The following is a 57,671-nucleotide window of genomic DNA, read 5'->3' as shown; positions in this document are numbered from 1 at the left end:
CCCAACAAAAGGGTTTAAGTTAGATGCAGATGTTTACATTGATACTGGTGATTATTTAAATAGTAACGAAAATAATATCTTCTTCAGCTTAGACTGGCGTAATGCGGTCTCTTTCGATCGCTCTACCTTTGAGCTTAAAGCATCGGTTGCCAGTTATGATGGACCGCCTATTTCACCGACGTTTGAAGTTGGTATTGGTGGTTTCCAGAATTTGTCGGGTTATGGTATTAACGAACTTACAGGTAATCATAAAGGATTGGTGGCATTAATTTATCGCCATCGTTTATTGGATAACAATTTTGGCGCTTTCTCATTACCCCTTTATTTAGGCGCTTCAATCGAGCAAGGTAATGTGTGGAACGACACTGATGACATCAGTTTTGATTCGACCATTTCTGCGGGCAGTGTGTTTGTCGCGCTAGATACTGGTATTGGTCCGGTGATGTTGTCGTATGGTTATGCCGAAGGTGGCCATGCCTCTGGTTATCTGTTTATAGGTAATAATTTCTAGATATGAGTCATAACTATTCACGTAGATTAGTTATGACTTTCCCATCATAAGTTTGATGAATGTTGAGTATTTATGTAAAAGTCCTGATGCACATGCTGCTTTAATTTTAATTTTAGGTTAAAAATGTTATATTTGTGAACACTCTGCAAGAGGCTTTAACTTTATTATTGCTGAGTTCACATAAATAACCGTTGAACTCACATAAAAAATTACTAAGTTAGGGTTAAATATAACAAGGATGTCCACCATGGGTGGCATAAAATAAGAGGAATGTGTTGTGCTAAAAGCTTATCGTAAACATGTCGAAGAACGTGCCGCTGATGGGGTTGTACCTAAACCTCTTGATGCTGAACAAGTTGCAGGTCTAGTTGAATTGGTTAAAGCACCAATCGCTGGCGAAGAAGAATTCATTTTAGATCTTTTAACGAATCGCGTACCACCAGGTGTGGATGAAGCTGCTTATGTAAAAGCTGGCTTTTTAACGGCGATTGTTAAAGGTGAAGCAACATCACCTATCTTATCTGCAGAACGTGCAACTGAACTACTTGGCACTATGCAAGGTGGTTATAACATCGAAACATTAGTTGAATTACTTGATGTTGATACGCTTGCTCCTATTGCTGCAACAGGCTTATCACACACACTATTAATGTTTGATGCTTTCTATACTGTTGAAGAAAAAGCAAAAGCAGGTAATAAATTCGCACAACAAGTAATGCAATCTTGGGCTGATGCGGAATGGTTCCTAAGTAAACCTGAAGTTGCTGAAAAAATTACAGTGACGGTATTTAAAGTACCTGGCGAAACAAATACCGATGATCTATCACCTGCACCAGATGCATGGTCTCGTCCAGATATCCCGCTACATGCACTTGCTATGCTTAAAAATGAGCGTGAAGGTGTTTCTGCTACACCACTACAAGCAATTGAAGAATTAAAAGAAAAAGGTCACCCAGTGGCTTACGTTGGTGATGTTGTTGGTACCGGTTCTTCACGTAAATCAGCAACTAACTCAGTGTTATGGTGCATGGGTGATGATATCCCATTCGTGCCTAATAAACGTGGCGGTGGTGTTTGTATCGGTTCTAAAATCGCGCCAATCTTCTTCAACACGATGGAAGATTCAGGTGCATTACCGTTAGAGTTTGATGTAAGTGATTTAAGCACTGGCGACGTGATTGATATTTATCCTTATCAAGGCGTGGTTAAAGCTAACGATACTGGCGCTGCAATTACAGAATTCAAAATCAAAACTGATGTAATTCTTGATGAAGTTCGTGCTGGTGGTCGTATTCCACTGATCATTGGTCGTGGTTTAACAACACGTGCGCGTGCTGCATTAGGTCTGGAAGATTCGACGGTATTCCGTCTACCGAAAGATGTTGCAGCATCGACTAAAGGTTATTCTTTAGCGCAGAAAATGGTTGGTAAAGCATGTGGTGTGACGGGCGTTCGTCCTGACCAGTACTGTGAACCGAAAATGACCACAGTTGGCTCTCAAGATACTACGGGTCCAATGACACGTGATGAACTGAAAGATTTAGCTTGTCTTGGTTTCTCTGCAGACCTAGTAATGCAGTCTTTCTGCCATACTGCTGCTTATCCAAAACCAGTTGATGTACAAACTCACCATACGTTACCAGACTTTATTCGTAACCGTGCGGGTGTTTCTTTACGTCCGGGTGATGGTGTTATTCACTCATGGTTAAACCGTATGTTATTACCAGATACTGTCGGTACTGGTGGTGATTCACATACGCGTTTCCCATTAGGTATTTCATTCCCTGCGGGCTCAGGTCTGGTTGCATTCGCCGCGGCTACAGGTGTTATGCCACTTGATATGCCTGAATCTATCTTGGTACGTTTTAAAGGTGAACTACAACCGGGTATCACATTACGTGATCTTGTTAATGCTATCCCTTATTACGCTATCCAGAAAGGTCTACTGACTGTTGCTAAAGAAGGTAAAATCAATGCATTCTCTGGTCGTGTACTAGAAATTGAAGGTTTACCAGAGCTGAAAGTTGAGCAAGCATTCGAATTATCAGATGCATCTGCAGAGCGTTCTGCTGCAGGTTGTTCAATCAAACTTAGCGAAGCACCGATCATTGAATATCTAGAGTCTAACATCGTGATGTTAAACTGGATGATTGCTGAAGGTTATGGCGATCCGAAAACGATTGCTCGTCGTGTTGCTGAAATGAAAGCATGGATTGCAGATCCACAATTGCTTGAAGCTGATGCTGACGCTGAATATGCCGAGATCATCGAGATTGACTTAGCTGACGTGAAAGAACCTATCTTAGCTTGTCCAAATGACCCTGATGATGTGAAATTATTATCTGATGTTGCAGGCGTTGAAATCGACGAAGTATTCGTTGGTTCATGTATGACTAACATCGGTCACTTCCGCGCTGCAGGTAAACTATTGGAGAAATTCAACGGTTCACTACCAACACGCATGTGGGTAACACCACCAACGCGTATGGATGCCGCACAATTAAGTGACGAAGGTTACTACTCAATCTTCGGTAAAGCGGGCGCTCGTACTGAAATGCCTGGTTGTTCACTGTGTATGGGTAACCAAGCTCGCGTAGGTGATAACACCACGGTTGTTTCGACTTCAACACGTAACTTCCCGAACCGTTTAGGTACTGGTGCTAATGTTTATTTGAGTTCAGCTGAAGTTGCTGCTGTAGCAGCAATTAAAGGTCGTATCCCAACTGTGGCTGAGTACATGGAACTAGCGTCTGAACTTGATGCAACGGCTGCAGATACTTACCGTTACTTAAACTTCGATAAAATTGCTTCTTATATCGAGAAAGCGAACGAAGTAATTGTTCAAGAAGCGGTTTAATTAATAGATGATACAGTGACGACTGTATCGTTAATTAGCTAACTCGAATAGAACAAAATAAGTGTATGAAACGGCTCCCTTGATAGGGAGCCGTTTTTGTTTCTGCTATTTTTTGCTACAATCCCTCCCTTGCAAACCTATCAAGCTATTACCCTATTATTAAGCTATGAACCCCTTAACGAATAAGCAGGCATAACCGTGGATTTTGAATTTCGAAAAGATACCCTAACAGATACTTACCGCGTAATAATTTCAATGGAACAGACGGCACTGGGTAGTTGGATCCAGGGCACTTTAGGCACGGATAAAGCCACTATTGCGTTGATTCAAGCTGAAATAGATTTATTAAAAGCACGTAAAAAACAAGAGTATCGTTTAGTCGGAGATGAGATGACGTTAACGATGACGCAAGAAGATGTTTGTGCTTGTATGAATTCGGAGTTAATTGACTCGGGCGAAGAGCTAGATGACGATATGAATTTTTATGATGCGGAAACGGTGGCAGTTTGTGGCTTGGAAGATTTTGAGATCATACTCCAAGCCTGGTTAGCGTTTTTTAGTCAGCGCTAGTACATTTAGTACAATTAAGAGCCATTTAGTCCCATTCTTCTGATGTGTAACTAAAGGTTGGTAATGACCATTTCCAATAAATAGCACATAAACGCAAAGTAACACCAACACTGAAAGCCACGATAAGGGTGATATTGTGGTCAACACCAAAGTGCTCTAAACCGAGATAAAGTAGAGCTACTAACAATGATATACCCGCGTATATTTCTTTGCTGAACACCACCGGAGTGCGGTTGCAGAGTAAGTCACGTAAGACCCCGCCACAAATACCCGTTATCATGCCCGCCATAATTATCACGGTTGGGTGATAACCGAGTTTCATCGCCACATTACAGCCAATAATAGTAAATGCAATCAGACCAAGCGCATCGAGTACTAAGAATAAGCGGCGTAAATGGTTCATGTGTTTGGCAATCAGAATGGTAAACAAACCCGCACATATAGTGATATACACATAGTGAGGATGTTGGGTCCAAGAAATTGGGAAGTTACCTAATAATACATCACGTACCGTACCGCCACCAAGCGCAGTGACAAAGGCAATCACGGCCACACCAAAGATGTCCATATTACGACGACCCGCCATTAATGCGCCGGACATAGCTTCGGCAGTGATGGCAATTAAATAGATATAAGTGAGCATTTTTGCAGACCTTTAGCTTGAAAATAGGTAAGTGATGAATCCATGAGAAATAGGCCGCGTTCCTTGCAAGGAGGCGATCCTATATATAAACATGATTATGGTCAACTGAATAACAAGCGATAGGCAGCAGAAACTGAGCGAGCGGTCAGCATTTTGTGCGTTTCAAAGTGTAAAGCAAGGTAATGGACTATTTTAATCAGCGACAAGACTTACAAAGGTTAGATAATTAAGGTAGACTTCTGGATGGCTAATGTATTACTTAAGGATGGGAATAATGCCAATTAGAATTAAAGACGGACTACCAGCGGCAGAAATATTAGGTAACGAGAATATTTTTGTGATGCTAGAGTCGCGTGCAACCAAGCAAGAAATTAGACCGCTGCAGGTTGTTGTTCTTAACCTTATGCCGAAGAAGATTGAGACTGAAAACCAAATTTTACGGTTGTTATCGAATACGCCACTGCAAGTAAATGTAGAGCTATTACGTATTGATTACCGTGCCTCTAAGAATACCCCACAAGAACACATTGATGAGTTTTATCACGACTTCGAACGTATTCGCCATAACAATTACGATGGTTTAATTATTACTGGTGCTCCGTTAGGCTTAGTCGGCCATGAAGATGTGGCGTATTGGCCACAAATAGAAGAGATCATTCATTGGTCTAAAACGCACGTAGTATCAACACTGTTTTTATGTTGGGCAGCACAAGCAGCATTAAAAGTACTGCATGGTATTGATAAAAAAGTACACGAACAGAAATTTTCGGGTGTGTATCCACAACAAACCTTCCACCGTCATAATCCATTAGTCCGCGGCTTTGATGATGAATTCCCTGTTCCGATGTCGCGTTATGCTAATTTTTCAAAAGATATGTTTGCTGGTACCGATCTTAATATTTTAGCTGCCAATGCTGAAACTGGCGTGTATTTAGCTGCTTCAGCTGATTTCCGTCAGGTATTTGTCACCGGTCACCCAGAGTACAGTGCTGATACCTTACATCAGGAATATATGCGTGATGTTGCTGATGGCGTTGAAGCCGAAGTACCAGCGAATTATTATAAAGAGGATAATGCTGAAAATGCCCCTCTTGTTACTTGGCGCAGTCATGGTAATCTGCTTTATAGCAATTGGTTAAACTATTATGTTTATCAACAAACGCCATATGACTTAAACGATCTATAAATGCCGTTCGAGCAGCTAGTCGAATAGAAAGTCGAACAAATAGATTAGTATCAAATAATATGACTCAGGACTGAGTCTGCAGTAAATTAAACGAGGGATCTTGTGGCTACTATAAAAAATCAACAGCAACTAGAACAGCAATTAAAAAAACGTATCATGCTTATCGATGGTGGCATGGGGACGATGATCCAAGACTATAAATTAGAAGAAGCTGATTACCGTGGTGAACGCTTTGCTGATTGGCATTGCGACGTCAAAGGTAACAATGATTTACTGGTATTAAGTAAACCACAGCTGATTGCCGATATTCACCAAGAATACCTTGATGCTGGTGCGGACATCCTCGAAACCAACACTTTCAATGCCACCACGATTGCGATGGCTGATTATGATATGGAATCATTGTCAGCAGAGATCAATCGTGAAGCGGCGCGTATTGCTCGTCGAGTTGCTGATGAAAAAACCGCAGAAAATCCAGATCGTCCCCGTTTTGTTGCAGGTGTATTAGGCCCAACAAACCGTACTTGTTCTATTTCTCCTGATGTAAATGATCCTGCATTCCGTAATACCTCTTTCGATCTCATGGTTGAAGCGTATATCGAATCAACCAAAGCGTTAATCGAAGGCGGTTCAGACATTATTCTGATTGAGACGGTGTTTGATACTTTGAATGCGAAAGCCGCTGTATTTGCGGTTAAAACCGTATACGAAGAATTAGGTATAGAGTTACCTATCATGATCTCGGGTACGATCACTGATGCATCCGGTCGTACATTAACAGGTCAAACAACAGAAGCATTCTATAACTCACTACGTCACGCTGAACCTATTACCTTTGGTCTTAACTGTGCGTTAGGACCTGATGAATTACGTCAATATGTTGCCGAGCTTTCGCGTATCTCAGAGAGTTATGTGACAGCGCATCCCAATGCTGGTTTACCTAATGCTTTTGGTGAATACGATTTAAGCGCAGAAGACATGGCTGTCCATATTAAGGAGTGGGCTGAATCTGGTTTCTTAAATATGGTCGGCGGTTGTTGCGGTACCACGCCTGAACACATTAAAGCGATGGCTGATGCCGTTGAAGGCGTAGCTCCTCGCGCATTACCAGAGATTGAAATTGCGTGTCGCTTAAGTGGTTTAGAGCCGTTAACGATTAATAAAGATAGTCTGTTTATTAACGTCGGTGAACGAACTAACGTGACCGGTTCAGCACGTTTCAAGCGTCTTATTAAAGAAGAAAATTACGACGAAGCCCTGCATGTTGCGCAGCAGCAAGTAGAATCAGGCGCGCAGATTATTGATATCAACATGGATGAAGGTATGCTGGATTCACTGCATTGTATGCAGCGTTTCTTAAACCTTGTTGCCGCCGAGCCTGAAATATCGAAAGTGCCGATCATGGTCGACTCATCGAAATGGGAAATTCTTGAAGCTGGCCTTAAGTGCGTTCAGGGTAAAGCCATTGTTAACTCTATTTCATTAAAAGAAGGCGAAGAAAACTTCCGCCGCCAAGCGACTTTAATTCGTCGTTATGGTGCTGCAATGATCGTAATGGCGTTTGATGAAGATGGTCAAGCGGATACCCAAGAGCGTAAGTTTCAGATCTGTAAGCGTTCTTACGATATCCTAGTACATGAATTAAATTACCCACCAGAAGACATTATCTTCGATCCAAATATCTTTGCCGTTGCAACTGGTATCGATGAGCATAATAACTATGCGGTGGATTTCATCGAAGCAGTAAAAGACATTAAACGTGAATTACCCCATGCGATGATCTCGGGTGGTGTGTCTAACGTTTCTTTCTCGTTCCGTGGTAACAATCCATTACGTGAGGCAATCCACGCGGTGTTTTTGTATTACTGTATCCGAGAAGGCATGGATATGGGGATTGTGAATGCCGGGCAGCTTGCGATTTACGATGACCTACCAAAAGAATTATTAGACCGCGTTGAAGACGTCATTCTTAACCGCACACCTGAAGGTACGGAAGCACTATTAGATATTGCAGATAAATACCGTGATTCAGGTGTTGAAGTTGAAGCTGAAACCCAAGAATGGCGTAGTTTTGAAGTTAACAAACGTTTAGAACACGCGTTAGTTAAGGGCATTACTGAATTTATTGAAGAAGATACAGAAGAAGCTCGTCAAAAAGCAACATTGCCATTAGAGGTGATTGAAGGGCCACTGATGGACGGCATGAATACCGTTGGTGATTTGTTCGGTGCCGGTAAAATGTTCTTACCGCAGGTGGTTAAATCAGCCCGAGTCATGAAACGTGCTGTGGCTTATTTAAACCCGTATATTGAAGAGTCAAAACAAAAAGGTTCTTCAAACGGTAAGATCTTATTAGCGACAGTGAAAGGCGATGTGCATGATATTGGTAAAAATATCGTCGGCGTGGTACTGCAGTGTAATAACTATGAAATCGTTGATATGGGGGTGATGGTATCTTGCGATGACATTTTGAAAAAAGCCGTAGAAGAAAATTGCGACATTATTGGTTTGTCAGGCCTTATCACGCCATCATTAGATGAAATGGTACACGTTGCGAAAGAATGCAAACGTAAAGGATTTAAACTGCCCATTTTGATTGGCGGCGCGACAACATCAAAAGCACATACCGCGGTTAAGATTGAACAAAACTACGATGAACCAGTGATTTATGTCTCTAATGCATCACGTGCCGTTGGTGTGGTTTCAGCATTATTATCGGAAACGAAAAAACCTGAATTGGTTGCGCGTATGGCCAAAGAATATGAAGTGGCGCGTGAACAGCATGCACGTAAACGTCCGCGTAGTGCGCCTGTTACATTAGATGTTGCGCGTGCGAACAAAGCGCCGATTGATTGGGTTAACTATACGCCGCCTGTGCCTAAAACTCTGGGTGTGCAAAAATACATTAACTATTCAATTGCAGAACTGCGTAAGTATATCGATTGGACACCATTCTTCATGACATGGACATTGGCGGGTAAATACCCTCGCATCCTCACCGATGAAGTAGTGGGAGAGCAAGCGACAAGTTTGTTTAACGATGCCAATGCGATGCTGGACCGTTTACAAGAGTCAAATGAAGTGGGCGTTAATGGCGTTATTGGTCTGTTCCCTGCAAATACAGTGAATAGCGATACTGTTGAAGTATATACCGATGAAACACGTACCAAGGTATTAAAACGCCTTGAGCATTTACGTCAGCAAACTAAGAAGAAACCTGGGCAGTATAATAATTGTTTAGCGGATTTTGTCGCGCCGAAAGAGTCGGGTAAATTCGATTACATTGGTGCATTTGCGGTAACCGGTGGCATCGGTGAAGATGACATGGCAAATTACTTCAAAGGTATTGAAGATGATTATAATGCTATTCTCGTGCAATCTGTGTGTGACCGTTTAGCGGAAGCAATGGCAGAGTGCATGCATGAATTAGTGCGTAAAGAAGAGTGGGGCTTCACGCCAACAGAAGAGTGGAATAATGATGATCTGATCCGTGAAAAATACCAAGGTATTCGCCCGGCACCAGGTTATGCAGCTTGTCCTGAACATACCGAGAAAGGCGCTATTTGGGATCTATTAGACCCAGAAAGTATTGGCATGAAACTGACATCATCTTACGCTATGTGGCCGGGTGCGGCGGTTTCAGGTTGGATATTCTCTCACCCTGAATCACGTTACTTTGCAGTTGCATCGATTCAAGAAGACCAAGTGAAAGACTATGCCGAACGTAAAAACATGACGCTTGAAGAAGCCGAACGTTGGTTAGGACCTAACTTGGGTTATGCACCGGATTAAACTTGTTACCTTGGCATGCCACAAATACTGTTTGTGGCTGTTTTTAAGTAACTATATTCTTTAAAATAGTTTAAAAGATAGTCAAAAATATAATGAAAGTCTCAGAAGGTAAGTTGATTCGCCTTTAAGATGTTACTTGTAATTCATTGGGCTGTTAGCATTGAATGAAAATTAGCCTCTCTGTCAGTAATTCGAGTAGCTATAACATCTGTTATAACTAGGGGATCAGCGAATGCCTTTATCACTACAAAGCCTTGGTTTCAAACAACGGCTTGTCTTAACCATGACTATCTTAGTATCAGTCGCCTTATTAATCTTTAATTGGTTGTCTTATGATAAATTTAAGACCCAACAAATGGCTTCTATTGAAAGCATGTCGCGGATCATCGTAGATAATGCTTCAAATAAAGTGGAACTAAAGATAAATTCTTGGGTTGATGCGTTAGAATCCAGCCGTATTTACTTTGAAGGCGAACACTCGGATGCTGATTATGTGAATGTGGCTAAAATGGTTACTAAATCAGCTAGATATGCCAGTTTTACTGTCGGTTATAGCGATGGACGTGCTTTTGGTGATTCCGGAGGAAACAATGGCGTATTTGACGTGAGTGATTATGATCCAAGAACGCGAGATTGGTATAAAAATGCGCTTACTAAACAGTCTACCATCCTGACGGATATTTATACTGATGATACTACTGGCGGGTTAATGATAAGTTTAGCAAGCCCAATCGGTAATCGAGGCGTCGTTGCTGGTGACATATCTCTTGATATTCTCAACGATATTATCTCGCAAGTTGATTTCCCTGGTGCTGTATTACTTGTGCTTGATGATAAGTTTACTCAACTTGCTTCTACAGACCCTGGCGATGACATTGGCATCTATTTTGACCTCCCAGCGCTAGAACAAAAGATGACAGAACAAGGTAATGGTGTCGCAGACTATCAATGGGAAGGCGTAAAAAAACATGCCTATTTCTCTGATGTGAAATTGCCCGGTAATAGTCGTTGGTTTATCTATGTTGGTATTGCTGATTCGGTGATGTACTCCGATTTAGAAGCTGAGTTAGTTCAGACGATTATCACCTCATTCATTGTGATACTTATCGCCATCGCTATCGTACTAATAATATTAAATCGATTGTACAAACCTATCCTAGCGCTTAAAGACACTGTTCTTGACCTGTCGATGGGTACGGGTGACCTTACTCGTCGCCTTGAAGTAAAAAGCAAAGATGATCTGGGACAAATATCATTGGGTATCAATACTTTTATTGGTAATCTGCAAAGTATGATGCAAGAAGTTGCGCAAACAACACTAGATACCTCAGCCCGAGTAAGTGAGCTATCTAGCCAGTCAGAAAAAAACAGTGAAGTATTACAATTGCACTTTGACGAGGCTAATCAAGTTGTTACAGCTGTTCACGAAATGAGCGTGACGGCAGAGACTGTCGCTCGTCATGCTTCTCAGGCTTCGAGTCATACGCAAAATGCGAAAGAACAAGCCGAAGCCTCTAAGATGGTTGTTTCCAAAGCAGTTCAGACTGTATCTTCATTAGTAGACGAAGTGGAGTCTATGTCTGGGGATATAACTAATATGAACGGTAATATCTTCAACATAGCTAATTTACTAAAAGTAATTGGGGATATTGCGGACCAGACCAACTTGTTAGCATTAAATGCAGCAATTGAAGCTGCCCGAGCTGGCGAACAAGGACGGGGGTTTGCTGTCGTTGCTGATGAAGTTCGTGCGCTAGCAGCTCGAACTCAAGAGAGTACTTCTGAAATTGCCAATATGCTTACTATTTTGACCTCAGGTGCTAATCGATTAGTGACCAATATGGATACGATTAAGGTGAGTTGCAGTCATACTGCTGAAAGCACTGAGCGAATAAATGTGGATCTTGACAGTATGGCTAAATCAATCGCATACATTAATGATATTGCGATAGAGATTGCCACTGCCGCTGAGGAACAAAGTGCAGTTTCTGAAGATATTAGTAAGAATATGACCGCTATTACCAACATGGCTGAAGTGCTCACAGAGAACGGTGAAAAAGAACTGAGCAACTGTCAGGCACTCGCCGACACCAATACGCAGCTTGAAGCTATCGTAGGGAAATTTAAAATATAACGGGTAAATTTAGACTAGTTAAATAAAGAAAATTAAAATACCCGTATGGATAAATCATACGGGTATTTTTATATTTAGCGTTAACTTAATTGATGTAAAATAAGTGTGCTTAATTTAGTGGTATAGGCTGCGTTTTGATTCGTTTAAATAATGCTTTTTTACGTTGGGTTAATACATTACCGAGTATCACTAATACCAGCCCCAGTGTGGAATATATAGTCCAATGATAATCTTCAAATACCGCAGAAACACTTAAGGCCACAATCGGGGTGATAACCAAAACGTAAGCCGCATTACTGGCGCCGAGTCGATCAACTAAGATCAAATAACAGGTAAAACCAAGTACCGAGGCAGGGATTGCTAAATACAATAAGCTGCCGACGTACTGAGCGGTCAGGGTAAATTCAAACGATATGCCACGGACTAAGATAATCACTAATAACGCAATACAACCATAAACCATGGCGTAGCTGGTGGCAGTAAAAGGCTGCACATTATTTCTGGTATTACGAATACTCAGCATATTACCCATCGAGAAACACCAGGTTCCGATTAAGGCAAACATTAAACCGTATAACGTATCTTGCGACCAATTCGTTTGTAATAAATCACCAGCAAATAACAAGCTAATGCCAACAAGCCCGAGTATCGCCCCTAACCAAAAATTAGCATTGGTTTGGGTTTTGTAAAACAGCTTACTGTGAAAGGCATTAAATACCGGTGCCGTGGCCATGAATACCGCGACTAAGCCACTCGGTATATACAAAGTCGCACTGTAAAAGGCGAGGAAGTTACAGCAAAACAAACACACACCTTGCAGCGCTAAGTAGGCGTGGTCTTGGCGTCTTACCGTTTGTAGTTTGCCCCATAGTTTACCAATCACAAACATGACGGTTGCGGCAATGGCAAAGCGGTAAAATATCGAGACTTCCATAGGTACATCACCGTGTTGCCACTTGATCGATATCCACGAAAACCCCCAAATAAATATCATTGAAACGTAGAGCATGGCTGACATAGCGGATCCTTTATTACTATATAGAAGGTGTCATGAAAGACGACTACCATTAATTAATCTGCATTATGGTTCTGTTACGCACGTGGGAATATCACGATATTGGCAAAACTAACACAATATTGCGGTTTAATGCCTACCTTGATCACTGCAGTAGTTGAGCAATCAGCCATTAATGGTAATATTTTGTTATGCCTTTAATAAAACCACTCATGGATGTCGGGCTTGATATCAGCTCGTCACTACTTGAGCCGAATGAAATCAGCTTTGACCAATCAACCAGTAAGGTCTGTTTACGACAAACGTCATTAACGGAGGCATTGTCGTGGGCGCATTACCAGAATGAACATGACCGCTTGTTTTATGTGAATGAAAAACAGCATACCTTGAGTTTGTACATGTCCGGTGGTTATGAAACTCACCGTACTGATGTGGATTCTGGTTTTGGCGCGCCGGGTAAATTTTGTCTGATGCCGAAAGACTCTGAGAGCCATTGGCAGCTAGGACAAACTCAGCAATTTATGCATTTATATTTCAGTGATGATTACCTTAAACAACTGGCACTGAAGGTATTTGATATTGATCCGCGTATGTTACAACTACCGGAACTGACCTTTACCAACGACGCGGCTACTGAAGCCTTGTTTCGGCATTGTATGGCAACCAGTGATTGGCACAGTGGTCATGATCACCTTGCTATGGAACAAGTAACCAATACCATCTTAGTATCGATGTTACAGAACATGGGCATCACGAAGCTGACCGCGACAGTTAAGGGGGGCTTGTCCCCAAAAGTCGCAGCGTTAGTTTGTGAATACATGCAGGCTAATTTTTACCGTCAGGTTTACCTGGCTGAGTTGGCCGAACTCGCACAGCTGAGTGAATATCATTTTTGTCGGATGTTCAAACAGAGCATGGCCCAAACACCACAAGCGTATTTGTTGGCAATTAGAATTGAACAAGTGAAGTTACGTGTTGTTAATAGTCAGGTAAGTATGGCAGATATTGCCTTACAGTGTGGCTTTGCTAACCAAAGCCACATGGGACGTTATTTTAAAAAACTGGTGGGAATCTCACCACGCCAGTACCGCAGCTTAAGTGATAGTTAAGCAATCGCAAAGCCATCGTTAAAGACCGTTAAGCACTATTTAATTAATGCGGCCGATGCACCTGCCGCCACAAAGATACTGCCAACGGTTTTATCAAAACGTATCTTGTTACGGGCACTGGTTAATACTGGTTTAATCGCATGCGAAGTACTGCCGTAAAGTAATTTACAAATCAAATCGACCACAATCCAAGTACTGACGATCACCACTAGTTGTTGAAACAAATCCGCTTCTGGATTCAAAAATTGTGGTAAAAATGCGATAAAAAACAAAATGTCTTTTGGGTTTGATGCGCCAAGTAAAAACGCTTTGCTAAACATGGCTTTGCTATTGGGCTTCTGCACTTCTTCCGTGATCGTAATACTACCGCCACGACTGGCATTACGCCATGTGCTGATCCCTAAATACACCAGATAAAGTGCACCGAGGGTTTTGATCACCGAGAATAAGCTTTCTGAGGCAATAATCAATGCACCTAACCCCGTCGCTGAGGCAATTAAATATAATGATGACGCTAATACACCACCGGCAAAGGCGGGTGCTGTTTGCTTGATACCATAAGAAATCGAGTTGGTGATCATATAAATTGATAGTGGCCCAGGAATCAAGATCACCACAAAAATAGTCGAAACAAAAAGTAACCAAGTATCTAACGTCATTGTTATTATTCTCCAAAGTAGGGTAACAGTCGCACTTATTATAGGCTAAAAGTTATAGGCTAAACAATCACACCATTGGCGGTGATATTGTTGGGTATTCATTCGCGAACTGGGAAGGTATTCGAGGTGTTATCAGGTATAAAAATACGGCTAATAAGGCTACATCATATAGGCATAACCACGAATGCTCAACTGGTTTAAGCATTCGTTCTGTAACGGCGTTTATTCAGCAGTCGTGTTTATGACGGCTTGACGTTGATAGAGCTCAAAACAAACTTGGCCAGCTTGCTTTTCTTTTAAGATCGTCCAATTAGCGGGTAACTTAACTTGATTGAGTTCTTTTTCACGCTCAATATAAATTACCGCATCAGCACTTAACCAATTGTACTCTTCCAACTTGGCACAGCACTCTTCCAGTAAATCTTGACGGAAAGGCGGATCGATAAAGACCATGTCATAAGCTTGTGTTGGTTCTTTGGTTAATAATTTTAACGTATCACCACGTACTAACTGGGCATTATTTGCTTTTAACAATTCAATGTTTTGTTGTAATTGGGCTGCTGCACCGGCGTCTTTTTCAAACAGTAGGCCTGACTCAGCATAACGTGATAAGGCTTCAAAGATTAGCCCACCACTACCAGCAAACAGATCCAAACAATGACTGTCGCGTACATAAGGTGATAACCAATTGAATACGGTTTCTTTTATTCGGTCGGTTGTAGGGCGTAGACCAATAACATCTTTAACCGGTAGTTTCCGACCGCGCCATTGACCACTGATGATCCGAATATGCCCAGAAGGACGTTGATTTTGTTGTTTTGTGCTAGATTTTGCCATAGTAATTCTTTGTCTGGACAGAAAGGTGATAATATAATCACCATATTGATATTGGGTCATTGTAGCAGTTCAAGACTGGCGAAAGTAAGGTTTTCTAAAAATGGCAAAAAAAAGCATGAAGAATTGGTTTGGTTTAGGTAAAAAAGAAGCAAACAACACGGATGAAGCTAAAGTTGATCCGGCATTATTAGTATCGAGTGATGATGAAACGGCTGAAGAAAAGGCCATTCGTCGCGCAGCAGATTTACAACTTATCGCTGATTTCGAAAACAACAGTGCAGCTCGCGAAACTGAAAGCATCACGGCAGAGCCTGTTGTTATAAAACCTGTAGCTCTAGCGCCTGAGGTTGTTGCAACTGCAGCTGCTGAAGAAGTAAGCGCTAAGACTGACGCTACAGACAGTGTGGGCGAAGACGAGACATCGCTGGTTGCAGGTACTGAATTGGTTAGCGATGAATCAGCAGCTGACGAACCCGCTGACAAAGATAAATTCTTTACTCGTTTGAAACGTGGCTTATCACGTACCAAAGGTAATATCGGTAGTGGCTTTAAAAACTTTTTCCGTGGCAAGCATATCGATGATGAGTTATTTGAAGAACTCGAAGAACAGTTATTAATTGCCGATCTGGGTGTCGCGACTACCACGCGTATTATTGACAATTTAACCCAACAGGCATCGCGTAAAGAATTAAAAGATGCTGAAGCCTTGTATGACATTTTGAAAAAAGACATGGCAGAGTTACTACACAAGGTTGATGAACCGCTAGTTATTGATAGTAATAACAAGCCACACGTGATCTTAATGGTTGGCGTGAACGGTGTGGGTAAAACGACCACAATCGGTAAGATGGCGAAGAAATTCCAAGGTGAAGGTAAATCGGTCATGTTAGCGGCAGGTGATACGTTCCGTGCTGCAGCGGTAGAGCAATTACAAGTATGGGGTGAGCGTAACGATATTCCTGTTGTTGCACAGCATACTGGCGCTGACAGTGCATCGGTATTGTTTGATGCGATGCAATCAGCAACAGCCAAAGATGTTGATGTGCTTATTGCTGATACTGCCGGCCGTTTACAAAATAAAGCCCATTTGATGGAAGAGCTGAAGAAAGTTGTTAGGGTAATGCGTAAACATGATGCGACAGCGCCGCATGAGATCATGTTAACGATTGATGCGGGTACAGGTCAAAATGCCTTAAGCCAAGCGGAACTATTTAAAGAAGCCGTAGGTCTTACTGGCATTACAATTACTAAATTAGATGGTACTGCAAAAGGTGGTGTTATCTTTGCTGTTGCCGATAAATTCGAGATCCCAATCCGTTTTATCGGTATTGGTGAGGGTATCGATGATTTACGTACCTTCAATTCAGAAGAGTTTATTGAAGCGCTGTTTAGTAACGAAGACAAAAAATAACAGCATTCGCAGTATGTATTACGCAATAACTGATCGTTAACTCGGTGAGTTATTGCGTTCACTATTCACGATTTTTATACCAGCACATAGCAAGGACGCGGTCATCATGATTCGGTTTGATAATGTATCTAAAGTTTACCCTGGCAGTCTTAGCGCATTACAGAAAGTTAATTTTCACCTTGAAAAAGGTGAGATGGCTTTTTTAACAGGACCCTCTGGGGCAGGTAAAAGTACCTTATTAAAATTAATTAGTATGCTTGAGCGACCAACTGCGGGTGATGTTTTTCTTAACGATCGTAACGTCAGTAAAGTCAGTAAATCCGATATTCCATTTTTACGTCGTGATATCGGTATTATCTTTCAAGATCATCGTTTGTTAGTCGACCGCACTATTTTTGATAATGTGGCGCTGCCGTTGATTATTAAAGGTTATACCGCGAAGCAAGTTAAAAATCGGGTTCTGGCAGCGCTGGATAAAGTGGGTTTATACAATAAAGCTAAATGTTATCCACCGATGCTTTCTGGCGGTGAACAACAACGGGTAGGTATCGCAAGAGCGATCATTTCCCGTCCCAAATTGTTATTAGCGGATGAGCCAACAGGTAATTTAGATCCACAGTTATCCATGGAGATTATTAAATTATTTGAAGAGTTCAATCGTAGCGGTACAACAGTATTGATTGCGACCCATGATTTGGGGTTGATCGCTAAACTGCGCTATCGTACTTTGCGTATTAAGCAAGGCGAGATGTGCAATGACGAGTTACAAGGGATTTAATATGAACAAGCAAACCAATAGCGCTGATGTTCCCATCATTAAACGTATTCAAATCCGCTGCCAACAACATATCCATCATGCGATATCTAGCTTAACGGATGTATGGCGCACGCCGATTGCCTCTTTGATGACGATGCTAGTGTTGGGCGTGAGCTTAGCCCTGCCAAGCACCTTGTATGTGGTATTAAAAAATAGCCAGACTGTAAGCCAGGAATGGACCAGCCCGACCGATATTAATCTCTTCTTGAAGAAAGATTTACCAGAATCACGTTACCAAAATTTATTACACCGTTTAAAGAGCTATAAAGAAGTTGATAGCTTTGAATATATTTCTAAAGAACAGGGCATGGAAGAGTTTAAACGTTCTTCAGGATTAGTCTCGGCGTTAACCTTACTCGATCATAATCCATTACCAGCGGTGGTTGTGGTGACGCCTAAGCCTTATTACCGTACTTCAATTGCGGCACAAGAATTATTAGCTAAGTTAGAGCGTGAGCCTGAGGTCCAGCAAGGTAAGTTGGATATTATGTGGCTAGCTCGATTAGAAGGTATTCTCTCTATTTTCAGTGATGCTGTACTCGTTGTCTCAGTTCTACTATTAAGTTCGGTATTATTAATTACCGGTAATACCATACGCTTGAATATTTTATCCAATCGCGCTGAAATTGAAGTGTTGAAATTAATTGGTGCGACGAATTCATTCGTGCAACGGCCTTTTTTATATACTGGATTTTGGTATGGTGCGATCGGCGGGATTTTAGCTTGGTTAGTGACGCTATTTATGGTGTATTGGATGGAAGACACGGTAGTTAGTCTTGCGCAATTATATAATACCGAGTTCAATATCGAAGGGTTAGGATTTAGCGAGATCATGCTGTTGTTTATCACTGCTATTGGTATGGGGCTAATTTCAGCGGCTATCTCTGTTAATTACTATATCGCTAAAATAGAGCCTAGTTAATGGCTGTTATTCATCACTGCACTCAATATCGTAGTAAGTGAATCAATTGCTAAAATAGAGATAAGTGATTATAAAATTGGATCTGGTTAATATGAATTACAGCGCTAATGTCGCGTATCTGCAGTAAGTGACGTCAATGTATTTAAGGTTATTACTGACATTTTTCATTATGTTTGCGGGACTTTTGATCCCGCCATTTTTTGCTGCGCTTTCAACCGCGCAGCAGGATATGTTAGTTGAATTACCAAATGTACTCTTTTTATTGGTGATTATATTAAGTCACTTCTTTAAGCAGGGCCGCAGTGGTTTTGCAGCATTACTGATGCTGGTGGCTTACAATATTATTCAATTTCGCTTACAAACGCCCTTGGCGATAGGCAGTACATTATTTGAGTATTACTTTCTGGTACTGTTATTACCTGCCAACTTAGTGTTGCTATTATTCTTACCTGAACGCACCTTGCTTTCCTTTCAAGCACTTTCTTATCACGCTATTTTTATCTTACAAGCAGCGGCTTACTACTGGTTTATTCAGCCCGAACAATTACCACTGATCTCCCATATTTTGTTTGTTGTAGAACCTTGGGTTTTGGCGTTAGGCTATGTGTCGGTATTACCTAGCATACTGTTAGGTCTATTGATTTGTGCGGTGCTGACGGCGGCGATATTGATGCTATTTAGAGACGTTGCTTCAGATCAAGCATACCTCAGTGCACTACTGGCATCTACTTTGACTGTCGTTGAGTTTGAACAGCAGTGGATATCGGTGAGCATGTTTATGATGAGTGCGGTGATGCTACTGCTGTGCATATTGAAGCGCAGCCATGAGCAAGCGTTTATTGATGAACTAACCTGTATTCCTGGGCGTAGGGCATTAAATATCGATCTGGCACAACTCAGTGGTAAGTACAGTATTGCGATGCTTGATATCGACCGGTTTAAAAAATTCAATGATACCTATGGTCATGATATTGGCGATACGGTATTGAAAATGGTTGCGACTAAATTAACCTTAGTGAAAGGGCGAGGCAAAGTGTATCGCTATGGTGGTGAAGAGTTTACTATCGTATTTAAAGGTAAATCGGCGTCAGACTGTATCGGTTATTTAGATGAGATTCGGCTATTAATTGCTGATTACCCGTTTCAAATTCGTCAATCTGCTGAACGACGAGAACTTCAGCCCCAGACTGGTAAAAGGCAGAATGATAAGCGACAGAGCGATAAGCTAAAGACTGATGAGAGTAACGGCAAAGGCGTTAATGAAGGTAAAACTAATCATTCGGTCACCGATATTGATAAAACGGTGCAGGTGACTATCAGTATTGGTGTCGCTGAAGGACGTAGTTCAATGACCACCCCAGAGGAGGTCATCAAAGCGGCGGATCAATTATTGTATGCAGCTAAAGAAGCTGGCCGAAACCAGGTATGTGCTTGAATCAGTTAACACCGTCCTTGGCATTATGTTGTTAGAATATAGGTCGTGAGTATAAGTCGTTATGCGTGTATTTATGTTCAAACTAGCGATAGATATAGCTGCCATCTTCACGTAATGAAAATAAAGTTGGTGCGCTATCAGCATCTGTAATTCGAAGTTGTATTAATTTACCTGCCGTCGAAATATAAAATGACATCACTTGTCCGGGTCGTACCTGGGTGATATATCGCGCTGGCGTTGGTACTGCGATTAAAGCATGCAGCACGGCAGAAGGTATATCATACTGGCGGAAAATACGATAAACAGAATCACCTTTACGAATAACGTGTGCTCGCCACTCACCATCAATATTTTCTGGATCCAGCACTTTAATCTGTATCGGTTGTGGCGTATTACTTGTCGGTCCCTGTTCTAGACCTGCTTTATTTGCTACATTTTGAGTCGGCGCGATGGTCAGTGTGATTGACTTGCGCTCATTCACAGTCGTGTTACCCGAATCTGTTATGTCAGAGCTAGGTATAAGCACCAGTACTATGACAATAAGTGATAGTATAGGTAATAATTTACGGTGCAGGCGTGGCAGTGATTTGAATGCGTTACGCAATACGCTGACGCGTTTTGCTAATGATGGAAATAATAATTTAGTTTTTTCTATAAGAGAATATAATACATTGCTCCCCATGATTAATTTCCTGTCATTTTTGTTTTTAATCGGATTTCGAGCCAAGTAAAGTGACCTTAGATAATTACAATCGTGACGGGTTATAGTTGAAATAACTATCTATAACAGGTCTAAATGCGGCCTAATTGTTATTATCTAAGATAATTTTATTACGCGTTTCATCATAATATAAATGCTTATAAATAGCATATGTTGTTTTCGCCTTTAATTATTAAATTTTTATTTATTCTAAATAACAGGACTCTTGATGACTGACGTTATTGATATGAGCTTAGACGGTGTCGAAGAACAACCGCTAAGGGAATTTACCGAGCAAGCATATTTGAACTACTCCATGTATGTGATCATGGATCGTGCCTTGCCTCATATTGGTGATGGCTTAAAGCCTGTACAGCGCCGTATTACCTATGCAATGTCTGAGCTTGGCTTACATGCGGGTGCCAAATATAAGAAATCAGCGCGTACGGTTGGTGATGTGCTAGGTAAGTACCATCCCCATGGCGATAGTGCTTGTTATGAAGCGATGGTGTTGATGGCACAACCATTTTCTTATCGTTATCCGCTGGTTGATGGTCAAGGTAACTGGGGTGCACCGGATGATCCGAAATCATTTGCGGCAATGCGCTATACCGAAGCTAAATTGTCAAAGTTTTCCGAAGTATTGCTAGGTGAAGTGGGCCTCGGCACCGTTGATTGGGCGCCTAACTTTGACGGCACCATGAAAGAACCACAATTATTACCTGCGCGTTTACCGCACATTTTATTAAATGGTGTGACGGGGATTGCGGTGGGTATGGCAACTGATATTCCACCACATAACGTGCGTGAAATTACTAACGCTTGTTTGCACCTAATTGATAAACCTAAAGCTGAATTGTCAGAATTGATGGCTTATGTCAAAGGCCCTGATTATCCGACTGAAGCAGAGATTATTACACCAGAAAAAGATATCGCTAAGATCTATGAAAGCGGTAAAGGCAGCATTAAAATGCGCGCGGTATTCACACTAGAAAGTGGTGACATTGTCATTAGCGCACTACCGCACCAAGTATCTGGTGGTAAGATTTTAGAACAAATTGCAGCGCAAATGCAGGCTAAAAAATTACCGATGGTCGCGGATTTACGTGATGAATCTGATCATGAAAACCCAACACGCTTGGTTATTGTGCCACGCTCGAATCGTATTGATATCGATCAGTTAATGGCGCATTTATTTGCCAGTACCGATCTAGAAAAAAATTACCGCGTTAACTTGAATATGATTGGTTTGAATGAAAAACCACAAGTTAAAGGGCTAAAGAAAATATTATCAGAATGGCTAGAGTTCCGTAATGCGACTGTCCGCCGTCGTTTACAGTTCCGTTTAGATAAAGTACTGGCGCGTTTACATACCCTCGATGGTTTATTGATCGCCTTTTTAAATATCGATGAAGTGATTGAGATCATTCGTCAGTATGACGATCCAAAAGCAGAGCTAATCAGTCGTTTTGATTTATCGGTCAAACAAGCAGAGGCAGTGCTTGAGCTTAAATTACGTCATTTAGCTAAGTTAGAAGAAATGCGTATTCGTGGTGAGCAAGGTGAATTAAACACTGAGCGCCATAAATTAGAGCAGCTATTAAGTTCAGATCGCCGCTTAGCAACATTAGTGAAAAAAGAACTTATTATGGACGCTGAGAAATTTGGTGATGAACGTCGTTCACCGATTATCGAGCGAACAGAAGCAAAAGCGTTAACAGAAAAAGAATTAATGCCCAATGAAGCGGTGACCGTGGTGTTATCACAACAAGGCTGGGCACGTTGTGCGAAAGGCCATGACGTGGACGCGAAAGGACTCAGTTATAAAGCCAGTGATGAATATAAAGATTCCGCAGAAGGACGCAGTAATTGCCCGGCAGTCTTTATTGATTCGAGTGGTCGTTCATTTGCACTGGATGCACATACGTTGCCATCGGCACGTAGTCAGGGTGAACCCTTGACGACTCGCTTCACGCTCGCAGCCGGACAAACCTTTACTCATGCGCTGATGGCGGATGATAACCAACAATTCTTACTTAGCTCTGATGCGGGTTATGGCTTCATTGGCAAGTTCAGTGACATGGTGAGTCGTAATAAAAATGGTAAAGCATTATTAACCTTACCCGCTGGTGGTCTAGTGATTGAACCACAAGCGGTAAGCGATATTAGTACTGACCAGGGCTTAATCATTTCTAACGAAGGTCGGATGCTCATATTCCCACTGTCGTCATTGCCATTACTGTCTAAAGGTAAGGGGAATAAATTAATGAATATTCCATCTGCACGGGTTAAAAGCCGAGAGGAGTATGTGCAAATGCTGACAATTGTGCCGGAAGGGCAGTCTGTCACACTGTATGCTGGTAAGCGTAAGTTAACATTGAAACCTGCTGATTTAGAACATTATAAGGGTGAGCGAGGACGTCGTGGTTTCAAATTACCACGTGGATTACAGCGTGTTGATAGCCTAGATGTAGCGCAAGAATAATTCAGCTAACGCTTGTACACCGAGTTTTAGCTCGGTATACTGCGGTGATGTTAAAAGAGGGTTACAAATGTTATTTATTGGTCGTTTAGTCTTAGTCATGTTGTTCATGATCTACTTATTAGTCATGAGTATTTTACGTTTTAGTTTACAGCCTAGAAATCCAAAACACGTGGCATGTGTGGCGAGAAACTTCTCCCGTTTGGCGCGTATTCTGGGGGTTAAATTAATCGTTCGTAAACCAGCTGGTTTGAACGATGCAGGCCCGTATGTTTTTGTTGGTAATCATCAAAACAATTTTGATTTGGTTACGATGACGGCAGCGGTACAGCCGGGTACTGTATCTGTTGGTAAGAAAAGCTTAATTTGGGTGCCTATTTTTGGTTTTGTATATTGGCTGTCAGGTAATATCCTGATCGATCGTAATAACAAAAGCAAAGCTGTTGGTACTATTTCAGCAGTGGCTGATCGTATTAAAAAGGGTCACTTGAGTATTTGGATGTTTGCTGAAGGAACGCGTAGCCGTGGTCGTGGCTTATTGCCGTTTAAGACTGGTGCCTTCCATACCGCTATACAAGCTGAAGTGCCGATTGTGCCGGTATGCTGTTCTAATACGCATAATAAAATAAAATTAAATCGCTGGGATAACGGCGAAGTGATTATTGAAATCATGGATCCAATTGCAACGACGGGCTTAGAGCGCAAAGCGGTACGTCAATTATCATCAGATGTGCATGCAATCATGAAAAAACGTATTGATGAGTTATCTGTAGAAGCGCGAGATGCCTAACTCATCGGTAAGTATTTAGCTTACTCAGCCAACCCCTGAATTAAAGATAAATAGAAAAACGCCCATAACAATCACTTGTTATGGGCGTTTTTGTTTATGCGATTTATTTTCTTAACTATTTATTCGCGTAATAAACGGCGAACTTAGATGATTTAATTTGCAGTAAGCAATGGCCGAAAGCGGCTTCAATAATCTCAGGATATTTTAAGAAACTATTCGCAACTAATACTAAATGGCCGCGTGTATTGATGTAGCCATTCGCTTCTTTTAAGAAGGTTTCAGTGCTTGCATAATGCGTTTTTAAACCAGCATGGAAAGGTGGGTTCGAAATAATATAATCGAATGTACCTTCCACATCTGAATAAACATCAGAAAGGTAAGCTTGACCGGCTAATTCATTTGCCGCTAATGTCAGTTGGCTTGATTTAACTGCCAGTGCACTTACATCGGTCATTTCAACTTTACTTTCTGGGAAACGTTTCGCGATATAACTACCGATAATACCTGCACCACAACCAAGATCAAGTACACGACCCGATGGTTTTTTGTGTAAGTTATTAAGCAGGATATTACTGCCTGTATCTAATTTACCGTGGCTAAATACACCCGGTAATGTGCATACTGTTAGGTCAACACCATTCACTGATATTGGGAATGTTGTGACCCAATCGTCTTGAACAAATTTAGCGACAGGTTTATTTAATTCAGTTACAAATAATGAGCTGCGACGTGCTGCATCTAGTTTGTTACAAATATCACCATACGGGGCAAAGAATTTATTCGCGCTACGGATACCAGCGTTGTTTTCACCCACCATGAAGATCATTGCACCGTCTTCAAGATGTTCGGTAATGTTCGCTAATAAATATTCTACTTCAGCCTTTGATTTTGACATATAAATCAAAGCAACTTGGTGTTTCTTCACCGCTTGGTATTCAGTTGAGCAATGGTTATCAATATTGCTGACATTATCAAAATGTAGCTTAGCTGAATAATCGTAGCTGAATAACGTTACTTTTTTAGCTATTTTAGCTAATTCAGTCGGATACGTATCTTCGATGTAACCCGCAATCAACAGGTCTTTATCTTCAAAATGTGCAGTGTTACGCGCGAGTAATTGACTTGCTAGGGTGTAGCTATTGCTGATCATGGGTTTGGACTCTTTTACTTAATTTGCTCGAAGATTTGGTCGGTGAGTATATACCCAAACAACTTCAATATCTTCTCCTTTCGGTTGGCTGATTAGGTATCGCGCTAGTTGCTTGAGACTCGATTATCATGTGAGATTAGTTGTTTGAATTTACTTATGCATTATCCTGCTTGACATTTTGCGGTGAATGACGAATTATTAAATGTAAAAAGTACGATAAAGATTAAAAGTAAACGATAAATAATAATCGCTTAAATGTTTTTTTCATCAAAATGAGAACGTCACATGCTTACTTTAAAACGAAAACAATATAAACAAGGCAAATTAAAGCCAGCGTAGCATGTGATTCGAGAACATATAAATCCCTATAGGAACCTCGACCGCAATTTATGTATTCGAGGTTTTTTTATAACCGAAATGGAGCTTCTATGAGTGTTAACTCAACGGTCACCGATAAATCAGCAATGAAAGCATTACTTAAAGGCTCAATTGTTGCTTTGGTTACCCCGTTTAAAAATAATAAAATTGATGAACCAGCATTACGCAACTTGGTGGACTGGCATGTTGCTCAGGGAACGCATGGTATCGTTGCTGTAGGCACGACTGGCGAATGCCCAACACTGTCATTAGAAGAGCATTGTCAGATCCTTGATATCGTGGTTAACCAAGCCGCAGGACGCTTACCGGTTATTGCTGGTGCGGGTTCGAACAATCCGACGGATGCGATCTTATTATCTAATCATGCGCAAGCTGCCGGTGCGATTGCGACGTTACATGTCGCTGGTTATTATAACCGCCCATGTCAGGAAGGTTTATTCCAACACTTTAAAGCGGTTAACGATAACAATGACCTGCCAATCATTGTTTACAATATCCCAGGTCGTGCGATTGTAGATATCCAACCTGAAACATTAGCGCGTATGGCTGAGCTTGAAAATGTGGTCGGCATTAAAGATGCAACAGGTGATCTGTCACGTCCTTGGTTAGAGCGCCAATTAATTAAAGGTGATTTCTCTTTCCTCTCTGGTGATGACTGCACGACGGTTGCTTATAACGTATCTGGCGGTAATGGCCTTATTTCGGTATCAGCTAACGTTGCGCCAAAACTGTATGCACAAGTGCAGGAATTAACGTTTGCGGGTAAATATGTTGAAGCGAGAGAGTTGCAAGATCGTTTGATCACGCTACATAACTTAATGTTTAAAGAAACAAGCCCTGCTGGTGTGAAATATGCGGTATCGCTACTAGGCCTATGTGAGCCTGAGTGCCGTTTACCTGTTATTGAACTTACCCAAGGTACAAAAGACGAAATTCGCGCTGCTATGGTTGAATTAGAGTTGATTTAATTACAGCCATGATAGCGACTACATTGTTAGTCGCATTGATGTGAATAACAAAACGGCGAGCTTAGGCTCGCCGTTTTTGATCTGCAATGTTGATGCTTGATGTTAAGTTACATAGGCAAGTGATTAACGATAGCCGCCTTTTACAGCGCGTACCGCATAAGTTGTTAACGAACTATCATGTTGTCCGAGTGGCATTTCAGTGCCTTTAGAAAAGTCGATAACTCGCGATACCAGATGGCTGTATTCTGCACCTGTTGCACTCCCTTTAAATGGTGTACTTGAATAATAAACACTCGATACTGTATTTGGAAATAGCGTTCTATTAATCGAGGGTTCCGCGCAGCTTCGATCGACGAGTGACAGCCAAAAAATAGCTAAAAAGCTTAACTTTTTAAGTGCATATAAAATCCTTATTATTGCGACGTCAGTAATCCGTTACTGAATAACCATTATTTATTGCTATATAAAGAACCTATCGATAACGATGTTATCGATATGTTAAATTTGGCGTGGCGAGATAGTACCTATAATTTAAACGCCTGAGAAGTGAAAATTGTCATAAATGGCTATAATTATTTTGTTTATGTGTCATTAATTCGTAATTTTAATGATTAATAGTGTGGTTAGTGTGAGTTTATTGATAGAATGTACAAATCAGTAATAGGTATTTAATTGTTTTTACCATTCAAGTTGGGTTGATATGAACTTAAGAGATTTAGAATATCTTGTCGCGTTACAAGAACTGAAGCATTTTAGAAAAGCGGCGGAAAAATGTTTTGTCAGCCAACCGACACTCAGTGGCCAGATCCGTAAGTTAGAAGATGAACTGGATGTGATCTTGATTGAGCGCACATCGAGAAAAGTATTATTCACACCAGCAGGCGATCAAATTGCTGATCAAGCGCGTACCGTATTATTAGAATCTAAAGCCATTAAAGAAATTGCCAAGAGTTATGCTAGTCCAACGGCTGGGGCGATTCATATTGGCTTGATCCCGACCGTTGCACCTTATCTGTTGCCATTGATTGTGCCATCAATGAAACAACAATTCCCTGATTTAGATATGTTCTTGCATGAAAACCAAACCAATGAGTTATTAAAGCAATTGGATGAAGGTGAGTTGGATTGTTTATTATTAGCTTACTTACCAGGCATGGAAAAATACGGTCACATTGAGTTATATAAAGAACCATTAGAGCTAATTATTCCGAGTGGACACCGCTTTAAAGGTCGAGACCGCGTTGATTTATCGGAATTACGCGGCGAAAAAGTACTGATGTTAGAAGATGGTCACTGTCTGCGTGATCAAGCGATGGATTACTGTTTTACAGCGGGTGCTGAAGAAGACCAAAGCTTTAAAGCAACAAGCTTAGAAACACTGCGTCATATGATCGCTGCGGACGCGGGTGTGACATTACTACCACATCTGGCTATTCCACGGACTCGATTCACCGAAGGTGTGGAGTACATTAAATTTGTTGAACCTGAACCAATTCGAAAAATTGTTTTATTATACCGTAAAGGGTCAGTAAGACGTCCTTGCTTTAACGATATCGCGCAAGTCATCAGCAAGCAAGTGATGGCCACGATAGTTTAAAATAGGCCGCATTGTACAAAGGTTGGATATAAAAATGGCGCTGCTTTACAATAAAGTAGCGCCATTTTTTACGTTATGCTAAAACTTAAAACAAGTCATCGAGTGATTCATCTACTGCGCCACTGTTTTCATTGCTGTTATCGATGTCATCAAATGACGAGTCAGCATCTTGATTATTCACGTATTCGGTTGGTTCCGTACCTTTAATAAAGTACTCGAAACGTGCCGTATAGTCGGACTTATGAGTGAGTAACCCAGATTCTCGATCGATACGTACTTGCACTATATTATCCGGTAATACACTTGGACGTTCTGGGACTCCTTTCAGTGCTTTTTGCATGAATTCGATCCAAGCAGGTTGCGCTGTTTTAGCCCCTGCTTCACCACCACTAATTTGGTGTTTATCTAGATTAATGTTGCGAGAAACACGGCCTAACTCACGGCTATGATCATCAAAACCAATCCAGCTTGTCGCTGATAGATCTGGGTTGAAGCCCGAGAACCAGGCGTCTTTAGCCTCGTTTGTTGTACCGGTTTTACCACCAATATCATGTCGTTTCAGTGCCGCCGCCGCACGCCAACCGGTACCATTCCAACCGGTTTTATGACGCCAACTACCACCACCCCAAATCACACTTGCCATCACTTCACGCATCAAGAAAGCATTTTGTTCAGTGATAATTCGTGGCGCTAATTGTGGTGAGCCATAAGCGGCGATATCACATTTTGCGAGTGCATCACCTTCGACGTCTAACCAGTATTCTGGGTTATCAGTGCCTAGTGCAATTTGTTTTTCACATTCTAAACAAGCTTGTTTAGGTGTTGATTGATAAATGATTTCACCATCAACATTCTCAATACGATCAATAAAGTAGGGGTCAACTTTAAAACCACCATTGGCAAATGTTGCGAAAGCAACAGCAACTTCAAGTGGGGTAAGTGATGCAGACCCCAATGATAATGACTCATCGCGAGGTAGCTTGGCTTTTTCAAAACCAAAACGTGTCATGTAATTAATGGCGTTATTTAAACCCACTTGGCGGAAAACACGCACAGACATGACATTTTTTGACTGGGCTAGGCCTAAACGAAAGCGAGTTGGACCATTGTAGGTTGGCGGTGAGTTCTTTGGTCGCCATGCTGTACCAGCGCGTTTATCGAGTTGGTTAATGGGTGCATCATTGATTAGGGTGGCGAGTGTTGCCCCTTGTGCTAAACCTGCGGAATAAACAAATGGTTTGATATTCGAACCTATTTGACGCTCTGCTTGGGTTACACGGTTAAACTTACTTTGCTGATAATTAAAACCACCAACTAAGGCTTCAATAGCACCGTCATTATTATCGATAGCGATAAAGGCTGAACTAGCGTCAGGGATCTGACCTAACATCCATTGTGCAGTTTGTGTCGTAGATTCAGTTGCTGGTTGTGTTGCTAGTGTGTTCGGACGTAATAATACGATATCACCAGCATTAACAATTTCAGCGGCTGTTTGTGGTGCGGGTCCTTGTTTCTTGTCAGAAATAAATGGACGCGCCCATTTTAAACCATCCCAACTTACAGTCACTTGCTCGCCATTTGCCAATAATGCTTCGGCTGTTTGGCCTGTTACTGCGGTAATAACAGCAGGTTTAAGTGGCTTGTAACTTGGTTTATCTTTTAATAATAATAGAATTTCGTCATGGCTAAGTACTTCATCATTAGTCCAAGCTTGGCCTAATGGACCACGATAGCCGTGGCGTAAATCATAATTCAGTAAATTATTAATCAGTGCATTAGTCGCTGCAGTTTGGCGGTCACTTCGTACTGTGGTGTAGACATTTAAACCTTGAGAGTAAGCTTTATCTTCACCGTAGCGTTTAATTATTTCACTGCGCACCATTTCTGCTAAATAAGGGGCTGACAACTCGATTTCTGCGCCGTGATATTTCGCTGTAATCGGCGCGTTATTCGCCTCGTCAAATTGTGCTTTGGTGATATATTGTTCATCTAACATACGCAGCAATACTACATGACGACGAGCTTGAGCACGCTTTGGCGAGCGAATTGGGTTTAACGCTGACGGTGCCTTTGGTAGACCGGCAATGATCGCCATTTGCGCAAGCGTTAATTCGTTTAATGCTTTACCGTAATAAACTTGTGCTGCAGCACCAATACCAAATGAGCGATAGCCCAGTGGGATCTTATTGAGGTATAAAGTTAAGATCTCATCTTTAGAAAGATTTTGTTCGATATGCCAAGCTAAAAATATTTCTTTAATCTTACGAATAAAGGTTTTTTCGCGGGTTAAAAAGAAATTTCTTGCCACCTGTTGGGTGATTGTACTTGCGCCTTGCTTACGTTCGCCAGTCATGATCATGACAGTTGCTGCGCGGACAATACCGATAGGATCTATACCTGGATGGCTGTAAAAACGGCTATCCTCGGTGGCCAAAAATGCATTGATCATTAATGGTGGTACGTCATCAATTTCAATGGGAATACGACGTTTCTCACCAAATTGAGAGATCAATTTGCCATCCTGGCTAAAGACCTTCATTGGGGTTTGTAGTTGCATTGTTTTTAAGGTTGTTACATCAGGCAGTTCTGGCTTGATGCTGAAATAAAGTGCAATGATACTACCTACACCGAGCAGTCCGCTGACCAATAAAAATACGGATAATCGTTTAATCCATTTCACAATAATGCTCACAATAATTTCTTAATAATCGATCATTATATCTCTGTTTTGTGAAATAGTACGAGTTCTTTATGATAGACCTCAGAGATTTAAATCTGTATGCTTTGTGTTTAACAAGTATTTAACAATCATTTAACAAAGATGGACGTCATTGTTATTACATAGAGTTGAAGATCATTATGCTAAAGCTGTTTAAAAGGAATCAGACAGTGGCAATGATCGGAGTTGATTTTGGATCATCTTCCGTAAAAGCCCTCGCGCTGTCTAAGCGAACAGAGCATTATGTGGTAGATATGGTTTCAGAGGTAGCAACGCCAAAAGGATGTGTCGTTGATCACCAATTACAAGATATAGAAGCATTAACTAATGTCTTGCAACAGGTGCGTGAAGATTTTCCTTTCCGCTATAAACAAGCTGCAACTGCCGTATCTGGCACAAATGTCATTACAAAAATTATTTATGTTGATATCGACCTTTCTGGTCCTGAGCTGGAAATGCATATTGAATTGGAAGCGGAAAGTTTAATTCCTTTTCCACTTGATGAAATCAGCCTCGATTTTGAAATATTAGGTATCAATGATAATAACCCAGGCAAGCACAATGTGTTATTGAGCGCGACTCGCACGGAAAGCGTAACGTCATTAGCAGGCTGCCTAGAAGAGAATAATTTTATCCCGAAAATTGTTGATGTCGCGGCGCATGCATTAGCGCGATCTCATGATCTGTATTTACGTTTAGCGGATTTACAAGATGATAGCAAAGTGGTTGCTGCGATTGATATTGGCACTAACATGACCATTTTTTCAATGTTGCATCAGGGGGTATCAATTTATTCTCGAGTACAAAATTTTGGTGGCGAAAACTATACCCGCACTATTAGCGATCATTATACGTTGAAACGCGATGAAGCTGAAAAACTGAAACTCGCTCAGCAATTACCGCTTGATTACGATATTGATGTATTAGCGCCTTATGTTACTGCGTGTATGCAACAGATCCGCCGCAATGTGCAGCTGTTTACTAACTCAGGTACCTTACAAAAAATTGATATGATCACCCTCAGTGGTGGTTCGGCACTTATCGTGGAACTCGCTCAGCAAGTTGAGGACGAGCTGGGCATCATGACTCGTGTTGCAAACCCATTTTCGCAGTTTGAGTACGCTGAAGACGTTGAAGATAAAGAGCGTTTGATCGCTAACGGACCGCGCTATATGGTTGCTCTTGGTTTAGCGATGAGGGCGTTATAATGTCAAATATTAATTTATTACCCTGGCGTGAAGCCGAGAAAAAACTGAGGCTACAAGGTTTCTATACCTTAACTGGCATTAGTCTTGGTGCGACCTTATTGGTCATGATCATATTGAATATGGTGATTGGCAGCTTTATTGATAATCAAAAACAACGTAATGCACTGCTGATGCAAGAGATGCAAGTTATTGATGTTAAGTTAGGTAAAATTAAAGAGTTACGTGGGCGCAAAGATAAACTGCAAGAACGTATTGATTTAATTCAGAGTCTACAGCGCAGCCGCAATACACCCACTGAACTGATGAATACCTTGCCACAGCTTGTTCCTGCAGGTGTAAATCTCGCTAAATTAACGTTTAAAAATGACATTATTAAGATTAATGGCACCAGTGATTCGAATACGCGTCTGGCGGTATTGTTGCGTAATATTGAGGAATCAAATTGGCTTAGAGACGGTAATTTAGACTCTATTGTGGCTTTATCGGAAGGCGAGGGTAATCGCTTTGAAATGCGATTCTCGGTAACACCTATGCTGAAGGATGAGGGCAACTAAGATGAACCTACAAGAAATTAATGAACTGGATCTTGAAGACCTAGGAAATTGGCCACAACCAGCAAAGATTGCCACGAATATTATGTTGTCAGTATTAATTGCGGGATTATTTTATTGGCTATTCATCGCATCATCGCTACAAGCCCTAGAAAATGTTGAAAAGAAAGAATCAAGTTTAAGATTACAGTTTGAAGCCAAAGCTAGCCTTGCTGGTAATTTAGGTTTGTATACTGAGCAAATGTCAGAGATGGAAAATTTATTTAATCACATGCTGAGGCAGCTGCCATCAAAAAGTGAGACAGCAGGCTTGCTCGACGATTTGAGCTATATTGGCCAGCATAACGGCTTGCAACTACGTAAATTTAAATGGTTGCAGGAAGTAAAGCGAGATTTCTCTTATGAAGTACCGGTCAGTTTAGAAGTTATCGGCACCTTTCATCAGCTTGGACAATTTACCAGTGATATTGCCGCGTTACCAAGGATTGTGACGCTAGAAGATTTCATGATTACTAAGCTGCAAGGGGAATTGCTCAAAGTGAATATGATTGCCCGTACTTATCGCTATAAGGGGGAAAAATGACACGATTAACGAGTTTAGTTTTTTTATCTTTGATGGTAACGGGTTGTACTGCGGATAATCAGGATTTGGTAAATTACATCAATGATATAAAGGCACGTAAAACAACCTTAATTGAAAATGTACCCGATATGGAAAGTTTTGTGGCGTTGCATTATTCGGAGACGGGAGCTCGTAACCCATTTTCGAATCCTCGTCCTGAATCGGTAAAAGCAGAAACACCGTTTCCACAGAATTGTCCGCAACCAAATTTTGCGCGGATTAAAGGGCCGCTAGAAACCTATTCATTAGATAACTTAAATATGCACGGTACTCTAGGTAGTGAGGACCACCTTTGGGGCCTAATAAGAGCAAGTTCGGGAGAGATATTCCGAGTTTCACCGGGTGATTATATTGGACTTAATCACGGTGAGATACTCGACATAACCAAAAATTATATCGAATTATCGGAGTTGATATTAACGGGTAAGGGTTGTTGGCAAGTTCGCACAACACAAATACCGCTTAGTAGCCAAGACACTTAGCAGATAAGCAACCGTTAATATTAACTGGGATAATGTTAATAGTAGCTAAGACAAACAGTTAAGCCATTTTCAGGGACGATGAAATGACTAAATCATATATAAGATGTACCAATATCGTGAAGGTATTGGTTTTATGTACCACACTTTTATGTTCTGCTTTCAGTTTTGCGGAACCACAATTAAGACAAATCCATTTAAACTCGTTAGCCGAGGGACAACTCGAGCTTGAGTTAGAGTTTAGTGAAAATGTGGTCGAGTACGCAGATAAATTACAATATTCACCACATCAATTGGTGATCCTCGTGCCAGACGCTAGCTCGACGTTGTTACTTAACCCTGTGGTTATCGAGCAAGGTGATGTATTAAACGTGGCTGCAGAACGTGTCGATTTAGGCCTTAAAATCACCATCGCTTTAGATGAACTCGTACCCTATCAAATTGTGCAAAGTGGCAATAGTTTAATCGCTACTTTTGGATTGCTAAGTAGTGATGTGATTGTACCTGAAGTGGCTGACCGTCGTATAGACAGCGGTAGTTTAGTGCTTGCTGTCGAGCCAAGTGTTCCTACAGCAGGCAATAGTGCTGTATTGCCTGCTGTGTCTGCGGTTGACAGTAACATTGATAATAGCGATGTGCCTGCCGCAACTGTTAGTCCCTCTTTACTTGCAACCAAAGATGGCCGTCAAGTGACGGTTCAGTCCCCTAAGATAGAAGATATCGTGCCAATTGAGGACGATGAAGAAGAGGATTTTAGTGGCTTTGTAAACCAGGTACGCGGAATCGATTTCCGTACCGGTAACGATGGTAGCGGTAAATTAATACTGACGATGAAAAATAGTTCGATGGCTGTTGATATTCAGCGTAAAGGCAACAAATTAATCGCCGAATTTCATAGTACGGCTATTTTAAAAAAATTACTCTATATTTTAGATGTGGCTGATTTTGGTACGCCAGTAACTGCAATTGAAACGTTTCACGATGAAGGTGTGACTGCATTTGAGTTAGAGATCAGTGATGACTTTAATTATCGCTATGATCAAGCGGATAATATTTTTGTGATTGAAGTTACTAAAAAAGATCCTGATGAAAAAACCAGTAAATATCAAGGGCAAGCAATTTCACTGAACTTCCAGGATATTCCTGTGCGTACGGTATTGCAGTTAATCGCTGATTTTAATGAGTTTAACTTGGTGACCACGGATTCAGTGAATGGTAATATCACCCTGCGTTTAGATAGTGTGCCATGGGAACAAGCGCTTGATATCGTAATGAAAGTTAAGGGGCTGAGTAAACAGCTTGATGGTAATGTATTGATGGTTGCCCCTGCCGATGAGCTTGCAGCATTAGAGCGTCGTGACCTTGTCAGTAAGAAAGAAGTAGAGGACTTAGCTGAATTACAGTCGGAGTTTATGCAAATTAGCTTTGCAAAAGCGGCTGATATAACAAAGCTTTTGTCACAAAAAGATTCCAGTCTGTTATCATCACGCGGTACGGTCAGTTTTGACGAGCGTACTAACACTGTATTAATTAAAGATACGGCTACCGTTATTGCCAATGTGAAGCGTATTATTGAGGTCCTTGACGTACCTGTACGCCAAGTCATCATTGAAGCTAGAATGGTTTCAGTGGTTGATAATCTCGATGATGAGCTCGGTGTTCGCTGGGGTTTTAGCGGCAGTACTGATATTGGTAGTGGCTTTGGTTTATCATCAGGCTCTATCGAAGGTAATGATTCTTTGGCCGGTGGTAGTGTGCCAGCTATTGGTGATCGCCTTAATGTGAATCTACCCGTCGCATCACCTGCGGGGTCGATAGCGTTTCAGATTGCAGATTTAGCTAATGGTCAAATACTTGATTTAGAGCTCTCTGCATTAGAAGCAGAACAAAAAGCAGAAGTGATCGCAAGTCCAAGAATTACCACCACAGACCAAAAGTCAGCGTATATTGAGCAAGGTACGGAAATTCCGTATGTTGAATCAAGTTCAAGTGGTGCTACTTCTATCGCCTTTAAAAAAGCGGTATTGGGTTTGCAAGTAACACCGCATATTACGCCGGACAATAAAATCATCTTAGATTTGAAAATAAATCAAGATACCCGTGGTGAGGATGTGAAAACAGTGGGTGGCGAAGCAGTATCGATCGATACCCAAGTTATTAGCACTCAAGTCTTGGTTGAAAATGGCGAAACTGTGGTGTTAGGTGGTATCTTTAAGCATGAAATTAAAAAGATTGTAACGAAAGTTCCGGTTCTCGGTGATATCCCTTGGTTAGGTGTATTGTTCCGCAGTACTAAGAATATTAATCAAAAACGAGAGCTGTTAATCTTCGTTACACCAAAAGTGGTAGTGGATACGTTGTAACCTACCTTTGACAAAAGGCCGCAAAAACTATATAAATAGCGGTCTTTTTCTGCCTGAAATGTCATCACCTGGTTTTTTCACCGGGTGTTGCTGATTTTGGCTATTGCCAAAATGTCTCATCACTGGTTATTGCAACCAAGAGGACGTTTTATAGGTAGGTCTGGTGCCCCTAAGAAAAGGGTGTTATTACTTTAGATTTATTGAAGAGTTAAAATGGCTGAAAAACGTAATATATTCCTAATAGGCCCAATGGGCGCAGGTAAAAGCACAATTGGTCGTCAACTAGCGAGCCAACTGCATTTAGACTTTATCGATTCGGATCATGAAATTGAACGCCGCACTGGTGCTGACATTTCATGGGTTTTCGATGTTGAAGGTGAAGCTGGTTTCCGAGTACGTGAAGCGGAAGTTATTGACGATCTAACGCAAGAGCAAGGTATTGTGTTAGCAACGGGCGGTGGCTCAATTTTAAGTAAAGAAAGTCGTAACTACCTTTCTGCTCGTGGCGTAGTTGTTTATTTAGAAACAACTATTGATAAGCAGTTGGTAAGAACGTCACGCGATAAGCGTCGTCCTTTACTACAAACTGAAGAACCACGTGATGTTCTGGAAACATTAGCTGATGATCGTAATCCTTTGTATGAAGAAATTGCTGATTTCACAGTTAAAACAGATGAGCAAAGCGCTAAAATTGTTGCAAATCAGATTATAAAGTTACTAGATTTTTAATTGAGGTCACATGGAAAGGTTAACTGTTGAACTGGGTGAGCGGAGCTACCCTATTTATATTGGTGAAAGCGTATTAACGCAAGCAGAGCAATTTAAGTCTGCAATAACAACCAATAAAGTCGTCGTGATATCAAACGATACGGTTGCACCGTTGTATTTACAACGCGTTCAAGCATTGTTACATGACTATGAATTTGACAGTATTATTCTTTCTGACGGTGAGCAATTTAAAACCTTAGATACTTTAAATGAAATATTTACCGCGCTACTGCGTGAGAATTGTGGACGTGATACCACGTTGATTGCTCTCGGTGGTGGTGTTATTGGTGACATGGTTGGCTTTGCAGCCGCCTGTTACCAACGCGGTATCCCCTTTATCCAGATCCCGACGACTGTGTTGAGTCAAGTTGATTCCTCGGTTGGCGGTAAAACGGCAGTTAACCACCCTCTGGGTAAAAACATGATTGGCGCTTTTTATCAGCCCAATGCTGTTTTTATTGATACGGATTGTTTAGCTACCTTGCCTCGACGCGAACTGGCGGCTGGTATGGCTGAAGTTATTAAGTACGGCATTATTTATGATGCTGACTTCTTTACTTGGCTAGAAGACAACATGACGGCACTGATGGCGCTTGATACCGTGGCATTAGAATATGCAATTTATCGCTGTTGTGAAATTAAAGCTGAAATTGTGGCTATTGATGAAAAAGAACAAGGATTACGTGCGTTGTTAAACCTTGGTCACACCTATGGTCATGCTATTGAAGCTGAAATGGGGTATGGCGTTTGGTTGCACGGTGAAGCCGTTGCAGCGGGTATGATCATGGCTGCACAGACATCGGCAGCAATGGGATTATTGACTGCAGCGCAAGTTACACGTATCGCAACGCTCATTACAGCGGCGGAATTACCGTTACTGGCACCAGCAGAAATGGATTTTGATGCATTTATGCAACACATGAAGCGTGACAAAAAAGTCCTTAATGGTCAATTACGTTTCATCCTGCCAACTTCAATAGGCAGTGCTGAAGTGTTATCGACAGTAACAGAAAACACATTACGTGATGTGGTTAACTTCCATAATCAGGCGGACTCTAGTGCACTATTCAGTTCAAACTGAAATTTATTCTCAAACGCAGCTGAGTGAACGGCTGCGTCATCTCACACAATTCTCTTCACATTTATTATTCGTAAGCGGTGCTATCGGTTCTGGTAAATCAACAGTATTACGGCATCATGTAGAATCAGATTTAAATCAGAACACAATTACGCTTGATGCACAGCAGTGTCATGATGATGCGGCATTGCGAACGTTATTATTACAACAGATTAGTTATGATGGTCGTTTTAATCGCCATATTCCACTGGTTGATAGCTTAGCGCTGTTTACGCAGGAGCTCGGCTATGAGCTGACGGTCTGTATTGATAATGCAATGGCCTTGTCGGCTGCTAGCATTGCTGAGTTTGCACAACTAGTAGAACTAAGCCTTAATAATAGAATTAGTATTAAAGTAAATATCATTTTATTTGCAGAAACTCAGTGGGTTGATATAACCATGCTGCAGTTTGCAAAATCAGCAACCAATGTATTGGAGTTGGAAATGACGGAACTTGATCCGCAAGCCGCAGTAAAATTTGTAGAGCAACAGTTTAATAACGCCGGTTATAAGCCTACATTCGTCAATCAGGACGCGATTAATCGTCAAATAGAAGCCTGTCAGGGTAATCCTGGCGAGTTAACGAAATGTGCGCAGGCGATTATGCAGGGTCAGGTATATAGTCCTGATTCAGGCGTGGCTGACGTAGCAAGTAAATCAACAAAGAAAGTGAATAAGTCCTTCTATTTAGCCGGTATTATTGCTGGGCTATTATTGCTGGGTAGTGCCGGGTCATTTTTATATGATGCTTATCAGACAGAGCTGCAAGCGGCTGATAGCATGGCAGACGGTTCGTTACAGAGTGATTTAGACGATGTAGTGATGACTGGTGCTGTTACTGATAGCAATAGTACAGGGATTGATGCTGAAACAGATAGCAATACCAGCAGTGATGCGATTGATATGAGTGCTCCGCAAATGTTGGCGAGTGATTGGGATGATGAGATGCCGACTGAAATAGGTCAAACGATTACTCTCACCGCTCCCGGCGTTGAAAAATCGGCAGTGGCGACTCAGAAACAACGTGTGGTGATTGATGATGCTGCGGTTAATAAGATGTTAGCGAAGCAAAATGCAGCCAATCCAAGTGCCGTGGTGGATAGTAAAGCGGATATCAATGAGGCTCATCGTGGCGTCATTGAAGCCGTGAAAAGTACGCCAAAATTAATCGCCGGCAAAGCGTGGGTGATGGCGCAACCGGCGAAAAACTATACATTTCAAATAGCGGGTTTAAGCCGTGAGGCACAGCTAAAACAATATTTAAGCGAGAATAAATTATCTGAAAATATCTGGACCTATCAAACAGTGCGAAATAGCAAACCTTGGTATGTCGTTCTTTACGGTAGTTTTAGCAGTGTTGAACAAGCTAATGCAGCAAAGCTCAAATTACCAGCAGCGGTACAAAAAGATAAACCGTGGTTAAAGCGATTCACCCAGATACAAAGAGATTTATAAAAAAACAGCGCAATTTAGCTGTAATCCATGTACAATCGGCCCCCTTTTATTTAGCGGTATAAGTCACAAAATGCAGAAAACGCGAGCCTTCTTAAAATGGGCCGGAGGTAAGTATTCTCTGGTTGATCATCTACGTGAAAAATTACCGAAAGGTAAGCGTTTAGTTGAACCGTTTGTGGGTGCTGCGTCAGTATTTTTAAATACTGACTATGACGAATACCTGTTAAATGATATTAATCCTGATTTGATTAATATGTATAAGATCCTGCAGGAAAAACCAGAACAATTTATTGCCGATGCGCAGCGTTTCTTTACCCCTGAATTTAATGATAAAGAACGCTATTATAAAATTCGTGAAAAATTTAATAAAACCACCAACCCTTATCAGCGTTCATTGATGTTCTTGTATATGAATCGCCATGGTTTTAATGGCTTATGTCGTTATAACAAATCAGGCGGCTTTAATGTGCCTTTTGGTTCTTACAAAAAACCGTACTTCCCATTAAAAGAGTTACGTTTCTTTGCTGAGAAATCGAAAAAAGCCACGTTCATTTGTGAGTCATATTCAGATGTTTATAAGCGTTTAGAGAGTGATGATGTGGTTTATTGTGATCCCCCGTATGCACCATTAAGCACAACAGCTAGTTTTACCTCGTATGCGGCGAATGGTTTTAGTCTTGATGATCAAGCTTTACTGGCTAAAGTGTCACGTGAAACTGCAAAAGATAGAAATATTCCGGTATTGATTTCGAATCATGATATTCCGTTAACACGTGAACTTTATCATGGCTCAACATTTGAAGTGGTACAGGTAAAACGTACAATTAGCCGCAATGCGGGTAAACGTAACAAAGTTGACGAGCTACTCGCTCTTTATCGTTAAACCACGCTTATTGTCGAGAATCGCTCTACATACCTCGCTCAATCCTCAGTTGTCAGTATTAATCTGGTTTTATTATTTTACCCTAGGGGCTAACTTAGGGTAAGATTTACGCAGAGTAATGGAATAACAACAACTGAGAGCATGCCAAATGAAAAACTTTCTGATTGCCCCTTCTATTTTATCGGCTAATTTTGCTAGCTTAGGTCAAGAAGTAGATGCTGTTCTGGCCGCTGGTGCCGACGTCATCCACTTTGATGTGATGGATAATCACTATGTACCAAACCTCACAATAGGTCCTATGATCTGTAAGGCGTTACGTGATCATGGTGTTACCGCTCCTATTGATGTGCATTTAATGGTACGCCCTGTCGATCATATGATTAATGAGTTTGCTAAAGCGGGCGCAACAATGATTACTTTTCATGCGGAAGCGTCTGATCATGTCGACCGCTCTTTGCAACTAATTAAAGAACACGGCTTAAAGGCGGGCTTAGTATTTAATCCTGCTACGCCGTTACATCACTTAGATTACGTGATGGATAAGTTGGATATGATCCTGCTGATGTCAGTAAACCCTGGTTTTGGTGGTCAAAGTTTTATTCCTGCGACATTACAAAAATTACGCGATGTACGTAAATTAATTGATGCCAGCGGTCGCGATATTATTCTCGAGATTGATGGTGGCGTTAAAGTAGATAATATTCGTGAAATTGCAGAAGCGGGTGCCGACATGTTTGTAGCGGGCTCTGCGATTTACGGCCAAGCAGACTATAAAAAAGTCATTGATGAAATGCGTTCGGAGTTAGAAAAAGCCAATGTTTAAGCTTATTTGTTTTGATTTAGACGGTACCCTTGTTGATAGTGTGCCAGATTTAGCAGCTGCAGTTAATTGTATGCTGAGTGATTTTGATCGTGCTCATTTTTCGGAAGATGAAGTACGTGGTTGGGTTGGCAATGGCGCACAAGTATTAGTACAGCGCGCATTGTCTGGCAATGTAAATATTGCTGATGATATTGACCCTGCATTATTTAATGATGCATTGGCATCATTTTTAAAGCACTATTCTGCGAATGTTTACACACACAGCGTGTTGTACCCAAATGTGAAAGAAACTTTAACTGCATTGCACGATGCTGGTTTTAAACTTGCAATCGTAACCAACAAGCCGATGGTGCAAACTACGCCAGTGCTTGAATTATCTGGTATTAGTGAGCTCTTTGAAGTGGTATTAGGTGGTGATTCACTCGCTGAGAAAAAACCGAATCCATTACCGCTATTACATTGTTTAGCACATTATCAATTAACGCCAGCAGATGCGTTAATGGTTGGTGATTCTAAGAATGATATTATAGCTGCACAAGCGGCTAACTTTACTAGCTTTGGCTTAACTTATGGTTACAACTACGGTATTCCAATTAGCGACAGTAATCCTGATTTTGTTGCCGATGATATCAGTGAGTTACTATCTGCGGTTAAATTAAAGTCGTAAGTTGAAGTAGTCGACTTACCTTGCGTAATGACATCAAACGTAACGAAATTAACATGATTGGGTAAGCCTATGCGCTTACCCACAATTGAAAAATTAAGAGATTGGGAAATATATTTATGACAAAGCCTGTGGTATTAAGTGGTATTCAGCCTTCTGGTAGTATGACGATTGGTAACTATATTGGTGCAATCAACCAATGGCTGGACATGCAGGAACACAGCGACTGTCATTTCATGCTTGCGGACTTACATACCATCACGGTACGTCAAGACCCAAAAGAATTTAAATCACAAGTGCTTGAAGGCTTAGCAATGTATGTTGCATGTGGTTTAGACCCTGAAAAGTCGACTATCTTTTTACAATCTCAAGTTCCAGAACATGCACAATTGAGTTGGTTGCTTAACTGCTACACGCAGATGGGTGAACTAAACCGTATGACGCAGTTTAAAGATAAATCAAACAACTCAAGCAGCAGCAACTCAGGGTTATATACTTACCCGGTATTGATGGCAGCAGACATTTTACTTTATCAAGCCGATGAAGTGCCGGTAGGCGATGATCAAAAACAGCACCTAGAATTAGCGCGTACTATTGCGACACGTTTTAATAATATCTACGGTGACGTCTTTAAAGTACCTGAGCCGATGATCCCAACACTGGGTGCTCGTATCATGAGCTTGCAAGATCCGCTGAAGAAAATGTCTAAGTCAGATGACAATCCAAAAGCCTTCATCAAGTTATTAGATGAACCGAAAAAGATTGCTAAGAAGCTAAAAAGTGCAGTAACAGACAGTGATGAGCAAGCGCGCATTTACTTTGATAACAAAGAAAAGCCGGGTGTATCTAACTTACTGACATTACTTTCTGTTGCAACTAAGCGCCCTGTTGCTGATTTAGTGCCTGAATACGAAGATAAAATGTATGGTCACTTGAAAGGCGATACAGCAGACGCTGTAGTTGCGATGATTGAGCCTATTCAAGCGCGTTACCACGAGTTACGTGCTGATGAGACAGAACTGAACCGCATTATGCGTATCGGTGCGGAGAAAGCCTCTGAGCGCGCAGCACCCACATTAGCGAAAGCATACGAAGCGGTTGGTTTTATCTCGAATAAATAGTTTATTACTGCAGTGATAGATGAATAATCGTATAGTGCGAGCCCTATATCTAACGGTATAGGGCTTTTTTATGCCTTAAATTAAAGTAAGAAATACACCTTAATACCTGACAATACACTGTTTGTTGCCACGGCCGCTAAGATCATGCCCATTACTTTACTGATAATACTTGCGCCGCTGTTACCGATAAAACGATGGATCCAACTTGCCGCGAGCATCAAGATAAACGCGATAAATAACACCGACAGCATGACGCCTGCGGTTTGCACTTGCTGGAACAGACTGAAGCTCGAGTTTTCAGTCAGTAGTACAGCCGCTAGCATTGCGCCGGGGCTAGCAAGGGAGGGCACTGCTAATGGAAAAATAGCCGTTTCAGTGCTGTCTTTTACCAGCTGCATTTCGGTATCAGGTTTGCTATCACCAAATATCATAGTTAGCGCAAACAAAAATAATATAATGCCGCCCGCAATTTCAAATGCCGGTAGCGGAATATCTATCGCCGTTAAGATTAGCTCTCCAGCCACAATAAAAAACAGTAAAATAAGTGCCGCAGCACCGGCTGCTTGTAACGCAATCTTGCGCTTTTCTTTTTCATTAAACTGACTGGTTGCGGCGATAAATACGGGGACAGTGCCCACGGGATCTATTACTGCAAAGAAAAATATAAATACCGATATGTAATCAATCATAGTTTTTTCCTATTCGCGAATATTGATGGGTAGAAAATAGGATGCGTAATACTGGCGTGGTGGTTTTTATAATGAGTGTTAACACATTATTCATTGGTAAGGGGCTCCTGTCATACTACTGAGGTGTGAGGTTTAATTATAGGTGCTAAATACCTGTGAGTTTTATTTAATAAGCGATATAAGACAATATCATACCTTGTATAAATGAAGCTTTTATTTAATAAACGCGAATATGCAGGTGTTTTACGTATGTTTACATAGCGCGCCTGATTTATGCTGGGATCGTTAGCTAAACAGCGAAATACACAGCGCAAATAGTAGCAATAGCGAGATAACTTGCCAGAAACGTTCGGGGTTCTTTTCAATCAAGGTCTGTTTGCGGTTGTTTTTATATTTAGGGTTTGGATGCTGCAACTCATACAAGAGTTCAGATACATCGGCATGACGTTTATTCGGATTAAAGCGTAAGCCTTTTTTAATTGCGCCGTCTAACCAAAATGGTACCAAAGGATTGAGCTCATAAGCAGGAATATACTTAGTATTAAGATAAGCCTTTTGGGTGCGGCAGGTCGCTAATTTACCATTGAAGGGTTGTTTACCGGTGAGCATTTCAAAGATAATCACCGAAATAGCAAAAATATCTGATTGCGCCGTACTATCGCCATTGATGACCGTCTCTGGTGCGGAATAAGCGGCTGTACCCAAGATTTTATCGCGTTGTAATGGCGTGCTTATCTCTGCGATGCCTTTGACAAAACAAGAGCCAAAATCAATGATCTTAACTTGGCCGTTGTTATCGATCATAATATTGCCGGGCTTTAAATCTTGATGCAGGGTTTCCTTACGGTGAAATGCCCGTAGCCCTTTAATGACTTGCTCTACGATATTTAATACATCTTGCACTGGCGGGTTAGGGTGCTGGTTTATCCATTGCTCTAAGGTAATACCCTCAATCACTTCCATGAGGTAGTAAAGGTTACTTTTTTGCCTGTTGGTTTCGACAATTTTTAATATATGTGGATTGTTTAAGCGTGTACCAATCCAGGCTTCCATGGTGAAACGTTCGATATAAGCCGGATCATCAATATAATTGACGGAAGGTGCTTTCATGCAGTACTGCTGCTTGGTTTCTTTGTCTTCGACTAAATATAGATGACTGCTACTGCTGGCGTGTAATTCTTTAATGACTTTTAAGCCATCAATGGATAACCCCTTGCGCAGTGCTGGTGGAAAAGGCATTGAAGCCAGGTGTACATGTACATCTTCAGCGCTTTGCTTGGGTAAACTATCAATGCGTAATAACTGGCAACTGATATTATCATTACTGTTATTGGCTAATGCATGCTGAATGAGCTGTTCGCAGCAGGCCTCAAAATTACTTTCAGCAGCTTTATTTTCTTGATTTGCTTGTTGCAGCATGTCACGTAATATCTCACGTAATTTTTTATGACTGACAAAATCATGTAAACCGTCAGTAGATAATAAAAACACATCACCGACTTGTAATTCCACTTCTTTATAATCGACTTCAAGCGTGACGTCTAAGCCCATGGCTCTGGCGAGATAAGACTGTTTATTATTCACGACAGTGGTGTGATCACGGGTTAACTGCTCAAGACTATTGTTGCGTAAGCGGTAAATGCGGGAATCACCGACATGCAATAAATGCGCGGAATGAGATTTAAATACGATGGTACTTAATGTGGTGAGATAGCCCTTTTGTGCATCGGCAAACTGTCTTCCTTGGCTGTATAGCCAACGGTTTAAAGCTGTCAAAACTTGACCTGTGGATTTACCGACAGACCATGTTTCTGGAGTCGAGTAATAATCAGATAGAAAATTATGTACGCAGGTTTCACTGGCCTCTTTACCGGCCTCTGACGCACTCACGCCATCGGCGATAATGGCCACAGCGCCTTTCGTCGTCAGCAGTAAATCATCAGGGATACGAATACCAATGGCATCTTCATTTTGGGTTTTAATACCCTCGACCGAGCGCTGACCTATGGTAAAGGTGGCGCCGCCCTGTAAATGCCATGGCGACATAGCAACTCCCTGCTATTAATAGTAGTAATCGTAATAAATATTTAATCGACGTATTCCATTATGCCGTTACTTCCACCATGCCATCAGTGACACGTACCGCATAAACAGGGACTGATAACGTTGCATCTTCGAGACATTCACCCGTGGTTAGGCTGAAGTGCTCTTTATACAAAGGTGATGACACGGTTAATACATCTTTTACTGACGTGATTAAGCCACGTGATAACACATTGGCTTTACTGGCCGGGCAGTAGTTATCGATAGCAAATAATTGATCGGTTTTACGGTCTAAAAAGATCGCCACTTGCTTGCCGTTAACTAACGCACATACACCTGCGTCTGGGGTGAGTTGTTTTTTTGCAATTATAGGTGTCCAAGTCATCATAATAAATCCTTAAGTCTGATATCAGCGGGCTATTCACCCGCTTATTACATTTATCTGCGGCAGTGAAGTAAATTAACATCGAGTGTTCGACTTAATTTACTTCCAGTACTGGGATTTGACCGGCGCGTTCTGCGGGTGTCGCAGGGCGTATTTGGTCACGTACTTCAACAAACTGCACGGCGGTATCGCTTTCTTCCGAGTTAATGAAGTGCTTGAAGCGCAGTAGTTTTTCAGGGCTTTCAATCGTTGTTTTCCACTCACATTGGTAGTTCGCAATGTTGGCTTCCATTTCTGCTTCAAGCTCTGCTGTCAGACTCAGTTTGTCATTAATCACGACCTCTTTAAGGTAATCTAAGCCACCTTCAAGATTTTCTAACCAAACCGATGTACGTTGTAGACGGTCTGCAGTACGGATATAGAACATCAATACACGGTCAATATATTTGTACAGTGTGTCGGTATCGAGGTCAGTAGCGAATAAATCGGCATGACGCGGGCGCATACCACCATTACCACAAACATACAGACCCCAGCCACCTTCCGTCGCAATAACACCGATGTCTTTACCTTGGGCTTCAGCACATTCTCGTGTACAACCAGACACGCCAAACTTAATTTTATGTGGTGAGCGTAGCCCTTTGTAGCGGTTCTCAAGATCAATCGCTAGAGACATGCTGTCTTGCACACCATAACGACACCAGGTACTACCCACACACGATTTAACGGTACGTAGTGATTTACCGTAAGCGTGGCCTGTTTCGAAGCCTTCTCGGATCAACCAGGCCCATATTTCAGGTAGTTGATGTAGTTGTGCACCAAATAAATCGATACGTAGACCACCGGTTATCTTGGTGTATAAACCATATTTTTTAGCCACTTCACCAAGTACGATTAATTTGTCTGGGGTGATCTCACCTGCTGGGATACGTGGTACAACAGAATAAGTACCATCTTTTTGCATGTTACCGAGATAAACGTCATTGACGTCTTGCAGACCAAGATGATCGTCTTCGAGAATGTAATCATTCCAAAATGACGCTAGAATATTCGCGACTGTCGGACGACAAACTTCACAACCGTGGCCAGCGCCAAATTCGGTGATTAATGCTTCGAAGGTTTTAATACGTTTAACGCGTATTATGTCTGCCAGTTCTGCACGAGAATAAGCAAAATGCTCACACAGGTCAGTGTTAACTTCAACACCCATGTTCTCAAGCTCGGCGTTGAGTACTTGTGTCGCTAGCCCATTACAACCACCACAACCGGTACAGGCTTTGGTAATTGATTTAATATCACCAAGATTGGTTGCACCATCTTGTACCGCGGCGCAAATTTGACCTTTAGTGACATCAAGGCATGAACAGATAACCGCTGAATCAGGTAAGGCGTCAACCCCCATCGTTACCGCGCCACCTTCTGCTGGTGGTACCAACATATTTTCAGGAGAGCCTGGAATATCCATGTCGTTTAAGTAAATTTGTAACCAGGTACCATAATCTTCAGCTTCACCAACCATAACCGCGCCAAGTAGTTTCTTACCACATGCGCTAATGACTAATTTTTTATAAACTTGGTCAGCTTCATTGGTGAAAACATAGTTTTGTGCGCCTTCGACATTACCATGGGCGTCACCGATACTGGCAACGTCAACACCGAGCAACTTCAGCTTGGTACTCATATCAGCCCCAGTAAAGGCTAACTTACCTTCACCAACGATGTGGTCGACGGCGACTTTTGCCATTTGGTAGCCCGGTGCAACAAGGCCAAAGATACGGCCCTGCCATAATGCACATTCACCAATCGCGAAAATGTTTTCGTCAGACGTTAAACAGTTATCATCAACTTGAATACCACCTCGTTCGCCTAGTGTAAGGTCGAATGAACGTGCTAATTCATCTTGTGGGCGAATACCCGCCGAGAAGATAATCATGTCTGTTTCAACGTGCGAACCATCAGCAAAGTTCATGCGGTAACGGCAGGTTTCACCTTTAACAATTTCTTTGGTGTTTTTTTCTGTGTGTACAGTTACGCCTAATTCTTCAATCTTGTTACGCAGAATTTTGCCGCCACCGTCATCTACTTGCACTGCCATGAGGCGTGGCGCAAATTCAACAACGTGCGTTTCAAGACCAAGCTGTTTGATTGCGTTAGCCGCTTCAAGACCCAGTAAACCACCACCGATAACGACGCCGACCTTACTTTCTTTGGCTGATGCAGTGATGTCTTCTAAATCGTTAATGGTACGGTAAACCAAACAATGGTCTTGGTCTTTACCTGGAATGGGTGGCACGAATGGGAATGAACCCGTCGCTAGCACTAATTTGTCGTAACTCTCTACACGGCCTTGTGCAGTGGTGACTGTTTTAGCGTCTTTATCGATGCCAACAACTTTATCGTTTACAAAATATTGTACGCCGTTGTCATCATAGTATTCTGGTGATGTCATCATTAAGTCATCAGCAGTTTTACCGCTGAAATAAGCACTTAATTGAACGCGATCGTAAGCAAGACGTGATTCTTCACTGAATGTGGTGATTTGCACTTCACCCATCTTTTCTTGTTGAATAAATTGGTCAATGAAATGGTGACCTACCATGCCGTTGCCGACAACTATAATTCTTTTCATGACATGCTCCGTTATGCGCTTAATTCTTGATTTTTTGCCGCTTGCTCTAGATCTCGCCAGCTAAGTTGTTCTGCAAGAGAGACAACTTTACCGATCACGATCAGGCTAGGGCTTTGTAATTGGTGTTCAATCGCCAGTGCTGGCAATGTTGCAACTGTGCCAACAAATTCTCTTTGCTGTGGTGTTGAACCATTCTCAATCAAGGCCGCTGGTGTATTGCTGTCCAAACCATGACTGAGCAGTTGCGCAGAGATTTCCGCTAATTTACCTAATCCCATATAGAATACTAAGGTGTGCTCAAGGTGCGCGAGCTGCGGCCAATTTAGATCTAGCTGGCCATTCTTTAGGTGACCAGTAATAAAGGTACAGCCCGTTGATAGCCCTCTATGGGTTAACGGGATACCAGCGTAAGCAGTGCACCCTGATGCAGCTGTTACGCCGGGAACGACGATTGTTTTTATATTATTGGCATGGAGCACCAGTTGTTCTTCACTACCGCGGCCAAATACAAAAGGGTCTCCGCCTTTTAGACGACAAACATTCAGACCTTGTTTGGCTTTATCAACCATGAATAAATTCAATTGGTCTTGTGGAATACAATGGTCAGCTTTTTTCTTACCCACATAAATTGCTTTGGTATGGGGTGGGAATAACGCTCTAATGTCTTGGCTAACTAAGTTATCAAACAAGATCAGATCGGCACTCTCAATCGCCTTTAATGCTTTTAGAGTGAGGAGTTCTGGATCCCCTGGACCTGCTCCCACTAATGCAACTTGACCTAGCGTATTATTATTTTTTGATTGTGCTTGGGTAATTAATTCAACTGTCATGACTCACATCCCTGTAGTACTGCTCTGTACTCACTAACGCAAAGACAGTGCCAACTCTGTAATTAAAGTGTTAGTTGTTGATATATATGGTTTTGTTGTTATTTATTGTTTTTTGTAAGGTTTTTGGCGTGATTAAGCACTGTGATGTTGCACCAGTTTTTCCTTTATCGCACAGCCATGGTGCAGTTCAGGTGGCGTGCATTGTTATAGATGCGGTTAAAATGCATGAACGTGTGGATAAATAGCAGGAAGATGCCTGTGTTTATCAGGTTAAAGAAGAACATCATCCTTTTTGTGCGTGTTTAAAGTAAGCTGGCTTGGTTATTGCTCTACCTGTTTATAAAGAAAGTCTCTACAAGAAAGAGATAAAACCAATAAACAATGTGTTGAGCAATTCAATGGAGACGTCTTATGATTTTCGGACGCAAGGATCAAAAGCCTATTCGCATTGCGGATAAACAGGTTAAAGAATGGAAATATACAACGTGTGGGTATTGTTCTACGGGTTGTTCTATCGAGATTGGTGTTAATGAGCAAGGGAATGCTGTTGCGAGTCGAGGCGTTGCTGATGCCGATGTAAACCGAGGTAAATTGTGTATTAAGGGTATCTTTGAGCATGAACTGTTTGAAGCGGAAGGTCGTGGTAACAACCCGCTTATTCGTGATCACATTCATGATAAATATAAAGAAACCAATTGGGATACAGCCCTTGATACCATGAGTGACAAAATTAAAGCGATTCAAGATCAGTACGGTAAAGATGCATTTGCTATCGTATCTACGGGTCAATTGCTAACAGAAGAATTCTATACCTTAGGTAAATTAGCGCGTGGTTGCATTGGTACCAATAACTACGATGGTAATACCACCTTATGCATGGCCTCTGCAGTATCGGGTTATAAGCGCTCATTTGGATCAGATGGCCCCCCAGGCTGTTACGATGATTTTTCACATACCGATTGCTTGATTGCATGGGGTTCAAACTTACCTGAGCAGCATCCCGTTATTTACTGGCGCTTAAAAGAAGCGAAAGAAAAGCGTAACTTCCCGCTTATCGTTGTCGATCCGCGTGTGACGATGTTAGCGCAATTTGCTGATATTCATTTACCTATCAGCCCAGGTACAGATATCGTGTTACAGAATTCGTTAATGCATGTGATCTTAAAAGAAGGGCTAGAAGATAAAGACTATATTGAAAAATATACTAACGGCATTGAAGAATTAAGAGCTTGTGTTGCAGACTTTGATCCGACATCAGCCGCTAAAATTTGTGGTATTGATGAAGATACTATCCGTCATGTTGCGCGCTTATTTGCCAAGGCTGGACGCGCGATGAGTATTTGGACCATGGGACTGAATCAAAGTACCCATGGCAGTGATGCGATCACGGGTTGTAATTCGTTATCACTTATCACCGGTAATATAGGCGTACCGGGTGGGACGAGCTTGTCTATTACGGGTCAATGCAATGCCATGGGCACACGTGAATGGTCTTCTTGTTCAGGGTTACCGGGTTATCGTGCATTAGAGAAAGAAAAAGACCGTAATGATATTGCTGAATTTTGGGGTATTGATCCTGAGTTCTTCCCGAAAAAGCGTGGTTTAGCGCAAACTGATATTTTCCCTGCTATTGAAACAGGGCAAATTAAAGGACTGTGGCTGGTGGCAACAAACCCAATGACGTCGATGCCGAATACTTCACGTATCCGTAAAATATTAGAGAAGTTAGATTTCTTAGTGGTGCAGGATGCGTATCAAGATGTAGAAACCACCCAATACGCACATATGTTTTTACCTGCCGCTGTATGGGCGGAGAAGGAAGGGGTGTTTACCAATACTGAGCGCCGTGTTAACCGCGTCAGTAATGTGCAAGCACCGAAAGGTAATTCTAAATCCGATTTTTGGATTTTTTCAGAATTATCGAAGCGTTTTGAAAATGGCCAAAAAATTACTTTTCCTGTGACAACCGAGGAAGCGTTTGAAGAAATGAAAACGCTGTCTAAAGGGGCGGGGCGTAATCTTGATATTTCCGGCATGACTTACGAAAAGATCGAAAAAGCCCGTGGTATTCAATGGCCCTTCCGTGAAGATGATGAAAGCAATGCAGGTAATCCGCGTTTGTATAGTGATGGCGTGTTCCCAACCCCTACGGGTAAAGCGAATCTTATTCCTCTGCCTTGGATTGATAATAACGAGCATCCTTGCGACGAATACCCATTCTGGCTGAATAGTGGCCGTGTTGTTGAGCATTTTCATACCCGAACCCGTACCGGTAAAATGGGGAACCTTAACAAATATAGTCCAACCCCGTATATGGAAATGAATCCTGATGCAGCAGCAAAATTGGGCATCAAACATCAAAGTTATGTGCGCTTGGCTTCACGTCGTGGTGATGCCGTAGTAATGGTGCAATTAACGCAGCGTGTGGCACCAAACGCAGTATTTATTCCATTCCATTTTCATGATTGTGTTAATCGCTTGTCGTTAGGTCTGCTTGATCCGCATTCTCGTCAACCTGCTTTTAAGCAGAGTTCAATCCGTATTGAACATGTCGACCAGAAGCTAGCGGCGAAAATGAACCGCGAACGACGTACGTACTGAGTGATATGCAGAGATATTGAGTTAAGCGCAACGCGATAACATAAGAGGGATAAATTATGTTAGACAAATTAGAACAATTTAGAGACCGCCTTGATCAAATCGGCGCGGCAGAAAAACCGGTTGTTAAAGATGGCACTCCTATTTTTGAACAACGAGTCGGTGAACAGGATTACGCTAAATTATCAGATGTAGAAATATTTGATGTTAATACCTACGGTAAAAAAATTGACTTAATCGAACGTACAGAAGGTAAGTTACCGGTTGGCCGTTCGATGAATATTAATGAAAATAAAGCGGTGGGTGATAATCCTAATCGTAATAAACAGCATGCTTTCCACTTTACAGCGGATAACTGTATTGGTTGTCACGCTTGTGAAGCGGCATGTAGTGAAAAGAATGATAACCCAGCACACATTGCCTTCCGTAGTGTGGGTTATGTTGAGAGTGGTAGTTATCCTGATTACAAACGTATTAATATCTCTATGGCGTGTAACCATTGTGATGATCCGGTTTGTTTAAAAGGTTGTCCAACCAAAGCCTATACCAAACACGTAGAATACGGCGCGGTATTACAAGATCCAGATACCTGTTTTGGTTGTGGTTATTGTACTTGGGTTTGCCCATACAATGCCCCACAGCTTGATCCAATTAAAGGTCAGGTATCAAAATGTAATATGTGTGTAGACCGTTTAGAGGTGGGCTTAAAACCGGCGTGTGTATCGGCCTGTTTAGGGAATGCGCTTAATTTTGGTGTGGTTGAAAATACCCCTGAGAACCGTATTCAAGCTAAAACGTCGATACCAGGTTTTCCTGATCCAAGTATCACCAACCCAAATATTCGTTTCCAACAAACCACCAGTACTCAGCGTGAAATGACGCGGACTGATAATATGCCGCTTAAATATCACAAACAAGAAGACGGCTCATTCCGTTCTGTTGTTGATGAAAAAGACGGTAAGGAACAATCATGGAACTTAGGGCGTTTGAGCTCTCGCGAGAATCCATTGGTGATATTTACGCTATTCTCGCAAGCGGCGATGGGGGCATTTGTACTTATTTTCCTTGGTCCATTATTGGGTGTAGAGAGTTTAACGGGGTTTTCGGCATCAGGTGCTGGCCTATCACTGCTGGTATTATTAATGGTCATGCAAGCGATTGGCTTATTAATGTCGACATTGCATCTGGGTAAACCTAAACGTTTCTATCGTGGTTTTAATAACTTAGCCCACTCGCCTGTTAGTCGAGAAGGGTTAGGCGTTGCCTTGTTCTTTGGGTTCATGGGCGCATTTACTTTTTTCCAAGGTGCTGCTTGGTTCTTTGAATTAAGCTTGTTTAGCTATGTAGCGAATGCCTTTGGTATTTTGGCATTAGTCGGTAGTGCTGGTGGTTTGTATTATATGTACCGTAGTTACCGTATCAAAGCGCGTCCGTTTTGGGATCATTGGCAAACGGCTTGTGCTTTCCTTGGTTCTGCGATTGCACTCGGTACAGTATTAACGGCGTTAGTGGCCGTAATTGGCTCCGCGGGTAATGATGGTATTGGATTGTATCCTTTATTGCTTGAACTCACGCCGATCGCCATTACAGGTTTAGTGATTGAAGCGTTTGGTCTATACATGCATGCGAAGCATCTTAATGTAGAGCAGGGCGAAGGTGCTGCGTCGCATTATGTGCAATGTACAACATTTGGTAAAACCTACTACTTACGTAACGTGGCAGTGGCTATTAATGTGCTTGCGCTAATCTCACTTGTGCTATTAGCACCATCGGGTTATTTAAGTGTGTTATGGCTATTGCCTGTGCTATCTATTGCTTTAGCGTCGACAGTCAGCCGAGCACTGTTTTATGTGTTGGTTATTCCGACGACGATGCCAGGTGCATTCTTTTGGAAAAATAAAGGTTTTGAACAACATGCACGCGATGTTGGTCTGGCTGATATGCCGCAAGTGGGGGTTGTACCTGACTTGCATTAAATACCTGGCTTGATATAGAAAGGGCAGCGCTTGCTGCCCTTTCTATTTTTAATTTAATCAGCTGTCGTTGAATATGCTTTTTTACATTGTATGCTTGAGCGGAATTATGAACTCTATCGATTAGTTAAAGTCCTACTAAAGGATTCGCATTAGCCGATAGATTCATTTTAAATTGTCATGTTAATGTAATTTTCTGTAATTAAACTAGAGCTTTTACGATCTGGAGTTAAACTAGATTGTACACAAATGATACAGTTGAAGTTGTAGGTAGTCATTTTTTAGTTATTTATCAGTAGGCTGAATTAGCTATTTTTAATATTTAAGAGAACTATATTCAATATTTAAGATAATATAGTTTATTTGTGCGGTCACAGGGATTGTCGAATTTGTCGACAGACACTAGTCGTGATAAGATCTCGCCGATTAATTTGTACTAATGGGAGAATTGTTGATGAGCAAAGATATGCAAAGTATGGCATTAGTTCCTCAGGGGAGCATTGAAGCCTATATCCAAGGTGTGAATAGTATTCCAATGTTGACTGCTGAACAAGAAAAGGAACTAGGCGAAAGCTTGCAGAATGAAGGTGATGTTGATGCTGCTCGTCAGTTGATCATGTCACATCTACGCTTTGTTGTTCACGTTGCCCGTGGTTACGCTGGTTATGGATTGTCTCAAGCAGATTTAATTCAGGAAGGTAACATAGGCTTAATGAAAGCCGTGAAACGTTTCAACCCTGCTGTAGGTGTAAGATTAGTTTCTTTTGCTGTGCATTGGGTTAAAGCCGAAATACATGAATTTGTGCTACGTAATTGGCGTGTAGTAAAAGTTGCGACAACTAAAGCGCAACGTAAACTATTCTTTAATCTACGTAAATCAAAAAAACGCTTAGGCTGGTTTACTCATGCTGAAGTGCAAACGGTTGCCGATAACTTGGGTGTTTCTACTAAAGATGTAGTGGAAATGGAATCAAGAATGTCTTATTCAGATCAAGCATTTGATTTATATGCTGATGATGATAGTGATAAAGACTCTGGTTCAATGAGCTTTTCACCAGCGCAGTATTTAGAAGACAATGCGTCAGATGTGGCACAGCAAGTAGAACGTGAAAACTGGGATAAAAGTGCATCTCAACGTCTCTCTAGCGCCATTTCTGAGTTAGATGACCGTAGTCAAGATATCGTTAACTCTCGTTGGTTAGCGGAAGATAAAGCGACGCTGCAAGAATTAGCCGATCGTTATGGTGTTTCGGCTGAGCGAGTTCGCCAGTTAGAAAAGAATGCAATGAAAAAACTTCGCGAGTTTATTGCAGAATAACCAGCACATAGAATTGTTAAAAAATGAGGTCTCCATCGGAGGCCTCATTTTTTTTGGCAAGAAAATAAATAAACGTTTAATTGTATTTGATTATAGATGGAAAGAAACATGAATAGAGATCCCTTATTTGGTTTTCAGGGCTGTGAGCTAAAAAGCTACTTAGCGCGTAACAAGTTAACTGAGAATCAGATTGTTTTGGTTTATAACGGGTCTGGGATGACACACGAATATAGCCTTGCAAAAGTTGTAATCGCTGAAGAGGGCAAGCAAAAAAGGATTGTTGTACGCGTCTTAAAGAGCGATGAAGAAGTTACCTTCTTCCGTACTGGTAAAAGCGTTTTGAAGAAAACTGCACACTATAAAGTACTGCCTATGGTACCTTGGTTAATGGTGCGTTTTGGTTTGCAGCAGCAAATTCGCTTTAACTGGAAATGGGGTTACGCTTAACCTTTTTGCGTTAATGTTACATTCACTTTGTATTAACTGTGCATTGAGTTTTAAAGTTTAGAAGAGAAAAGGCCCAATCATTACTGTAATGATGGGCCTTTTTATTTTTAAGCGATGGTTATGCCATTTGTTTAAAGCTGGTTTTTAGTTCAGTCATTAACTGCTGCTGCCAAGCTACCTGGTATAAATTGGTAGACTCTTCTTTAAGCTGCGTTACTTTGAAAGCTTCAATCTCTGATATTTCGCGTTGTTGCTGTTTCGCTGTATGGCTGATTTGTTGGATCTTGACGTAATTGTCATGTTCAGGACCATTTTTAATCGCTTCAATACGATCTAAGTGTAGCTGTACTTCAACGACCATCTGGGTTTTTGGTAAGCGTACTAATAAATTGATATCACGGTAACCATTTTGTTTTGGGTTATTAAAGCGATTCTTTATTTGTACGATATCGGTTTCTTGTTCGAGTAATTCAAATGCACTAATTAACTCTTGGCTATTTTTAGCAATAATCGAACTGCGTGCTAAATCGGTAATTTTCTCTACTGCGCCGTTATGTTTATTGGCAATTTTAGCTTGGGCACGTTCAACACTTTTAATCGCAGGGATCACGGCGTTGGTTTGTGACATTAAGGCAATTTGTTGAGTGAGTGTCGCTAACTCATCTTGCGCAGCTTCAGCAAGTGAATAAAGTGAATCGAAGTCAGTATAAGGTTGAATGATATTCGTGCTGTTTATATCAGACAGTTGATAAAGGCCGGCTAAGTCTTTGCTTATTTGTGTGCGCACTCGGTTAGTGGCACTGCCGTTATTAGAGGTTTGACTAAGGCTAAGCATTGTAGCGGCTTCTAGCGGCGCTTTACCGGCTAGCATTAGTACTAAAATTAATGATGTTCTTAGAAAGCTATACATAGGTATCCTTTTTGAGAAAACGCATTCGCATCATTGTATGCTGATACTTAGTAATAGATGAGTGCGCACTGTCACAATTCAAGGTAGGGCATTGTAAAGCTGTGTAAGAAGTAGCTAGACTGATAAAATAGTGAGAGGGATATCACTATTTGATGGGGCATCCGTTAATTTACTAGTAAATATACCGATGCGATTGTAGCTTATTTAAGTTACAGTGTTCACGATCACTCATTCCCAATATCGTTTCTATATTTAAGGTTTATCCAATGATGAAAAAAACAATGACAGCAGTAATGATTGTTGCTGCACTTACTGGTTGTGCGCGCCAAAATGCGACAACGGGTGAAGAAGAGACGAATACCGCAACGAAATCTGCGATTGGCGGTGCGATTGCAGGTGCATTAATCGGTGCTTCTACCGGTAAGAAAAACGGCGCGGTATTTGGCGCGTTAGGTGGTGCTGCGATTGGTGGTGGTATTGGCCATTACTTCGATCGTCAAGAAGAAGCACTACGTAAAGAATTAACTGATTCTGGTGTACAAGTTAAACGTGTTGGCGAAAATGAACTGCAACTGGTGATGGCGAAAGGTATTGGTTTCCAAACTGCAGGTTATAACTTGAGCTCTGATATCTACTCAAGCTTGAACAGTGTCGCTAAAGTGCTAAATGAATATCCTGATTCATCACTGCGTATTATTGGTCACACTGACAGCGTTGGTAGTGCTCAGTCTAATTTAACGCTTTCTGAAGAGCGTGCAGAGTCTGTAAGCGATTATTTGAATAAACGTGGTATCAAGTCAGGCCGTTTATCAACACGTGGCTATGGCGAGCGTCGTCCTATAGCATCAAATGAGACTGCAAGTGGCCGTTCTGCTAACCGTCGTGTAGAAATCAGTATTACTGCTAACTAATATTGCTGATTAAGATCGTGTATTAATACAGATTATATTGCTAAGCCGAACCAAGTGTTCGGTTTTTATGTCTGTAAATTTTAGACGAAAAAAAACCCAGTTATATAAATAACTGGGTTTTTTTAATTGGCTCCCCTTGCTAGACTTGAACTAGCGACATATGGATTAACAGTCCACCGTTCTACCAACTGAACTAAAGGG

Annotated in this window: 45 protein-coding genes (1 of these 45 running past the window's edge); 32 read left to right on the top strand and 13 right to left on the bottom strand. The window is 41.5% G+C overall.

What is annotated here, in order from left to right; genetic code table 11:
- From JFU56_RS15050 to JFU56_RS15040, 3 genes are all read left to right on the top strand, one after another.
- A protein-coding gene (locus tag JFU56_RS15050; protein ID WP_198438107.1) for a patatin-like phospholipase family protein crosses the window boundary here: on the top strand, positions 1–511 show its final stretch. Its footprint begins 1,808 nt before the window's first position; only the last 511 of its 2,319 coding nucleotides appear in the window; the start codon falls outside the window, past its left edge; its stop codon occupies positions 509–511.
- A gap of 277 nt (positions 512–788) precedes the next feature.
- Positions 789–3,368 (top strand): bifunctional aconitate hydratase 2/2-methylisocitrate dehydratase, encoded by a 2,580-nt coding sequence (gene acnB / locus JFU56_RS15045; RefSeq protein WP_198438106.1) that lies wholly within the window; start codon positions 789–791, stop codon positions 3,366–3,368.
- A 198-nt stretch (positions 3,369–3,566) separates the two neighbouring features.
- On the top strand, positions 3,567–3,938 hold the full coding sequence (locus tag JFU56_RS15040) for a YacL family protein (RefSeq protein ID WP_019442585.1): 372 nt from the start codon (positions 3,567–3,569) through the stop codon (positions 3,936–3,938).
- Between the two features lie 25 nt (positions 3,939–3,963).
- On the opposite strand, the gene JFU56_RS15035 is transcribed toward JFU56_RS15040, so the two are convergent.
- Entirely contained in the window at positions 3,964–4,581 is a 618-nt protein-coding gene (locus JFU56_RS15035) for a trimeric intracellular cation channel family protein (RefSeq protein ID WP_198438105.1), read from the bottom strand.
- Between the two features lie 274 nt (positions 4,582–4,855).
- On the opposite strand from JFU56_RS15035, the gene metA reads away from it, so the two are divergent.
- From metA to JFU56_RS15020, 3 genes are all read left to right on the top strand, one after another.
- Positions 4,856–5,767: a homoserine O-succinyltransferase gene (gene metA / locus JFU56_RS15030; RefSeq protein WP_198438104.1), complete on the top strand. Its 912-nt coding sequence runs from the start codon at positions 4,856–4,858 to the stop codon at positions 5,765–5,767.
- Between the two features lie 102 nt (positions 5,768–5,869).
- A complete protein-coding gene (gene metH / locus JFU56_RS15025) occupies positions 5,870–9,559 on the top strand; it encodes a methionine synthase (RefSeq protein ID WP_198438103.1) in 3,690 nt (1,229 codons plus the stop codon).
- Between the two features lie 232 nt (positions 9,560–9,791).
- The gene (locus JFU56_RS15020; RefSeq protein ID WP_198438102.1) at positions 9,792–11,693 is read left to right on the top strand and encodes a methyl-accepting chemotaxis protein; all 1,902 of its coding nucleotides are present in this window, start codon (positions 9,792–9,794) and stop codon (positions 11,691–11,693) included.
- A gap of 109 nt (positions 11,694–11,802) precedes the next feature.
- Here JFU56_RS15020 and JFU56_RS15015 read toward each other — a convergent pair whose 3' ends face one another.
- Entirely contained in the window at positions 11,803–12,711 is a 909-nt protein-coding gene (locus JFU56_RS15015; RefSeq protein WP_198438101.1) for a DMT family transporter, read from the bottom strand.
- Between the two features lie 188 nt (positions 12,712–12,899).
- Between JFU56_RS15015 and JFU56_RS15010 the strand changes: the two genes are divergently transcribed.
- Positions 12,900–13,817 carry a helix-turn-helix domain-containing protein gene (locus JFU56_RS15010; protein ID WP_198438100.1) on the top strand — a complete coding sequence of 306 codons (918 nt, stop codon included), beginning with the start codon at positions 12,900–12,902 and terminating at the stop codon, positions 13,815–13,817.
- Between the two features lie 35 nt (positions 13,818–13,852).
- Here JFU56_RS15010 and JFU56_RS15005 read toward each other — a convergent pair whose 3' ends face one another.
- Positions 13,853–14,476 carry a LysE family translocator gene (locus tag JFU56_RS15005; protein WP_198438099.1) on the bottom strand — a complete coding sequence of 208 codons (624 nt, stop codon included), beginning with the start codon at positions 14,474–14,476 and terminating at the stop codon, positions 13,853–13,855.
- A 222-nt stretch (positions 14,477–14,698) separates the two neighbouring features.
- Complete coding sequence (rsmD, locus tag JFU56_RS15000) at positions 14,699–15,313, bottom strand: 16S rRNA (guanine(966)-N(2))-methyltransferase RsmD (RefSeq protein ID WP_198438098.1); 615 nt, start codon at positions 15,311–15,313, stop codon at positions 14,699–14,701.
- A gap of 100 nt (positions 15,314–15,413) precedes the next feature.
- Between rsmD and ftsY the strand changes: the two genes are divergently transcribed.
- From ftsY to JFU56_RS14980, 4 genes are all read left to right on the top strand, one after another.
- Complete coding sequence (gene ftsY, locus JFU56_RS14995; RefSeq protein WP_198438097.1) at positions 15,414–16,724, top strand: signal recognition particle-docking protein FtsY; 1,311 nt, start codon at positions 15,414–15,416, stop codon at positions 16,722–16,724.
- A gap of 106 nt (positions 16,725–16,830) precedes the next feature.
- Positions 16,831–17,502: a cell division ATP-binding protein FtsE gene (gene ftsE, locus JFU56_RS14990; RefSeq protein WP_198438096.1), complete on the top strand. Its 672-nt coding sequence runs from the start codon at positions 16,831–16,833 to the stop codon at positions 17,500–17,502.
- A gap of 1 nt (position 17,503) precedes the next feature.
- Positions 17,504–18,463, top strand: coding sequence for a permease-like cell division protein FtsX (ftsX, locus tag JFU56_RS14985; RefSeq protein ID WP_198438095.1), 960 nt, complete (start codon positions 17,504–17,506; stop codon positions 18,461–18,463).
- A gap of 136 nt (positions 18,464–18,599) precedes the next feature.
- Positions 18,600–19,898 (top strand): GGDEF domain-containing protein, encoded by a 1,299-nt coding sequence (locus JFU56_RS14980; RefSeq protein WP_198438094.1) that lies wholly within the window; start codon positions 18,600–18,602, stop codon positions 19,896–19,898.
- Positions 19,899–19,980: 82 nt separating this feature from the next.
- On the opposite strand, the gene JFU56_RS14975 is transcribed toward JFU56_RS14980, so the two are convergent.
- Positions 19,981–20,580, bottom strand: coding sequence for a LysM-like peptidoglycan-binding domain-containing protein (locus JFU56_RS14975; RefSeq protein WP_198438093.1), 600 nt, complete (start codon positions 20,578–20,580; stop codon positions 19,981–19,983).
- A 247-nt stretch (positions 20,581–20,827) separates the two neighbouring features.
- Here JFU56_RS14975 and parC point away from each other — a divergent pair, with 247 nt between their 5' ends.
- Entirely contained in the window at positions 20,828–23,083 is a 2,256-nt protein-coding gene (gene parC, locus JFU56_RS14970; protein WP_198438092.1) for a DNA topoisomerase IV subunit A, read from the top strand.
- 67 nt (positions 23,084–23,150) lie between these two features.
- Positions 23,151–23,870 carry a 1-acylglycerol-3-phosphate O-acyltransferase gene (locus JFU56_RS14965; RefSeq protein ID WP_198438091.1) on the top strand — a complete coding sequence of 240 codons (720 nt, stop codon included), beginning with the start codon at positions 23,151–23,153 and terminating at the stop codon, positions 23,868–23,870.
- 115 nt (positions 23,871–23,985) lie between these two features.
- Here JFU56_RS14965 and rsmC read toward each other — a convergent pair whose 3' ends face one another.
- Positions 23,986–25,020: a 16S rRNA (guanine(1207)-N(2))-methyltransferase RsmC gene (gene rsmC, locus JFU56_RS14960; protein ID WP_198438090.1), complete on the bottom strand. Its 1,035-nt coding sequence runs from the start codon at positions 25,018–25,020 to the stop codon at positions 23,986–23,988.
- Between the two features lie 428 nt (positions 25,021–25,448).
- Here rsmC and dapA point away from each other — a divergent pair, with 428 nt between their 5' ends.
- Both dapA and oxyR read left to right on the top strand, forming a co-directional pair.
- Positions 25,449–26,366: a 4-hydroxy-tetrahydrodipicolinate synthase gene (gene dapA, locus JFU56_RS14955; protein WP_198438089.1), complete on the top strand. Its 918-nt coding sequence runs from the start codon at positions 25,449–25,451 to the stop codon at positions 26,364–26,366.
- A gap of 700 nt (positions 26,367–27,066) precedes the next feature.
- Positions 27,067–27,963: a DNA-binding transcriptional regulator OxyR gene (oxyR, locus tag JFU56_RS14950; RefSeq protein ID WP_198438088.1), complete on the top strand. Its 897-nt coding sequence runs from the start codon at positions 27,067–27,069 to the stop codon at positions 27,961–27,963.
- 85 nt (positions 27,964–28,048) lie between these two features.
- On the opposite strand, the gene JFU56_RS14945 is transcribed toward oxyR, so the two are convergent.
- The gene (locus JFU56_RS14945) at positions 28,049–30,643 is read right to left on the bottom strand and encodes a penicillin-binding protein 1A (RefSeq protein ID WP_198438201.1); all 2,595 of its coding nucleotides are present in this window, start codon (positions 30,641–30,643) and stop codon (positions 28,049–28,051) included.
- 215 nt (positions 30,644–30,858) lie between these two features.
- Here JFU56_RS14945 and pilM point away from each other — a divergent pair, with 215 nt between their 5' ends.
- From pilM to trpS, 12 genes are all read left to right on the top strand, one after another.
- Positions 30,859–31,890, top strand: coding sequence for a type IV pilus assembly protein PilM (gene pilM, locus JFU56_RS14940; RefSeq protein ID WP_242065978.1), 1,032 nt, complete (start codon positions 30,859–30,861; stop codon positions 31,888–31,890).
- Positions 31,890–32,444, top strand: coding sequence for a PilN domain-containing protein (locus JFU56_RS14935; RefSeq protein WP_198438086.1), 555 nt, complete (start codon positions 31,890–31,892; stop codon positions 32,442–32,444). The genes pilM and JFU56_RS14935 overlap by 1 nt, the downstream gene beginning before the upstream one ends.
- 1 nt (position 32,445) lies before the next feature.
- Positions 32,446–33,024, top strand: coding sequence for a type 4a pilus biogenesis protein PilO (locus JFU56_RS14930; protein WP_198438085.1), 579 nt, complete (start codon positions 32,446–32,448; stop codon positions 33,022–33,024).
- Entirely contained in the window at positions 33,021–33,545 is a 525-nt protein-coding gene (locus JFU56_RS14925; RefSeq protein WP_198438084.1) for a pilus assembly protein PilP, read from the top strand. The genes JFU56_RS14930 and JFU56_RS14925 overlap by 4 nt, the downstream gene beginning before the upstream one ends.
- A gap of 83 nt (positions 33,546–33,628) precedes the next feature.
- On the top strand, positions 33,629–35,905 hold the full coding sequence (locus JFU56_RS14920) for a type IV pilus secretin PilQ (RefSeq protein ID WP_198438083.1): 2,277 nt from the start codon (positions 33,629–33,631) through the stop codon (positions 35,903–35,905).
- A gap of 213 nt (positions 35,906–36,118) precedes the next feature.
- Positions 36,119–36,634, top strand: coding sequence for a shikimate kinase AroK (gene aroK, locus JFU56_RS14915; protein ID WP_017221787.1), 516 nt, complete (start codon positions 36,119–36,121; stop codon positions 36,632–36,634).
- Positions 36,635–36,644: 10 nt separating this feature from the next.
- On the top strand, positions 36,645–37,754 hold the full coding sequence (aroB, locus tag JFU56_RS14910) for a 3-dehydroquinate synthase (RefSeq protein ID WP_198438082.1): 1,110 nt from the start codon (positions 36,645–36,647) through the stop codon (positions 37,752–37,754).
- Positions 37,732–39,246: an SPOR domain-containing protein gene (locus JFU56_RS14905; protein WP_198438081.1), complete on the top strand. Its 1,515-nt coding sequence runs from the start codon at positions 37,732–37,734 to the stop codon at positions 39,244–39,246. Before aroB ends, JFU56_RS14905 begins: the two co-directional genes overlap by 23 nt.
- A 70-nt stretch (positions 39,247–39,316) precedes the next feature.
- Positions 39,317–40,129 carry a Dam family site-specific DNA-(adenine-N6)-methyltransferase gene (locus JFU56_RS14900; protein WP_198438080.1) on the top strand — a complete coding sequence of 271 codons (813 nt, stop codon included), beginning with the start codon at positions 39,317–39,319 and terminating at the stop codon, positions 40,127–40,129.
- Between the two features lie 148 nt (positions 40,130–40,277).
- A complete protein-coding gene (rpe, locus tag JFU56_RS14895) occupies positions 40,278–40,952 on the top strand; it encodes a ribulose-phosphate 3-epimerase (protein WP_019443236.1) in 675 nt (224 codons plus the stop codon).
- Positions 40,945–41,619: a phosphoglycolate phosphatase gene (locus JFU56_RS14890; protein ID WP_198438079.1), complete on the top strand. Its 675-nt coding sequence runs from the start codon at positions 40,945–40,947 to the stop codon at positions 41,617–41,619. The genes rpe and JFU56_RS14890 overlap by 8 nt, the downstream gene beginning before the upstream one ends.
- 116 nt (positions 41,620–41,735) lie before the next feature.
- Positions 41,736–42,737: a tryptophan--tRNA ligase gene (gene trpS / locus JFU56_RS14885; protein ID WP_198438078.1), complete on the top strand. Its 1,002-nt coding sequence runs from the start codon at positions 41,736–41,738 to the stop codon at positions 42,735–42,737.
- Between the two features lie 80 nt (positions 42,738–42,817).
- Here the strand turns inward: trpS and JFU56_RS14880 are convergent, their stop codons facing one another.
- The 5 genes from JFU56_RS14880 to cobA all read right to left on the bottom strand — a co-directional run bounded on the left by JFU56_RS14880 (position 42,818) and on the right by cobA (position 49,313).
- On the bottom strand, positions 42,818–43,426 hold the full coding sequence (locus JFU56_RS14880) for a MarC family protein (RefSeq protein WP_198438077.1): 609 nt from the start codon (positions 43,424–43,426) through the stop codon (positions 42,818–42,820).
- Between the two features lie 285 nt (positions 43,427–43,711).
- A complete protein-coding gene (locus JFU56_RS14875) occupies positions 43,712–45,472 on the bottom strand; it encodes a bifunctional protein-serine/threonine kinase/phosphatase (RefSeq protein WP_198438076.1) in 1,761 nt (586 codons plus the stop codon).
- 58 nt (positions 45,473–45,530) lie between these two features.
- On the bottom strand, positions 45,531–45,857 hold the full coding sequence (nirD, locus tag JFU56_RS14870; RefSeq protein ID WP_198438075.1) for a nitrite reductase small subunit NirD: 327 nt from the start codon (positions 45,855–45,857) through the stop codon (positions 45,531–45,533).
- Positions 45,858–45,948: 91 nt separating this feature from the next.
- The gene (nirB, locus tag JFU56_RS14865) at positions 45,949–48,483 is read right to left on the bottom strand and encodes a nitrite reductase large subunit NirB (protein ID WP_198438074.1); all 2,535 of its coding nucleotides are present in this window, start codon (positions 48,481–48,483) and stop codon (positions 45,949–45,951) included.
- A gap of 11 nt (positions 48,484–48,494) precedes the next feature.
- Positions 48,495–49,313, bottom strand: a complete 819-nt coding sequence (gene cobA / locus JFU56_RS14860; protein WP_198438073.1) for a uroporphyrinogen-III C-methyltransferase — start codon at positions 49,311–49,313, stop codon at positions 48,495–48,497.
- Between the two features lie 411 nt (positions 49,314–49,724).
- On the opposite strand from cobA, the gene JFU56_RS14855 reads away from it, so the two are divergent.
- From JFU56_RS14855 to JFU56_RS14840, 4 genes are all read left to right on the top strand, one after another.
- Complete coding sequence (locus tag JFU56_RS14855; protein ID WP_198438072.1) at positions 49,725–51,914, top strand: molybdopterin oxidoreductase family protein; 2,190 nt, start codon at positions 49,725–49,727, stop codon at positions 51,912–51,914.
- A gap of 56 nt (positions 51,915–51,970) precedes the next feature.
- Positions 51,971–53,887 carry a DmsC/YnfH family molybdoenzyme membrane anchor subunit gene (locus JFU56_RS14850; protein WP_198438071.1) on the top strand — a complete coding sequence of 639 codons (1,917 nt, stop codon included), beginning with the start codon at positions 51,971–51,973 and terminating at the stop codon, positions 53,885–53,887.
- A 451-nt stretch (positions 53,888–54,338) separates the two neighbouring features.
- Positions 54,339–55,202, top strand: a complete 864-nt coding sequence (rpoH, locus tag JFU56_RS14845) for an RNA polymerase sigma factor RpoH (protein WP_198438070.1) — start codon at positions 54,339–54,341, stop codon at positions 55,200–55,202.
- A 108-nt stretch (positions 55,203–55,310) separates the two neighbouring features.
- The gene (locus JFU56_RS14840) at positions 55,311–55,649 is read left to right on the top strand and encodes a hypothetical protein (protein WP_198438069.1); all 339 of its coding nucleotides are present in this window, start codon (positions 55,311–55,313) and stop codon (positions 55,647–55,649) included.
- A gap of 118 nt (positions 55,650–55,767) precedes the next feature.
- On the opposite strand, the gene JFU56_RS14835 is transcribed toward JFU56_RS14840, so the two are convergent.
- Positions 55,768–56,559: a RelA/SpoT domain-containing protein gene (locus JFU56_RS14835; protein ID WP_198438068.1), complete on the bottom strand. Its 792-nt coding sequence runs from the start codon at positions 56,557–56,559 to the stop codon at positions 55,768–55,770.
- Positions 56,560–56,825: 266 nt separating this feature from the next.
- Between JFU56_RS14835 and JFU56_RS14830 the strand changes: the two genes are divergently transcribed.
- Positions 56,826–57,470: an OmpA family protein gene (locus tag JFU56_RS14830; RefSeq protein WP_198438067.1), complete on the top strand. Its 645-nt coding sequence runs from the start codon at positions 56,826–56,828 to the stop codon at positions 57,468–57,470.
- The last annotated feature ends 201 nt before the right edge of the window (positions 57,471–57,671 follow it).

This window comes from Moritella sp. F3 (genome assembly GCF_015082335.1).
Lineage (GTDB): Bacteria > Pseudomonadota > Gammaproteobacteria > Enterobacterales > Moritellaceae > Moritella.
The sequence above is the reverse complement of the archived record's forward strand: the minus strand, read 5'-3'. Positions and strand labels throughout refer to the sequence as shown.

Coding starts and splice junctions, on each gene's coding strand:
- JFU56_RS15035 (WP_198438105.1), bottom strand. CDS start 4,581: ATGCTCACTTATATCTATTTAATTGCCATCACTGCCGAAGCTATGTCC.
- metA (WP_198438104.1), top strand. CDS start 4,856: ATGCCAATTAGAATTAAAGACGGACTACCAGCGGCAGAAATATTAGGT.
- JFU56_RS15020 (WP_198438102.1), top strand. CDS start 9,792: ATGCCTTTATCACTACAAAGCCTTGGTTTCAAACAACGGCTTGTCTTA.
- JFU56_RS15015 (WP_198438101.1), bottom strand. CDS start 12,711: ATGTCAGCCATGCTCTACGTTTCAATGATATTTATTTGGGGGTTTTCG.
- JFU56_RS15010 (WP_198438100.1), top strand. CDS start 12,900: ATGCCTTTAATAAAACCACTCATGGATGTCGGGCTTGATATCAGCTCG.
- JFU56_RS15005 (WP_198438099.1), bottom strand. CDS start 14,476: ATGACGTTAGATACTTGGTTACTTTTTGTTTCGACTATTTTTGTGGTG.
- rsmD (WP_198438098.1), bottom strand. CDS start 15,313: ATGGCAAAATCTAGCACAAAACAACAAAATCAACGTCCTTCTGGGCAT.
- ftsY (WP_198438097.1), top strand. CDS start 15,414: ATGGCAAAAAAAAGCATGAAGAATTGGTTTGGTTTAGGTAAAAAAGAA.
- ftsE (WP_198438096.1), top strand. CDS start 16,831: ATGATTCGGTTTGATAATGTATCTAAAGTTTACCCTGGCAGTCTTAGC.
- ftsX (WP_198438095.1), top strand. CDS start 17,504: ATGAACAAGCAAACCAATAGCGCTGATGTTCCCATCATTAAACGTATT.
- JFU56_RS14980 (WP_198438094.1), top strand. CDS start 18,600: ATGTATTTAAGGTTATTACTGACATTTTTCATTATGTTTGCGGGACTT.
- JFU56_RS14975 (WP_198438093.1), bottom strand. CDS start 20,580: ATGGGGAGCAATGTATTATATTCTCTTATAGAAAAAACTAAATTATTA.
- parC (WP_198438092.1), top strand. CDS start 20,828: ATGACTGACGTTATTGATATGAGCTTAGACGGTGTCGAAGAACAACCG.
- JFU56_RS14965 (WP_198438091.1), top strand. CDS start 23,151: ATGTTATTTATTGGTCGTTTAGTCTTAGTCATGTTGTTCATGATCTAC.
- rsmC (WP_198438090.1), bottom strand. CDS start 25,020: ATGATCAGCAATAGCTACACCCTAGCAAGTCAATTACTCGCGCGTAAC.
- dapA (WP_198438089.1), top strand. CDS start 25,449: ATGAGTGTTAACTCAACGGTCACCGATAAATCAGCAATGAAAGCATTA.
- oxyR (WP_198438088.1), top strand. CDS start 27,067: ATGAACTTAAGAGATTTAGAATATCTTGTCGCGTTACAAGAACTGAAG.
- pilM (WP_242065978.1), top strand. CDS start 30,859: ATGATCGGAGTTGATTTTGGATCATCTTCCGTAAAAGCCCTCGCGCTG.
- JFU56_RS14935 (WP_198438086.1), top strand. CDS start 31,890: ATGTCAAATATTAATTTATTACCCTGGCGTGAAGCCGAGAAAAAACTG.
- JFU56_RS14930 (WP_198438085.1), top strand. CDS start 32,446: ATGAACCTACAAGAAATTAATGAACTGGATCTTGAAGACCTAGGAAAT.
- JFU56_RS14925 (WP_198438084.1), top strand. CDS start 33,021: ATGACACGATTAACGAGTTTAGTTTTTTTATCTTTGATGGTAACGGGT.
- JFU56_RS14920 (WP_198438083.1), top strand. CDS start 33,629: ATGACTAAATCATATATAAGATGTACCAATATCGTGAAGGTATTGGTT.
- aroK (WP_017221787.1), top strand. CDS start 36,119: ATGGCTGAAAAACGTAATATATTCCTAATAGGCCCAATGGGCGCAGGT.
- aroB (WP_198438082.1), top strand. CDS start 36,645: ATGGAAAGGTTAACTGTTGAACTGGGTGAGCGGAGCTACCCTATTTAT.
- JFU56_RS14900 (WP_198438080.1), top strand. CDS start 39,317: ATGCAGAAAACGCGAGCCTTCTTAAAATGGGCCGGAGGTAAGTATTCT.
- rpe (WP_019443236.1), top strand. CDS start 40,278: ATGAAAAACTTTCTGATTGCCCCTTCTATTTTATCGGCTAATTTTGCT.
- JFU56_RS14890 (WP_198438079.1), top strand. CDS start 40,945: ATGTTTAAGCTTATTTGTTTTGATTTAGACGGTACCCTTGTTGATAGT.
- trpS (WP_198438078.1), top strand. CDS start 41,736: ATGACAAAGCCTGTGGTATTAAGTGGTATTCAGCCTTCTGGTAGTATG.
- JFU56_RS14880 (WP_198438077.1), bottom strand. CDS start 43,426: ATGATTGATTACATATCGGTATTTATATTTTTCTTTGCAGTAATAGAT.
- JFU56_RS14875 (WP_198438076.1), bottom strand. CDS start 45,472: ATGTCGCCATGGCATTTACAGGGCGGCGCCACCTTTACCATAGGTCAG.
- nirD (WP_198438075.1), bottom strand. CDS start 45,857: ATGATGACTTGGACACCTATAATTGCAAAAAAACAACTCACCCCAGAC.
- nirB (WP_198438074.1), bottom strand. CDS start 48,483: ATGAAAAGAATTATAGTTGTCGGCAACGGCATGGTAGGTCACCATTTC.
- cobA (WP_198438073.1), bottom strand. CDS start 49,313: ATGACAGTTGAATTAATTACCCAAGCACAATCAAAAAATAATAATACG.
- JFU56_RS14855 (WP_198438072.1), top strand. CDS start 49,725: ATGATTTTCGGACGCAAGGATCAAAAGCCTATTCGCATTGCGGATAAA.
- JFU56_RS14850 (WP_198438071.1), top strand. CDS start 51,971: ATGTTAGACAAATTAGAACAATTTAGAGACCGCCTTGATCAAATCGGC.
- rpoH (WP_198438070.1), top strand. CDS start 54,339: ATGAGCAAAGATATGCAAAGTATGGCATTAGTTCCTCAGGGGAGCATT.
- JFU56_RS14840 (WP_198438069.1), top strand. CDS start 55,311: ATGAATAGAGATCCCTTATTTGGTTTTCAGGGCTGTGAGCTAAAAAGC.
- JFU56_RS14835 (WP_198438068.1), bottom strand. CDS start 56,559: ATGTATAGCTTTCTAAGAACATCATTAATTTTAGTACTAATGCTAGCC.
- JFU56_RS14830 (WP_198438067.1), top strand. CDS start 56,826: ATGATGAAAAAAACAATGACAGCAGTAATGATTGTTGCTGCACTTACT.